The organism is Paenibacillus jiangxiensis (assembly GCF_046098255.1).
Classification (GTDB): domain Bacteria; phylum Bacillota; class Bacilli; order Paenibacillales; family Paenibacillaceae; genus Paenibacillus; species Paenibacillus jiagnxiensis.
In genome coordinates this window covers 287,789-345,459 of the sequence record NZ_JBJURI010000001.1, presented here as the reverse complement: position 1 = coordinate 345,459, position 57,671 = coordinate 287,789, and the positions used below count along the sequence as shown (strand labels likewise).

The following is a 57,671-nucleotide window of genomic DNA, read 5'->3' as shown; positions in this document are numbered from 1 at the left end:
GGTCGTGCCGGACAATGTAAATCCGAAGAAGCTTTTCAAGGAGCTTGAGGAATTCATTCATTTCGAAAATCAAAATTAATGAGCTGTTAGCGGCGGTGCAGTCAGCGCCGCTTTTAATTTGCAGTACGCATCAGATTTGCGCATACATAGCTCAGACCGAAGCAGAAAAACAGCTTTTTATTCTAACAGTTTTTTTGTGAAAACGTTTGCTGTCATCAGGGAGGAATAACAACCGTGCAGAGTACATCCAAGGGTATCAAAAGGATTACCGTATTTTCAATCACATGGCCTATTTTTGTGGAGTCCTTGTTTCATATCATGATGGGGACAGTCGATACCTTTATGCTGAGCCATATTTCCGACAATGTCGTCTCAGCCGTCGGCATATCGCGCCAGCTGATCGAGTTCTGCATTATTATGTTCAACCTGTTGGGCCTGGGTGTCGGCGTTATTATCGCCCAGCTTCTGGGGGGAAAAAAGGAGCTGCAGGCGAGTCAGGTTACCGCGTCGGCGATCACTGTAAACCTGATTGCAGGGCTTGTGATCAGCACTCTCTTTATTGTATTTCATAATGTGCTGCTGTCCTTTTATCATCCGACACCTGAAGTCAGCAGGCATGCCGAAATCTATATGCAGCTGGCTGGCGGATCGCTGTTCCTGGAGGCCGTCATTCTGACGATCGGTCCTGTTGTCCGTGCCCATGGTTACACACGGGATACGATGGTCGTGGGCATTGGTATGAATATCATCCACATCGTGGGCAACGCTCTGCTCATTTACGGCTTCTTTGGGCTCCCTGAGCTAGGTGTGCTGGGGGCGGGCATTTCCACACTGGTCAGCCGCCTGATCGCTTGTGTCTGGATTTTTGCTCTGCTGTATAAAAGGATCGGCGTTCCCATCAAGCTGAAATATTATGTTCAAATGCGGTGGCTGGAGCTTCGCGCCATGCTGACGATCGGCGTGCCTGCTGGGCTGGAGTGGATGTCTTATCATCTCAGCCAAATGATGGTGACCCGAATTGTCACCTCCATGGGGGATATCCCGCTTGCAACCCATATTTATGTGAATTCCATCGTTTATTATTTCATGATTTTTGGATTGGCGATCGGAGACGGGACGGAGATTGTCGTTGCCAGGATGATCGGGGCGCGGGAGCAGGAAAAGGCCTATCACCAGCTGCTGCGCAGCTTAAAATGGGCGTTCATCATTACCATTGGCGTCATTGTGCCGGTGTCCTTTTTTGGTGATCAAGTCATGTCGGTCTTCACGGACAATCCTGTCATTATTGCGACTGGCGCCAGTGTGCTGCTGTTCTGTATCCTCCTGGAGCCGGGAAGGGTGTTTAACCATGTGGTCATCAACTCGTTACGTGCGGCCGGGGATGTGCGCTTTCCGCTCATGATGGCTGGCATTTCCATGTGGGGCATCAAGGTTCCGCTGGCCTATCTGCTGGGCATCTATTTTAATATGGGCTTGATCGGGGTATGGATTGCCCATGCGGTGGACGAGTGGGTGCGGGGGGTGTTCCATTATTTCCGCTGGACAGGACGCAAGTGGCAGGGCAAAACGCTGCTTCCTCCCCAGGACAGGGTTCAGGAATCGATGTGAAGGCTACCTGAGTCGAGGGGAATATTGGAACAACTGGGTTGATACAGCACTACCTTTAATAACTGTAGATTTAAATGCTCTAGCTGCCGAGGAGAAAACTGATCCGGCAATTCTACTGATGGTTTATGTAACTGGCTTGAATAAAAAATTATAGGAATAAAGTAACTTGTAGTATCTTCCCCTCTCAAAGAAACACCACAACAATTTACCTTGGGAGGGGATTTTGTGCTGCGACCTGGAGGGATATAACAAATCACTATATACAGACAAAAAAAGTCACTCGAATGAGTGACTGATTAACTTTATGTACAGTAGGCATTAATTATATCGGTAATCTCTTCTTTCGGAATATCCTCTTTATCCTTCTTAGAGTAGATTGTAAGCAGAAAAATTTCTTGATCATCTCTGATGACATAATAAATTATTCTGTATCCATTCGATTTTCCTACTTTTGAGTCTGAATTTGCAGCCCTAACTTTGTAAGAGCTTTGATTATCTGGCAGCCTCAGGCCAGTTATCTCATCCCCTATAAGATTACCAGATTCAAGCTCAGAGACAATTTCAGAAACATCGTCCTCTATTTTTCTATATTTCTTCTTTTTCTTATAATATTCAATATCCTTGATAAAAACAGGCGTAGGTATGACAGTGAAAAACATAACTAATTTTCCCTCTTTTGCTCCTCAATATAATCCCGCCAAGACTTTTTTGGTATCTTTTTTTCTTTCATTAATTTCATTTCTTTTAAAGACTGCTTTAGGGATTCGGAGGGTGTTTTATCTCTTTCAACTGTGGCATTCATCTTTTTTCCTCCTTTTTTCTTACCCAAATCTATCATCTCCTCATCATTAAGATAGAAGAAATATATGATAGATTACTTAGAAATATTCATAGAATTCTATACTGGTATCAGTATAACACCAATGAATGAACCTGAACAGGATATATTGCCAATATAAGCTGACAAATAGGTTCAAAAACAAGGTGTCGCAAAGTCGTTCTGGTAACAGGTCAAAAACGTCAGAAGGCTACGCTCTACGGACGCTCTGACATTTCTGACGGAGGTGTTGCTGTGGACATCGGACCGTAGCGACATGAATTTGAAGCTTGAGCGTTTACTATGAAACCCGATAGCGTTTTTGAGTCCGAAGAAAGCTACATAAGGTTGATTATGACTTGAAGAGATAGGCCTATGCGCGTGCGCATAGGCCAACTCGATTTTATGCCCCAACTATCACACGAGCAGCCCGACCATTTTCAAGCCGTACAGTATTCCGTCCTCGTCCACGGGGCGTGTTACATATTTGGCCGCAGCCTTGGCTTCGGGCACGCCGTTGCCCATAGCGACGCTGTTGGTGATCATGGTCAGCATCTGCACATCGTTCAGGGCATCCCCGAAGCAGTATTGATGCTCTGGCGCAATCCCCAGCTTTTCCGTAATTTTGCGGATGCCGATGGCCTTGGAGCCTCCAGAGGGCACGACGTCCACGGAATAGGGATGCCAGCGTACAAAATCGAAGGCTGTAAAGACCTCCTCATAAAACGCTTCCTCCTCCTCCTGGCACATGAGCAGCGACTGGTAAATTTCCCGTCCGTGATAATAGAGCGGATCATGCTCGGGCACATACTTCAGCTTAAAGGTATTCATGCTTTTGGCCACAAATTCATCATTGGGCACGCTTGCTCTCATCGCTTCGTTGCCCATATAAACCACGGCATGGTCATGCCGCAGGGCAAGCTCTGTCATATTATGGAGAGCTTCCTTGTTCAGCGGGTGTGAATAAATCAATTCGCCTTTTAGCACAACATACGAACCGTTGTAACAGACGTATGTATCAATCCCGAGCCTGTCACGAATATCCTTACTCATGAAGGGCGCCCGTCCGGTCGCAATGGCGACCTCATGGCCCAACTCCTTTAGCTCTTGTACCGCCTGCTCGGTACTGGCGGGCAGCTCCTTGTTATGATCCAGTAAAGTACCGTCGATATCAAAGAAAATAATGCTTTTTTCCGGCATGCTCAGAGCACCTGACTTTCCGATTGTAATGTCGTAGAATAGCTTGCTTGCTCTATTATAGCAAAGATATGCTCCATAAAGAGCCTATAACAAGGCTTGCCCCGCTTTCCAGGCTGTTTTCGGGTAATGGCAGACAGGACACTGTCGATCCGCGAGACGATCTTCCATATAAGGAGCAGGGCATGATGGGTACAAGCGGAGGCCAGTCTAGGAAGAGGAGGTCATGCATTCATGGACAATCAGGAGATCATCCGCTGTCGCGATCATCGTCCTTTCGAACTGCCGGAAGGCCCATGGGTGATGAAGCAGGTGTGGAATAAATTGCTGCTGGCGCATTGGCCAGTCAGGCAGGAGGAGCTGCTGCCCTGTATTCCGGATGGGCTGGAGCTGGATTTGTGGGAAGGGAAGGCGTGGCTGAGCCTGATTCCTTTTTATATTACCGGGCTAAGATTGCGCGGGACCCCTCCATTACCCTGGCTCAGCAGGTTTGCGGAGCTGAATGTACGGACTTATGTAACCTGCGGAGGCAAGCCCGGCATTTTCTTCTTCAGCCTGGACGCCGAACGATGGCTTGCAGTGGAAACGGCAAGGCTGCTGCATCTTCCTTATATGTATGCCCGTATGTCTGTGGGCAGGGAAAATGATTGGATAGAATACCGCAGCGAGCGCAAGGACAGGCGGGGGCGTCCGGCTGTCTTTGAAGCGTTGTACCGCCCTGCGGCCGAGGAAAAATTCAATGCGCTGACAGGCACGTTGCTGTATTGGCTTACGGAACGTTACCGCCTGTATGCTGCCGATGGTGCAGGAAAGCTGTATGCCGGAGACATTCACCATCTGCCGTGGGAGCTGCAGGAGGCGGAGCTGAGCATCGGCCGGAACACGATGGCAGAGGCGCAGGGCATTCATCCGTCCACCCGACAGCCTGCGCTGATTTCATTTGCCGAACGGCAGGAGACCCTCTTTTGGCCCATCCGCCGCATTTAAGTAAAAAGCAGGCCCCCCTGCTTGAAACAGAGGGGCCTGCCATGTTAATCGATCATTATAACTTCCCACTCATTCTGAGCGTTTTGCTTAAAATAAAGGTTATTGCTGAAATCCCTGATTCCGAATACATCATCTCTGGAGGTGCCGGACACCGGAACAAGAATTCTGCCGTCTTCCTTAATGGCTTTGCCAACCTTATCAAACTGATAGTTCATCGGTTCCTTCAGCACATTTCTGAAATCCGCGCGATCCTCCGTGGCATGATTCGGAAATATTTTTTCATAGCTTGCTTCATCCGGCTTGGTGACAGCGATTAGAAATGCTTGCAGCGCTGCCTTAAGGCTTTCATTGATCAGAGGATCATCCACACCGTTCCAGTCAATGAATAGCCCGCTTTTAAAAAGATCCGGATTGGTGCCATCAGCGTTTCCTGCAGGCTCATTACCGGAGTTAGAATCTTGGACAGGTTCCTTACCATTGTCTTGGGTAGGCTTCTCACCTGCAGGCGAAGAGGGCTCTTCAGTGCTTGGAGTTTCTTGCCCAGCCGGTGGAACAGGTTTCTCAGTATTCTCCGTATTGCCGGAGCAGGCAGCCATGAAGGCAAGGACGACGACGGTAAACAGGGAAAATATCCGTTTGTTCATTTCTTCCTCCTTGTCTTTCTTCTGATATTAAAAAGCTTATTTCAAGTAGTATATGCTTCCTAATATCTTAAACTTAACCCGCATGAGGAAGTTAAAGCAAATCCATGTGTCCTGGCGCAGATCACAGTTGAAGAAATGATTGAACGCGAGGGTCAGTCCGGATCCCTGCTTTCTATTCGTCTTTTAAGGTGGAGAGGACAAATACGGTGTTCGTGCGTGTGACCGAATGCTTGTTTTTGAGCGTCTCCGTAATAAATTGCTCAAGCGACTGGATATCCGGCAAGGATACCTTTAGCAGATAGTCGTATTCGCCTGCCGTGTGATGACATTCCAGCACATACTCCGACTCAATGATTTTCGTTCTGAATTGATGGGTTTCTTCGTTTCCCTGAATAACTACGAATATGTATGCCAGACAGTGCTGACCCAGTGTATGGCGGTTCAGTTTGACGGTAAAGCGGTCGATAACACCGCTGCTTTCCAGCTTGCGGATACGCTCGGCCACAGCAGGCACGGACAGGTGGATGGTCTTGCTGATTTCCGAGCTGGTCATGCGGCTGTTTTGCTGAAGCATTTCGAGAATGCGTTGATCAGTAGCATCCATAGGTTGATGCACCCCCGTATTTTTAAGTTCATTATATCTGCTTATTAAAATGATTCAACGAATTACAAAATTGTCTTAAATGTTAACACAAAAGGTCAGGTTAAGTTAAATTTTTTAGTTCAGTCCGGTGCAAATGGTACTCCAACTTAAGATATTAAGGCGTATCTATTTTAACGCTAAAAGAAACATGCTGTCTGTCCAACTGTTCTGTTGTTCTATTGCTCTGTGTCCTGCCTAACCGATCCGCCAGCGGCCTAACCGATCCTGCACACCCCATGCGCATCAACGAATAGCTCATCCCGTGGCGGATTGAACGATTGCCCACCTCATAAGGGTTTCCTTAAGATAGCAGCAAGTATTAACTTCGAAGCTCATGCTTCCTGATATCGCAAGAAAAACTTCCACAAAATGCGGTCTGTCTTCTTTGGAGGTACTTTGCTAGACGTTTTTCTTATATATCAGGGTGAGCCATCAACCGCAGGAGCATTCACGAAAGGGGGCAGGAAAAGATGGCTGAACTGTCGGAGCAAGCCGAACTGGAGCAGGCGTACGCGGGCTCGTCCGTCAAAATCAGAAATCGTTACGCGCAAAATATCCGCAAGCATTGGATGCTGTATGTTATGATCATGCCCGGAATCCTGTTTTATATCGTATTCAAGTACGTCCCGCTCGCGGGAAGCGTCATCGCTTTTCAGGACTATCAAATATTCAAGGGTATTCTGAACAGTCCCTGGGTAGGGCTCGACAACTTCAAATTCATTTTCACGTATCAGGACTTTTACCATGTTTTGCGCAACACCGCTTTGATAGCGCTTTATCAGCTGGTCATCGGGTTTCCGGCGCCGATCCTGCTGGCGCTTCTATTTAATGAAGTGCGGCTGATGCTCGCAAAGCGTGTTCTGCAGAGCCTTTTCTATCTTCCGCATTTTCTGTCATGGGTCGTCGTTGGTGGTATCGTGTTCGAGGTGCTGGCCACAGGCGGGATCGTGAACAGCGTCCGCAGTTGGTTCGGGTTCGAGCCTGTCCTGTATATGCAGCAAGAGCGGTATTTCCGCTCAATTGTCGTAATATCTTCGATCTGGAAGGAGGTTGGCTGGGGAACAATTATTTATCTGGCAGCGCTCAGTGGTATCGATCCCACCCAATATGAAGCTGCTGTTGTAGACGGAGCGAACCGCTGGAAGCAGACTTTGTATATTACACTGCCAGCCCTGTTTCCTACGGCGCTCATTCTGTTTTTGCTGAATATTGGAAACTTCCTGGAGCTGGGCTTTGATCAGATCTATAATCTGCTGACACCGATGACCTACTCCGTCGGGGATATTATCGAGACCTATGTGTACCGCTCAGGGGTGCTGCAGGGACAATACAGTGTGACAACCGCCATTGGCGTATTCCAGTCGGTCATCGGCTTCATTTTGCTCTGGATCTTTAACCGGCTGGCGAAAAAGTCGGGAGAGGGGCTGTGGTGATGAAACGGACTGCCGGAGAAAAAGGCTTTCAAATTGTCAACTATGTGATTTTGGCCGCCGCCGCATTAACGATGATCATTCCGCTGCTGCACCTGCTGGCTGTCTCGCTCAGCTCTCCGGTTGCTGCCGATTCCAAGGCTGTCTTCCTGCTGCCGGTCGAATTTACGACCGCTTCGTGGGAGCATATTTTGCAGGATGGCGGGCTGTGGCGATCATTCGGAATTACAGTTTTTATCGCCGTTGCCGGCACGGCGCTCAGCATGCTGTTTTCGGTGCTGACGGCGTTTCCTCTGTCTCGCAAAGAGTTCCTGCTGCGCAGGCCTGTCATGCTGGCTATCGTCATTACGATGATCTTCAATGCGCCGATGATTCCTTTTTTTCTGACCGTACGGGAGCTTGGCATGATGAATTCCTTATGGTCGCTCATTATTCCGGGGGTGATTGGCACCTTCAACATGATTATATTGCGCACCTTTTTCATGGGGCTGCCCAAGGAGCTTGACGACTCGGCGCGCATCGACGGCTGCAATGATTTCCGCATATTGTTCCAGATTTATCTGCCGCTTTCGAAGCCTGTGCTGGCAACGGTCAGCCTGTTCTACGCCGTCGGTTACTGGAATACGTTCCAGCGTGCGGTGCTGTTCCTCCGCGATCCGGGGCTGTGGCCCCTGCAGATGAAGCTAAGGGCTTACCTGACAAGCCCGGAGGAGCTGGCGCAGGTCAATCTCCTTTTGGGGGATTACGACTACAATACGACGACGCTGAAGGCCGCTACCATTATTTTTGCAAGCGTTCCCATCATTCTGGTGTACCCTTATTTGCAGAAGTATTTTGTGAAAGGTGCACTGCTTGGTTCCTTAAAGGAATAAGCGATAGTCAGGGCTAGGATTGATCATGGATCAACATCATAAGGGGGATTCAAATGATAAGGAAGCTACGGATGACAACGTGGAGAAAATGGGGTGTACTGCTGCTATCCATGGCCGTGCTTGGCGGATGCGGCGGCGGAGCTGGCGGGAGCGGAAGCGGTGAACCGCAGACAAGTGCCGAAAATCCCGGCGCAGTGAAGGTCAAAGTGTTCAAGAGCCATATGGGCATAGGAACGATTCCTGGCCCCAGCGACGCTCACGTAAAGTACGTTGCCGAGAAAACCGGCGTGGAATATGAGCTGATGACGACACCTCCCGGCTCTGAGCCGGCGGAGTACCTGAACGTGATGATCGCTTCAGGCGAGCTGCCGGACATTCTGCGCCCCATCGGCGGAGTGGAGCAGACGCTCATTCAACAGGGCGGTGCGCTGCCGCTGGATGATCTGCTGCCGAAATATGCGCCGCATGTCTGGAACAGCATCCCCGAGGAGGCATGGAATATCGTGCGCTCGGCTTCGGAGGACGGGAAAATCTATTATGTGCCCAAGGTGTTCCTTGTACCGGAGCGCGCGCCGCTCATCCGCAAGGACTGGATTGACAAGGTCGGCATGAAGATGCCGGAGACGGTGGAGGACTACGTGGAGCTGCTGAAGGCATTCCGCGACAAGGACCCGAATGGCAATGGTAAGAAGGATGAGCTGCCGACAAGCGGGCGGGAGTTCGGACGCTGGATGGATCATTTATTCGCCATCTATGGGGTGGCTATGTGGGAAGGATATCCCGAATGGGATATCTATGACGGTAAAATCCAGTACGCCGGCGTTACCGAAAATATGAGAGAAGCGATTAAATTCATACGGATGCTGTATGAGGAAAAGCTGCTGGATAATGAAACCTTCCTGAATAAAGGCGAAGTATGGCAGGCCAAAATCAACAACAATCTGGTGGGAAGCTGGTACCACCTGCCCGCCAACGTCCGCGACCGCTATAATGCGATCCTGACCCAGGCGCCGGATGCTTATATTGAGGCGATGCCGATTCCGAAGGCGAAGGGCTTTGACGGTTTTGTCACCCAGAAAAGCATGGGCGAGCCCGAATGGATGATTCCAGCGGTGGCGGAGCAAAACGCGCCTAATGCCCTGAAGCTGCTCGATTTCTTCTATGATCCGGCCAATGAGGAGTTTGTCCGCTACGGGATCGAAGGGCAGCATTATGTGGTGAAGGATGGTGAGAAGGTCATTCTGCCTCCTGCTGACGACAGGCCGCTCGCGCTGGGGATGAAGAATTTCACCACTGCCGAGGACATGGATAAGCGCATTGATGAAACCTATCCGGAGGAGCAGCGCCAAATGGTGAAGGATATGTTCGTCGTCAGCACTGCCGATGCGCGCCGGATTGCGGGGGACGGCCTCCCGGCCGCCGTTTATGACGGTTTCCCGGATATTCAGTCCCATAAGCTGTTCCAGGAATATTTGACGAAAATCGTGATTGGCGAGCTGCCGATTGAGGCATTTGACGAATATGTGGCGAAATGGAAGGCGTCGGGCGGAGATCAGGTGACGGAGCGTGTGCAGGCCTGGTACGACAAGGTGAAAAAATAAGTAAGGAAAGAAGTCGGATTTACCGGGTCGTAACGAAGGAAGGCGAGCAGTATAATAGCGGTATACTGCATAAATAAGGTGGGAGACAGCTATGGCCCGGTCCTTTGTCCAATGGTTGAAAGGCAGTCTTGCCAACACTCAGACCCGGCTGCTGGTGGTGCTGACGACGGCGGTGTTCCTCATCATTACCGCAGTGGGGGTGGCGGCGTATTATACGTCCAAGGCCGTGCTGCAGGAAGAACTGAGCGAGCCACAGCACCAGCTTTTGCGCATCGGCATGAATTCCATCGATGAGTACATCCGGGAGGGCGACCAGCTCGCGGTCAAAATGGCATTAAACAATGAGGTGTACCAGTTTTTGACCGGCGCGAATCAGGCTTCGTATAAAAACATTACGGAATTGGTGCAGTTTCTGAATACGATGATCAACAGCACAGCCTATATTAAAAGCGCTTACATTTATGATGTGAAGCGGGAGAGCATGGTGGCATTTCCGCAGGGCTTCAGCTCCAGCAAGGCCAATTTTGCCGATTCCCTGTGGACGGACAGCATCGCGGATGAATTCGGGGACCGGATGATGATGGTCAAGAAAAGAAGTGTGCCGTCGGGAGCGGCGGCAGCCGGGTCGGAAATTACTCTGTTCCGCAAAATTATGATCCAGGGCGAGCTAAAGGGCATCATTGCGGTCAATTTCAAGCCTGAGCAGCTGTTCTCGCACATGCTCCTGCCCTCAGTATCCCATCTGGACAGCCGCCGCTTCGTGCTGGATTCGTCAGGCGGGACGCTGTATGAGCTGGGAACCTTCGACTTTGGACCGGGAGCGGCGCAAGCCGCCGTGAAGCAATTGAATGGAGCACGGCTCGGCGACTTCGAACACGGGGGGAGGAGACTGCTCGCCACCCAGATCAAATCGCCGGTAACGGGCTGGCACTACCTGTCCGTCGTCTCGCAGAACAGCCTGCTGTCCAATACCCGCAAAATCCGCGATGCGGTCATTACGGTGTCGATTGCGGCACTGCTGACGGGCGCGGTGGCTATCGCCTACTACAATGCCGCCGCTTTCAGGCCGGTCCGCCGGATGAGAGAGCTGTTCAGCAGTTATGACTCCCGCCGGGTCAGTCCCGATCTGAAGGATCTGGAGCGGGTCACCGGGGAACTGCTGACAGACCATGCCCAGCTATCGGTCCGCCTGCGGCAGACGATGCCGGAAGCGGCCTCCAAGCTGCTGGCGGACATTTATACGGGCAACATCACGGGGCAAAGGGATATCAGCGGGAAGTGGGGCCGGTATTTCAAGGATTGGACCGGTGCTCAGCTGCTCATGGTCATGGTGTCCATTGACGATTACGCGGCCTGGAGCAGACGGTTTGCTCCGTCAGACCATTCACTGCTGAAATTTGCCATGACCAATATTATTACGGAGCTGTTCGCGCAGGGCTGGCTCGTTCTGGCCTCCGATCTGGGCAGAGACCGGATGGCGGTGCTGCTGCAGCCGGTGGGCACCGATGCTGCGGACAGCGCGCAAGCTGTGCTTGCCAAGGTCTCGGAGGAGATTTTTCGCCTGCTGAAGTTTCAGGTGTCGGCAAGCATCAGCATTTGCAGCGGTGGGCCCGGAAGTCTGCGGCAGGCAATGTTTGAGGCGGAAACCGCCCTGGGCTATCGGCTGTACAAGGGTTATGGGCAGGTGATCCATTTGCACGAGGTGCCGCGGGATTCCTTGGAGGCGAAGCGGCCGCCTGAAGCCGAGCTGCAGGCCAGGCTGGCGGAGGGCGTCGAGGCGGGCAGCGGAGAACGGGCCTTGGCGGTGCTGGATAAGCTGGTTAGCCAGATTCGGGAAGAAGCGTGGCATCCGGCGGTGGCCGTGCATTATCTGGAATCGCTGTTTGCGGGACTGAATCGGTTGCGGCCGGGAAGGGAAGCCGAAAGAGACGGTGAAGGCGAAGCGCCTTTTTTCTGTACAATGCAGCTGGAGGACGCCGCCGGGTATTTGCGGAGACAGGCGGAGGAGCTTGCCGCCTGCTACGGCAGAGTAAAGGAAAGCAAGGATTTCATCCTCTGCCGGCAGATGATCGATTATATGAACCAGCATCTGAACGACCCGGTAGGTGTGCAGGAGATCGCGGACCATACGGGCATCAGCGTCAGCCTGGCCAGCCAGCTGTTCAAGCAGGAATTGAACGAGACGATCCATGGCTATTTTACGAGACTGCGGATGGAGCGTGCGTGTGAGCTGCTGATCCGAACAGATTACAAAATATCAGAAATTGCCACGATGGTCGGCTATCAGCATGAGAACAGTTTTATTCGCGTGTACCGCAAATATAAGGATATTACGCCGGGCAAATACAGGGAAATGATGCGCGGCCGTAAGGAAGCGCTGCCGGATTGAACGGCGCGCTCTTACGGTTGCTGCATCCTGAAAAGGAGGCTGTATGTGTAGTGGACAGAAAGCGGATTGTTGAGCGGCATCATCCGGTGCTGACGCGGCTTGAACCCCTGTCGCCGTTATCTGTCGGCAATGGAGAGTTTGCGTTCAGCGCCGATTTTACAGGACTGCAGACGTTCCCGGAGCTTTACGAGGTGCCGCTTGGCACACAGTCGAACTGGGGCTGGCATTACAGCGGCGGACATCATGTGTATGGCGAGCAGGATGTGGAGTACCAGCAATATGAAACTTACGGGCGCAAGGTAGGATATCCGATGAAGCCCGGGGACAGGGACGATGCCTATCACTGGCTGCGTCAAAATCCGCACCGGCTTCAGTTGGGGCGCATCTCCTTCCGTCTGCTGCATCCTGATGGGCGGGAGATGGAGGGCTTCGAAGCGGTTCCGGTCAGGCAGGAGCTGAATTTGTGGGCGGGAACGCTGCACAGCAGCTTCTTGGCCGGGGGGGCGGAGGTGCACGTGACGACGGCCTGCCACCCGCGGCAGGAATGTCTGGGGATACGTGTGGAGTCGGAACTGCTGCGGGAAGGGCGGCTGCACGTATTCATGCACTTCCCGGCACCGGATATGACTCATCGCAGTTGGTCCAAGTCGGTGTTCCCCGACTGGGGGAATGACGGCAGGCACAGCACGCGTCTGACGGGGAGCTCTGCCAATTCGGCCCGGCTGAAACGCGCGATGGACGAAGACGGCTACAGCGTGCAGTGGCAATGGTCGGCGGGGCAGCTTGAGCAGACCGGTGCGCATGAATTTACGCTGCGTCCTGACTCGGGCGGGACTGTGTTTGAATTTGCAGCGGCTTTTGGACTTGAAGAGCCGCACACGGAGCCGGTGGAGCAGATTTTGGCCGCCAGCGCCACCCATTGGGAAGCGTTCTGGCGCAGCGGGGCCGCTGTCAGCTTCGAGGGCAGCACGGACCCGCGGGCCGCTGAATTGGAACGCAGAGTCGTCCTGTCCCAATTCCTGTGCGCGCTGCACAGCGCAGGCTCGCTGCCGCCGCAGGAAACGGGCCTGATGTATAACAGCTGGTTCGGAAAGCTGCACCTGGAGATGCACTGGTGGCATGCGGCCCATTTCCCGCTGTGGGGGCGGGCGGAGCTACTGCGTAAAAGCATGGACTGGTATCTGTCTATACTGCCCCGCGCCCGCGAGCTGGCGCGCTCGCAGGGCTATGAAGGCGCGCGTTGGCCAAAGATGGTCGGCCCCGATGGCAGGCAGACGCCTTCCCCCGTAGCCCCGGCGTTGATCTGGCAGCAGCCGCACCCGATGGCGCTGGCGGAGTTGTGCTATCTGGCCGAGCCAGGGCACGAGTTACTGGAGAAGTATCAGTCCATCGTCTTTGAAGCGGCGGATTTCATGGTGTCCTACGCCCACTGGGATGAAGCGCGGCGGGCATATGTGCTGGGGCCTCCGCTCATCCCCGCTCAGGAGAATCACGCCATGGAGCTGAGCATGAACCCGCCTTATGAGCTTGAATATTGGCGGTTCGGGCTGGACATCGCCGTGAAATGGGCGGAGCGGCTGGGCATTTCCGCCAATCCGGCGTGGGCTCGCGTGGCGGGTGGTATGGCGAAGCCGAGACAGGAGGAAGGCGTATATCTGTCGCACGAGCATTGCCTGGACACGTTTACAGATAAGAACCATGACCATCCGTCCATGGTCGGCGCCCTTGGACTGCTGCCGGGCACACTCATCGACCGGGATGCGATGCGGAATACGCTGCTCAAGGTCAAGGAGTGCTGGGATTGGGACTCAGCCTGGGGCTGGGATTTTCCGATGTGTGCGATGACGGCGGCCCGGCTGGGCGAAAGGGAACTGGCCGTGGATTTCCTGCTGATGGATGCAGTGAAAAATACGTATTTGCCCAATGGGCACAACTATCAGCGACCGGGGCTATGGGCGTATCTGCCGGGCAACGGCGGTCTGCTGACGGCGGTGGCTATGATGGTGGCAGGCTGGGCGTCCGGTGAAGAGCGGGATTGTCCGGGTTTTCCGACAGACGGCTGGTCGGTGCAGTGGGAAGGGTTGCAGCCCTGGTTATGACCACGCCTGATGGATGTGCTGAGATTTACCGAAAGCAAGCACTTGGCTTACGCTCAGCAGAAAAACTTAAGTAAGCACGGTCTGTCTTAGGTTAGGTGATCTGTTTAAGGCTAAGTGATCTGTCTTAGGCTATATGGACAGTCTCAGGCAAATATGTCGGTTGGCGTTTTTCTATACTGACTTCAGGAGGGGAAAAGCGATGGGAAAAGGAAAAGTATGGCCAGCGGAATGGAAGCTGTACAAGGACCGTGTCACCGGACTTCCTATCCGGCAGCTTACGGATTACAAGGCGCACAGCCATCATTTGTATTTTACGGAAAACAGCTGGTATGACGGTGGGAAGCGTGTACTGTTCGTATCGGACCGTGAAAATACCACTAACCTGTTCTCCATCCGTATGGACAGCGGGCAGATTACCCAACTGACGGACTACACAGATAACGATCAGTTGGACGCCTGTCTATCCCCGGACGGCAGTCTGGCATTTGTCAGAGTGAGGGGTGCGGTGGTGCGGCTGGATCTGTCCACTCTGGAGGAGCGCGCGCTGTATGAGTGCCCGCCCGGGTTTCAGATCGGGAACATAAGCTGCACGACAGATGGCAGGTCCGTAATCACCTGCATTCAGGAGGATCTGTCGCACAGACTTGACCTGGACCTCGGCAACGGCTACGTAGGGCACCGCGAGTTAATGGAGGCAGCACCGGTCAGCAGGATTATTGCCATTCCGATGGATTACGGCAGCGCCCGCACGGTGTATGAGGACCGCTGCTTCATTACCCATATCAACGCATCACCGACAGAGCCCTGGTTGCTGACCTTTTGCCATGAGGGGCCGTGGCATCTGGTCGATCACCGGATTTGGGGCCTGGATTTGCGCGCAGGCCGTGCCTGGAGAATACGGGAACGGCTGGAGCCCGGCGAAAAGGTGGGGCATGAGTTCTTTTTCCCGGACGGTCAGCGGATCGGCTATCATGGCTTTCGGCTGGATGGAACAAACTTCTTCGGCAGCATTCGTTATGACAACACCGGCATGGAGGAAACAGACTTTCCCTTCGATACATGGCATGCCCATCAGGACGGAGGCTTGCAGGCGGTGGTAGACGGCAAGGGCCATGTGAAGACATTGAGCCTATGGCGGAAAAAGGTAGACGGTGCTTATGACGGGCCACGCGTGCTGTGCGAGCTGCGGTGCAGCTTTCATTCGCAGAAGGTGCATGCCCATCCCCGCTTCAGTCCGCAAGGGGACCAGATTCTGTTCACCAGCGACCGGACGGGATATGCGAATGTGTATTTGATTGAGCTCCCGGAGGAGATTGATATGCTGCCCTTGCAGGGCGAATAAATCCGTGAAGAAGCGCTTCGTAGATAGTTCAAAGACGAAAATATGCGAAATAGGGAGAAAAACGAAGAAAACACTAATTTATTGAGGGGGATGAAGGCATGACGGTTGTGTCCGAAACGAATACCAGACCGTGGTCCATAAAAATCGCGGATACGCTTCTCTCCGAGTGTATTGACGGCAGCCACCCGAAGATCGCGAACAAATGGGGATATGTGGCGGGCATGACGCTGCTGGCCCTGGAGCGAACCTCGGAATGGAGCGGGGACCCAAAATATTCGGAAATGGTCAAGCGGCATATTGATGGGCTGATTGCAGCCGACGGCACGATCCCTACTTATACGCTGGAAGACTATAACCTGGACATGATCAATGAAGGCAAGAATCTGTTTCCTCTCTGGGCGCGGACCGGTGAAGCGAAGTACGAGCAGGCCATTCAACTGCTGCGCACCCAGCTCAAAGGGCAGCCGCGCACAAGCGAAGGCGGGTTCTGGCACAAAAAAATTTACCCATTCCAAATGTGGCTGGACGGCATCTACATGGCCTCGCCGTTTCTGGCCGAATACGCAAAGAAATTCGATGATCCGGCCGGTTTTGACGAGGCGGCGCGCCAGATTCTGCTTATTGAACAGAAAACACGCAATCCGCAGAACGGGCTGCTGCATCACGCCTGGGATGAAAGCCGCGAGCAGCGCTGGTGCGACCACACCACCGGCCGCTCCTTCCACGTCTGGGGCCGCGCCATGGGCTGGTATGCCATGGCGGTGGTCGATGCGCTTGAGCATTTTCCAGTAGACCATCCGCAGCGCGGGCAGATCATGGGCATTTTTGAGCGGATGGCCTATGCTCTGGCCCGTGTGCAGGATCAGGAAAGCGGTGTGTGGTACCAGGTGATGGACTGCAACGGACGGCAGGGCAATTATCTGGAGGCCTCCGCCTCCTGTATGCTGACCTATGCCTTGGCCAAAGGGTTGCGGTTGAAATATTTGGCCGAGCTGGACCGCAGCGTGGTGGAGCGGGCCTATGCAGGAATTCTGCAGCAATTTGCCAGCGAGGATGAAGCGGTCCACCTGCACCGCATCTGTCACGGAGCCGGACTTGGTGGGAAAAAGTACCGGGATGGCTCGTACGAGTATTATATCAGCGAGCAGGTGGTCAGCGACGCACAGATGGGTGTGGCTCCGTTCCTGCTTGCCAGCATTGAGATGGAGAGGCTGAATGCCTCCGGACAGGCGGGGTGACAGGAATGGCTGCTGCACAAGTGGCACAAGTTGCGCAAACTGCCCATGCAGCACAGCGGACGAACCGCCATCGGCTCCTGCTGAAATATCCTGCCTCCTGGTGGAACCATATGTGGCGGGAGGCGCTGCCTGCCGGCAACGGGCGCATCGGGGCCTCCGTGTTCGGCGCCGTGAAGGAGGAAACGGTGCTGCTGCATCACCATGAGCTATGGCATTGGGGTTGCAGGCAAGAGCTGCCGGACGTGAGCCACACGCTGGCGGAAACAAGGCGTTTGATGGATGAGGGACGCTATTCGGAGGCAAGCTGGCATCTGACCAATGCGCTTAAAGAACAGGGCTACGCTACCAAGCTGGCCTCGCGTTTTCCGCTCGGCGCGATGAGGCTTTCCATGCCAGCTGCCCATGCCTTCCGACACTACCGTCGGGAACTCGATATGGAGACGGGCGAAATCGAGGTGCGCTGGAAGGACGGGGAACAGATTAAGCGCAGGCGGCTGTTTGTTTCGCGGGCGGATGACTGCGTGGTGATGGAAATTATCGTAACCAGCCCGGCGGATCAGCCGCGGCTTGAGGGTGAAGTGAGCCTGATACTGCAGCCGAGCGACCGCCTGGCGAATGACGCGGCCTACCAGGAGTTGGCGCAGTCGGTCAGCGTGCGGACGAGTGGTAGCTATGTGTATTATGCGGCCCGTAATGACGACGGCCAAGACTTCGGGGCAGTTCTGCGTCTGGTGACGGAAGAAGCAAAGCATAATTCCGGTCAGGTAGCGTCAGCACGTGTTTCTCCACCACAAGCTGTACCAGCACAAGTTGTTCCAGCGCAGGCTGGTTCAACACAGGCTGTACTAGCACAAGCTGGACCTGCACAAGCTGTACCAGCACAGGCTGCCCCAACTCAGTCTGCTCCAGCTTCGGTTTCTGCTTCCATGGGGACAGATGGCAAGCTTTCTTTCTCGTCGTCCCACCGGGTGCTGCTGCTCATCAAGCTGTTCACCGGCGGGAGCCGGGAACAGGAGTGGGAACGACTGCAGCGGGAGCTGGCCGGGATCACAGACGATTATGAGACGTTGCTGGCACGGCATGCGGCGCTGCACAGACCTCTGTTTCACACATCTTCGCTAGATATTGATGATGCAGGTGATGATGACCGCTCCAACGAACAGCTGCTGTTCGAAGCTTATGAGGGGGAGGCTCCTACAGGGCTTGTGCGCAAGCTGTGGGAATACGGACGGTATTTGTTCATCAGCGGCACCTCGGCGGACAGCCAGCCCTTCGGACTGTATGGCTTGTGGTGCGGGGATTATCTGCTCCCTTGGACCCATAATATGGCCAATGAAAACATCCAGATGATGTATTGGCATGCGGGGGTGGGCGGACTGTCTGAGCTGACGCCGTCGCTGTTCCGGTATTATAACGGACTGATGGATGATTTCCGGGAAAATGCCCGCAGGCTCTATGGATGCCGGGGGATTTATATTCCGGCAGGCACCACCCCGGGCAGCGGCGTGCCGAATCAGATTGTACCAGTCATTATGAACTGGACCGGTGCGGCCGGATGGTTGGCGCGGCACTATTACGAGTATTTTCAGTTCACATGTGACAAGCAGTTTCTGACGGAAACCGCCCTCCCCTTCATGACGGCGGCGCTGCAGTTTTATGAGGACTTTCTTGTATTGGATGAGAACGGCTTTTACAGGATCTATCCCTCCGTCTCGCCTGAAAATACACCGCAAAACTTCATGCCGCCTGACGGCCAGCAGATCGCTCACCCGATGCCGACGACCATTAGTGCCACGATGGACATTGCGATTCTGAAGGAATTGCTTACGAATGTCATTGAGGGCAGCCGCCTCGTGGGAGTGAACAGCGGGGATATTCCCCGCTGGGAAAAGATGCTGACCAGGATTCCGCCATATCAGATCAACGAGGACGGCTCCATCCGGGAATGGATGCATCCCGCGTTCGATGACCGCCGCGATCATCGCCATCTGTCGCATATTTATCCCGTTTTTCCAGGACAGGAGGTCACGAGCGAGTCTCATCCTGAATGGTTTCAGGCGTTTGACATTGCGGTCCGGCAGCGGCTGCTCGGAGCGCAGAGCGGCTGGTCGCTCGCACATATGGCCTCCATTTACGCCCGGTTGGGGGACGGGGAGCAGGCCTTGGAGTCGCTGAACATTTTGACACGCGCCTGCCTGATGAACAATCTGTTCACCCTGCATAATGACTGGCGGAATATGGGGATTTGTATGGAGATGGCCAGCGCTCCGGTCCAGCTGGATGCAAATATGGGCTGGGTCAACGCGGTGCAGGAGATGCTGTTGTTTGTCTCCGCCAGGGAGATCAGGATCCTGCCCGCTTTGCCGTCAAAATGGAAGACGGGCGCTGTCCGTGACTGGCGTATTCACGGAGGCAGAATCTCCTTTGCCTGGAACTTGCCGAAAGGTGCGTTCACGCTGGAGCTGACGGCCGAGTGGCCGATTTCAGCGGATATTCGTCTCCCGGATCTGTTCACCGATTATACGTACACCAAAGGCGGTGCAGCGAAATCTTCCCCCGTTCTGCCAGGGATACTTGTTCCGTTCACCCTCGTGGCAGGGGAGGGTTTAATGATCAGGAATGGTATTCGGTGAAGTACCCGTTTTCGCTTTCTGCTTTTTCGCATAAATCAATGGGGATAACACAAAAGGCATATGAAATCTCCTTTTGTGTATCCCTTTTTTCGTGATTCTTTGGAAGGTACGTTATCTTTCTATGGCAGGATTGTGTATACATTAAGATCCATTTGAATTAAAATTATCTTTAAGAAATTTGTTTTATTAGGGAAAATAATTATCCTTATCTGTTACTATAGGACTAGATATCGTTACAAAAAGATCCATTGAGTAGCGGGTTGATATTTAACATAGATACATTGTAAGCGAAAAGTAAAAAGAGTCTCTCTCACAAAGAGTTGCTTTTTTAGGGACAGTTATTTCAAGCAAAGAACAGTAAAATTTTAAATTTCAAAAGACGAAGTGCTATTTATTTATAAAATTTTCTTATAAATATATTTTTTGTAAAAGGGGTAACTATGACACAGCCAAGAATAGTAGAAGATATGCTTCATGTATCTAGACATATGAATAGTAATCTAAGAGACTGTGTATCACAGCATCCAGAAGATTTTGCTAAAGTTCATATTGACCTGAATGTTCTTGATGAATGGGTAGGTTATCTTAAAGAAAATAAAAAGATTGAAGCCGTGGATGTCCTTCAAGAAGCAACTTGGGACTTATTTTCCTCTATATATTCTGCAGCAAACGGATTATATAGAACGGCTTTTATGTCTATCAGAAGTGCTTTGGAATTAGGAATTTCGTTTCTGTATTTTTATGATCATAATTATAATTTTCTTTTATGGAAAAAAGATATGTTTGATGTAAAATGGGCAAATCTCAATGATCCAACAGGAAATGATAAAAGAGATGCAATTATATCACCGTATTATTTACAGTTTTTTTGTCCGGAATTAGATGATAAAAAACAGTTGTTTTGCGATAATATTGTTAGCCTTTACAGGAAAACCTCTCAATATGTACACGGTAAATATAATTACATGCACACAGTCGATGGAACACAAATAACTTTTAATTCAAATAAGTATGATGAGTGGAGGTTTACTTTCAACGAAGTTGTAAAGGCACTAGTTTTGCTTTTAATTATAAGATTCAAAATACCCAGGGATTTTCAACCTGAATCAATTGATCAAATTAAAGAGATGACTAAAGAATTTGATGAGGTGTGGAGACATGAGTAAGGGTTTACAGGCAGTTTCATGGATACGTACAGAAGATATCGACTCTGATGATTTATTAGATTATTATGTTCCTTCGTTTATCGATGAAAATATTTTGTCTGCAATTATGGGGTCTACTCCAATACTTCTCGTAGGTAGTCGCGGTACCGGTAAAACAATGTTACTAAAAGTTGCCGAGAAAAGATTAACTGAGAAGTTCAAAACAGATAGAGTACTGCCTCTCGAAGTAAGTTTTAGCAGTAGTCCTTTTGTTGAGCCCAGATTATTCCGCCCTTGGATGTTAGCAAAAATAATGTTTCAGTTACAACGGAAGCTTTCTAAACTCGGACTGATTTCCTCTTCCACAAGCCTATTTAGAAGGTACACTGGTATTGATATTGATGATGATAATCTGGGTGAAAAAATTAATAAGTTTATTGTACTTTTAGAAAACTCATGGAAAGCCGGGAATGGATTTGTTGTCAATGATGAAGAAATAAGAACAATTCTCGGATCGAGTATTCAATATATAGATGCTTTAAATGAAACAGACTATTTCAAAGCATTAATAGAAGATTTATGTGAAGCATTTGATATTACTAGGATTAATGTTTTTTTTGATGAAGCAGCTCATAATTTTATGCCAAATCAACAGAGAGAGTTTTTTAGTTTATTTAGGGATCTAAGATTCTCTAAATTTTGCGGCATTGCTGCAGTTTATCCTGGATTAACTACATATGGAGCCACCTTTCAATCATTTCATGATGCAATCGTTGTTAAGGTTGATCGAAATATAGATTCTCCAGATTATGTAAATACTATGGAGGATATTGTTAAAGTAAGAGTAGATGAGAAAACATGGGGAATGTTAAAAAACAATGGTGAGAGCTTACATGCTTTAATCTATGCTTCTAGCGGAAATCCTCGATATTTATTGAAAAGCTTAACAGTTGCTACTGAAAATTTAACCAAGTTCCGAACAAGCAATGTCAGCGAAGTTATAAGAGATTTTTACAGAGCTGATATATGGAATGAACATACTAGATTAGCAAAAACCTATGCTGGTCATAAACCACTGATAGACTGGGGAAGAAATTTTATTGAGGGGACTGTTTTACCAGAAACCAAACAAAAGAACGATGATCGGGATGAGAAAAAGGAAAAAGTAAGGACAATTTATTTTGTTGTTCATAGAGAGGCACCCGCAGCAATATTGGCAGCCATTAGGATTCTTGAGTATTCAGGAATTGTTAGACTTCACTCAGAGGGAGTGAAAATGACTAGATCAGAACTTGGTGATCGATATGCTTTGAACTTGGGAATAATATTGGCTCAAGAGAGCAAACCAATCCCCAAAGCTACAGAGATTCGTCGAGGTTTAACTAATAAGAGATTCACAGAATTTGGATTTAATCATCCAACTTTTAAGGATTTAGCTGTTGACTGGTCGATAGATGCTGATATTGATATGAAATCAGCTCTAGAATCAATATTAACGAGGCCAATTGAGGATCTTGACATTTCAGAGTTTCTTTACCAAAAATTAAAAAATGATCTTGAAGTTAATACCATTGGGGAAGTACTAGTACTTACAGAAGATGACTTGATGAAGGTATTTAATATCGGAGTTAAACGTTCAAGAAAAATTATGAGTGTTGCGGTTAACGCGGCTTTAGAATATGTATCAGGATGATTTTAAAAACCTATAAGGATGTGGTTTTTAATATTATCTCTTCAAAAGTTTAAGTTTAAATTGATTTAAAGTCCTGATAGAGATTAAGAACTACGGCTAATTTCTAAATGAATTAGGTGCCATTTTTATGATTATGCAGAAATGGGTAAAAGGGACTGCAAGGACTTGTGAAAAGCTCATGGCATCTTCCATCGGCGTGGGAAGGCTGTCTTTATTTATCATCTTCGTGCTTAAAGAGATTCACGCAGCCCGGACAACAAAGTCTCGGAGCGGATTGTAAATAAACTGTTCGTATTAAAAGAGGGTAAATATTCCAGATAGCAGACTGTTTAGATGGGTATTAATTAGTTTTTGATTTATAAGTTTTCTTGGTTTGCCAAAACGCGAAATTAGGACGAAAGGCGGGAATTAGGGCGCTATTCCTGGTTAATTACAGTTGTATCATTAAAGCGGTTCTCCCCTTTACGGGTGGAGCCGCTTTTTTCTTCAATAGGGCGAATTTGTGGCTATATGTGTCTATAATAGGAACAAGAGAGAGGTATGAAGTTACTCAGCTAAAAAGGAGACTATCCGCATGAACCTGAACTATTACAACACGTTTATCACCGTTTCTTCGGATTGTCCTGTTATGGAGGGCACGATTCCGCAGGAAAGAGCAGGCAAGCCGACAAAGGCAGGCATTGAGTACGAGCTGGCAGCCAGGCAGCCTTATTTTTACACACAAGAGGAGCTTCTGTATCAGGTATACATCCGGCACAAGGAGATTCCCGAAGAAGAGCTGGAGCGGCAAGGTGCGGTGATTCGCGGCGCTTTTTTCGGTAAGTCTCAAGCCTGTCTCAGAGCGAGTATGCTGCCGAAGAAGTTCGGCTGGGGCATTCATTTTAATGCCGAAGGAAAGCTGGCCATGGTGCCAATGGAGTCGGAGCAGTACCGAAGTTATGTGGAAGGAGAGCATGAAGAGATAAAGGTTATCCCGGCAATGAGGAATGCGCGTCCTAAATAATCCCAGGAAATACTTAGGTAATCGTGTAACCGCTATCTTTTTTGGTTATAGGATATTGAAACAGTACATTCGCCTTGGTTATAGTGTAACTAAGAGATGTTTAACTCTGAAACAGAGGATGATGGACGTGAAGGTACTGGCAATTGCGCCGTATGAAGGTTTAAAAGAGATGATTCTCAGCCTGGCGGAAGGCCAGGATATGGAGCTGAGAGTAGAAACCGGGGATTTGCAGCAGGGGTTAAAATATGCCGAGGAAGCAGCGCGTAACGGGACGGATATTATTATCAGCCGCGGCGGAACGGCCAAGCTGATCCAGTCCAGGGTCGCCATCCCTGTCATTGAGATTGAAGTATCCGGCTATGATATGCTGAGGGTATTGACGCTTGCCAAAGGATATCCCGGCAAGGTGGCCATTGTCGGCTTCGCCCAGGTGGTCGCCGGTGCTGCGGCAGTGTGTGAGGTGCTGGATATGAAGATTTCCTCGTACACGGTCCAGAATGAATCGGGTGTAGGCCAGGTGCTGCAGGAGCTTCGGGAGCAGGGCTATCAGATTATCGTCGGGGACGTCATTACCGTCAAGGAAGCGGAAAAGCTGGGTTTGATCGGTTTTCTGCTGACCTCGGGCAAAGAGAGCGTGCTGCGTTCATTCCAGCAGGCGCGGAAGTGGCATGCGCTGTTTGATGCGTTCAAACGGGACTACGGCATGGCCTACCAGGTGCTTCAGGCAGAGCAGGCGGGGGTGGCCGTTTATGACCACGAGCAGCGGCAGATGTTCAGCAATCCGTATTTTAGCCGGCAGGTCGCCTCTTTTTTGGATTCAGACAAAATAGGCAGTGTCGTCCAAGAAATCTTGATGAATGGTCCATTCCATACAATGCTGGAGCAGAAGGAGCAGATCTGGCGGGTCAGCGGTTATCCGCTGCCGGGTCCGGACGGGCCTTTGGCCGTATTGCGGGTTGCGGGCGGAAAAAGCCGGAATAAGATCAGGCTGCAGGGGGCTTCCCTAGTACCGGCTGAAGCCGGTTTGCGTGCTGCGCAGGTGGCCGGCAACATCGTCAGCCATAACAGCAGGATGAGGCATGCGCTGGACAAGGCGCGGAGCTATCGCGATCAGGAGCTTTCCGTCTGGATTTCCGGGGAGAAAGGCACAGGCAAGGAACTGCTGGCCCAATTCATCCATTTTGGCGGGGAAAGAGGACAGCGGCCGTTTCTGAAAATCGAATGTGGACTGGCTTCACAGGAACTGTGGGACGCGCTTCTGAAAGAGGAGCGGAATGAGGAACTGTTCGGCAGTCTTGCGCAGGGCACTGTGTTTTTGCGCGACATTGACGCCCTTGGCGAAGGTGAGCAGAAGAGATTGGCCAACCATCTGGACAAGCATGCGCCTGCTTTTCAATGGATTGCGTCCTCCAGGGAGGATATTCTGGAGCGGATCGAGAACGGCGGATTCAGCGCGGAGCTGTATTACAGGCTGGCGGAAGTCACGCTGCCCCTGCCCTCACTCAGGGAACGCAAGGAGGATATTGAAGGCCTGTCCCTGCTCTACATCAACGAATATAACGCCAAGTACGGCAAGCAGGTGGTTGGGCTTAGAGATGAGACGAGGGAGCAGCTCGAACGGTTTGAATGGCGCGGCAATATTCATCAGCTGCGGCAGGTGATCGAGGAAGCGGTGCTGCTTGCCAAAGGATTGTACATTGAGCAGGTGGAAATCAGCGGGGTGCTGTCCGCCAGACGGATGCAGCCCGAATACGGGAAACCGGACTTTGATCTCAGCGGAACGCTGGAGGAAATAGAGCAGCGGATTATACATCAGGTTTTGCTGGAGGAGGGCATGAATCAGGTGAAAACCGCCGAACGGCTGGGCATCAGCCGTACTACGCTGTGGCGGAAAATAAAGTGACTAGCTAAATACTACAACACGTTTCAAAATGAAACGTGTTGTTTTTAATTTGAACAATTTATCAAAACGTGTTGTTAAATTGAACATGCACGACTATAATCACATTTGAAAGCGCTTGTAATGGAAATAGTTCAATTATGAAACAGGTAAACTTGAATATAGGAGGCTTAATCATGAAATTCAAAGGCATTATTCCCGAGATGCTGACCCCTTTAACGGAAGAGCAGCAAGTGAATGAGCAGGTTGCCCTCCAGCTCACACAGCGGATGGTCGATGCGGGTGTTAACGGTGTGTTTGCCCTCGAAACAAACGAGGAGTTTCATCTGCTGGATGAGAAGGAGAGCTGAATAATGAATGATCCGGCCATTGCGGGCTCTTCCTGAAAAATGTAAGCGTTCTTATAACCTTTTTGGAGCATGAAGGGAGCTGTCATATGGAAAATTTAAGCGCAGGAACAATACTTTTCATATTGTCTGTAATTGCTGTCTATATTGTAATTACAACTATACTAACTTTTAAAATGCGTAGTAAATCCAGCTCTGAATTTAATAATGCAGCCAAATCATTACCAGCTATCGTGGTTGGGGTATTAATGATGTCTGAGTTCATTGGCACGAAGTCGACCATAGGTACAGCAGAGTCGGCATTTACACATGGTATCGCCTCTTCATGGTCGTTATTGGCAGGCTCTATCGGCTTTTTCATGTTTGCGTTCTTTCTGGTCAGCAGGTTCTACAACACCGGCCATTATACGATTTCTGGTATTGTGCGCGAAAAATTTGGCACATCCACCAAAATGGTCGTTTCTATAATCATGATCGTATCCCTATTGGTCGTGAATCTGGGCAATTATTTGAGCGGGGCAGCCGCGATTTCATCTATTCTGGGTATTCCGATTATGACCTGTGCCATTATTACGATGATCATCAGTACCATTTATTTTACCTTCGGCGGGATGAAGGGGGTAGCGTGGATCACATTGCTTCACTCGGCCTTCAAATACGCGGGAATTCTGCTTACGGCATTCATGGCACTATACCTGACAGGCGGCTTGAAGCCAATGCAGATGGCGCTTCCAGAACATTACTTTACATGGGACGGTACAATTGGTACGAGCAAAATCATTGCATGGATTATCGGCACGATGGGGGCGATCTTCTCCACACAGTTTATTATTCAAGCGATTACGTCTACCAAGGATGCCAAAGCGGCCAAACGGGCTACAATTTATGCGGGGTTGTTGTTCCTCCCGCTTGGATTAGCCGTAGCGATTATCGGTGTCTGTGCTCGTTATCTGTATCCAGATATTGATCCGATCTATGCATTCCCTGTATTTATGCAGCATATGAATCCGATTCTGAGCGCGATTGTTGCCACTTCATTGGTTGCTTCAATTTTTGTAGGCGTTTCCACGGTGGCGCTGTCTACGACAACGCTGCTGATGGATGACTTTGTTTTGCCGAAAATGCAGGAAGTGACGCCGGAAAAACGGATGAAGATGACGCGAATCATCGCGGTGATCGTAGGTATTATTCCGCTAATCGGTGTGGCATTTGCTCCTGAACTGCTCTCTCTTTCCTTCTTCACCCGTGCACTGCGCGCAGCGATCGCAGTGGTTGCAGGGATGGGCTTCTTCTTGCCGCTGTACAGCTCGAACCGCGGAGCAACGATTGGCCTCTCCCTATCAGCAATAGCGACAACCGTATGGTACTTGCTTGGTGACCCCTATGGCATTGACAACATGTATATCGCCGTGGTTACGCCAATGATTGTCATGTTTATTGATCGGTTCATTGGCAAGCCGCAGCAGAAGTCCAGCTCTCAACAGACAGATATCGTGTAAAAAATGAAATCGGGAGGAATTTCAACATGAGCAATCCACAGGAAACTGTACATCTTCATTATGAAGTTACACAGACAGCCGGGGAGAAATACCGTGAGGATGCCTTTATTCCTTCGGAGGCTGTACAGAATCATGCAGCCAATCTGCATGTGCTCGACAATGGTGACTTGTTATGTGTATGGTTCGCCGGTACCCAGGAGGGTATCCCTGATATTTCGATCTACCTGTCACGATTGAATAAAGGCACCGACAAGTGGACGAAGCCTGTAAAACTTTCGGATGATCCGACGCGTTCGGAGCAAAATCCGGTACTGTTCTCCGCGCCGGATGGCAAGCTGTGGCTGCTGTATACAGCCCAAAAGTCCGGCAATCAGGATACGGCTGTGATTCGTCTTAGGGTTTCTGAGGATCAGGGGTACACCTGGGGTGAAATCGATACGTTGTTCGATACGCCGGGAATCTTCATTCGACAGCCTATCACGGTTCTCGATAATGGAGACTGGCTGCTGCCCATCTGGTACTGTTACACGAATCCAGGTGAGAAGTGGACAGGAAACAAGGATGTTAGCGCCGTGAAAATTTCCTCGGATCAAGGTCGAACCTGGATAGAGGTCCCTGTGCCGGATAGCCTGGGCTGTGTTCACATGAATATTGAGAAATTGGATGACGGAAGGCTCATTGCTTTGTTCCGGAGCCGCTGGGCTGATCATATCTATCAAAGTGAGTCCAGTGACAATGGCCGTACCTGGAGCAGTCCGCGCCCGACTTCGCTGCCCAATAATAATTCATCCATTCAATTTACGAAGCTGTCGAATGGTCATCTGGCTCTCGTGTTCAATAATATCAGTGCTACGGAGTCCATGGAACGGCGTGCCTCGTTATACGATGAAATAGAAGATGAAGAAGAAGAATTGAGCGGTAATGCAGAAGCCGTGTCGTCAAATGATGAACGGCAAGCCTTTTGGGGAGCGCCGCGGGCGCCCATGACCATTGCCATCTCCAAGGATAATGGTGCTACCTGGACCGCTACTCGTAATATTGAAATCGGAGATGGATATGCGATGACGAATAATTCGAAAGATAAGTTGAACCGCGAATATTCGTACCCTTCCATTAAGCAGTCGGCAGACGGTAAAATCCACATTGCCTTTACGTACTTCCGGCAGGCGATTAAATATGTGGTTATTAGCGAACCGTTTGTGGAGCAAGATTGATGCATCTGCACATCCTAAGGAGGTGTGACCCTTGATCTTGGCTGTATTAGATCAAGCTGAGTTGTTCCGTCATCTACATCCTGGGTTTGACGAGGCCTTTGCTTTTATTCAGCAAAGCTCTACAAGGGATCTTATCCCAGGCAAATATAAGATAGATGGTGATCGGGTATTTGCAATGGTGCAAGAATATGTTACAAAGCCTGAGAGCGAGTGTGGCTGGGAAAGTCATCGTGAGTACATTGATATTCAATATTTAGTATTAGGGCAGGAGCAGATGAACAGTGCACCGTTGGATCGGCTTATCGACCAGTCCGATTATGTAACAGCCACAGATAAGATCAGCTACCGCTCCGCTTTGTCACCTTACAGCTCTCTGCAGGTGAGAGCGGGTCAGTTCACAGTCTTCTTTCCAGAGGACGGTCATCAGGCGTGTATTTGTTCAGGCACTTCCGAGGTTGTGAAGAAAATTGTAATTAAAGTAAAGGCATCTGCCCAATGTACATATCAGGCGAAGAATGGGGAGTGAAGCATCATGCTCTTGGAAGGGAAGGTAGCGATCGTTACAGGAGCGAGCAGAGGCATAGGCAGAGCGATCGCACTAACACTGGCGACTCATGGCGCTACACTAGTGTTGAACGGAACGCGTGAAGACTTGCTGACTGAGCTTGCAGGGGAAGTGAAATCTCTGGAACAGTCTTGTGCTGTATGTGCAGGAGATGTGTCGGATCAACAGATAGCTGGGGAACTGGTGCGTACCGCTGTGGGTCAATTTGGCCGGATCGACATTCTTGTCAATAATGCGGGAATCAACAGGCGAGCCTCAACGTTGGATATGGACTCTGTGGAGGATTGGCAGCGAGTACTGGACATTAATTTGAACGGCACGCTTTATATGTGTAGAGCGTCTCTGCCTTATATGATTGACAACAAGTACGGGAAAATCGTAAATGTAACCTCTACGACGGCTAAAACTCCACATAGGAATGCGGCTCCCTCTTACGGGGCCTCCAAGGCGGGTGTGAACTATTTGACTCAGCATTTGGCCTTGGAGATGGCGAAGCACAACATTTATGTAAACGCTGTTTGCCCAGGGCCAATCGATACTGATATGAGTCAGCAGTGGACAGCTGATTATAGGGAGAGTGTCATCAACCGAATACCGCTTGGGAAATTGGGAACGCCGCAAAATGTAGCTGATGCCGTCTTGTTCTTGTCTTCTTCAATGTCTGATTTTATTACAGGTGAATCTATTAATATTAATGGAGGAACCTATATGAATTGAAGTAACGTAAGAGGCGGAAACAGGACGTAGGGCTTAGAGATGAGGCGAGAGAGCAGGCGTTAGCCGCACCACGCTGTGGAGGAAAATAAAGTAACTAGCTAAACTGTACAACGTGTTTCATAATGAAACATGTTGTTTTTAATTTGAACAATTTATCAAAATGTGTTGTTAAATTGAACATGCAGGACTATAATCACATTTGAAAGCGCTTGTATCTAAAAATAGTTCAATTCTGAAACAGGTCCCACTTGAATATAGGAGGCTTAACCATGAAATTCAAAGGCATTATTCCCGCGATGCTGACCCCTTTGACGGAAGAGCAGCAAGTGAATGAGCAGGTAACCCGCCAGCTTACACGACGGATGATCGATGCGGGTGTTAACGGTGTGTTTGCCCTCGGAACGAACGGGGAGTTTCATCTGCTGGATGAGAAGGAAAAGCTGAAGCTGGCTCAAATCGTCGTGGATGAGACGAACGGCGCAGTTCCTGTCATCATGGGCAGCGGAGGAAACGCAACTGAGGACGTCATCGGTCTTTCGAAGAAAATGGAAGAGCTTGGCGCAGATGCCTTGTCTGTCATTACACCGTTTTTTATCGCTCCTTCACAGGAGGAATTATACGTTCATTTTGCTAAAATCGCCGAATCCACTTCGCTGCCGGTACTTATGTACAATATTCCTTCACGCACCGGTGTTCATTTGGAAGCGGATACGGTAGCGCGGCTTGCCAAAATCCCCAACATCGTTGCCATTAAAGACAGCAGCGGCAAGTTTGAAAATATTCAGCAATATATTCAGGCCACGCAAGGCGAAGATTTTTCCGTGCTGGCAGGCACTGATTCCCTGATTCTGCAGACGTTAAACGCCGGAGGAAGCGGGGCGGTGGCGGCTACGGCCAACATGCTGCCTGAGGTCGTCGTGTCCATTTACCAAAACTGGCTGAAGGGCGATCTTGAAGCAGCGCAGAAGGCGCAGGATCAGCTAAATCCGCTGCGCGATACGTTCAAACACGGTACCCTGCCGTCCGTCCTGAAGAAGGCGGTGGAGCTGTCTGGCATTCCTGTCGGCCCGCCGAAGCTGCCGGTCAGCGAGCTGTCCGGAGAGGCTCTGACAATTGTGCAGGAGATGGTGAACAGCTACAAGCTGAACGGGAAATAAAGCCGGAAGCGGCCACTAAGACAAATATTAGAGATAGACATTAGAGACAGATGACGGGAAGGAGAGTTAACGATGCAGGCATTGTATCAGTTTCAGACCGCGGCCAAAATCATCGCCGGCAGAGCTAGCCTTCACACTTTAGGCGAGCATTTGGACTCGGTGGCTGCCGGAATCCGCAGCGCTCTGGTTGTGGCGCAGCCCTTTACCCAAAGATCCGGCATCCTGGACGGCTTGCTGAAGCAGCTCACGGAGAAGGGAATTCAGGCGCAGGTGACGTTGAATATATTACCGGAGCCGACACTGGAAAACATTGAAGAGGTATATAGCAAGACATTGGGTGCAGCGGGCGCAAGCGTGGATGTCATTATCGGCATCGGCGGCGGCAGCGTGCTGGACGCAGCCAAAATACTGTCCGTGCTGGGCTCGAACGGAGGCTCCATTCGCGGCTTCCTTGGTACGAACCTGATCAAACAGGCGGGCATTCCAACAGTGCTCATCCCTACAACATCGGGAACCGGGGCCGAGGTGACACCAAATGCGATTGTTACGATTCCGGAGGAGGAACTGAAGATCGGTGTGGTCAGCCCTTATCTGCTGCCGCAGCTTGTCATCCTTGATCCGATGGTAACGCTCGGGCTGCCGCAGGCGGTAACAGCCGCCACCGGTATGGACGCTTTTACGCATTCACTTGAATCTTTTATTTCGAACAAGGCGAATCCGATCAGCGACATGTTCGCGCTTGAGTCGATCCGCCTGATATCTTCCAGCATTCTTGAAGCGTATCATAACGGCTCATCCGTCGAGGCAAGAGAGAATATGCTGCTTGGCTCAATGTACGGCGGCATGGCCTTGACGAGTGCCGGAACGGCCGCGGTGCATGCCCTGGCCTATCCGCTTGGCGGCAAATTCAAAATTGCGCACGGGGTGGCGAATTCCATGTTGCTGCCGCATGTAATGGAATTCAACATGGACGCGGCGGCTGCCCGCCTGACGGTTGCTGGCGCAGCGATGGGACTGGATGTGAACGGGCTGTCCGAGCAGGAAGCAGCGGAGGCCGTCATCCGGCGCATTGCCGAGTGGACACAGGAGCTGAACATCCCGCAAAATCTGCAGCAGTACGGCGTGTCCGAGGAAGATGTCGAAGAGCTGTCCCTCTCCGCCGCGAAGGTTACCCGGCTGCTGAACAACAATCCGAAGCCGGTCAGCGTGGAAGACATGAAAGTGATCTACCGCAAGCTGCTCCCGCAAAGCTCCTGAAGGTGACGGCATGAGAATAGCAGTCATTGCCGACGACCTGACAGGCGCCAGCGATTGCGGGGGACAGCTCGTCCATTACGGCCTGCAGGTGTCGGTTGTCCTGGGGCGGCGGGAGCCGAATCCGCTTCCTAACGAAGCGGTGATCCTGAATACGGACAGCAGGTCCCTGTCCGGGGAAGAAGCCTACCGGACGGTTCAGGAAGCATGCCGGCAAATCCGCAATGAACCCTTCGACGTGCTGTACAAAAAGATAGATTCCACCATGCGCGGCAACGTCGGGCAGGAGATCAACGCGGTATATGACATGTTTGCGCCGGATTTTGTCATCATTGCTCCGGCTTATATAGAGAACGGGCGGCAGGTGATCGACGGGATTCATTATGTGAACGGCATCAAACTGCATGAGACGGAAGCCGCGCATGATCCCAAAACACCGGTGAAGGAGTCACGGCTGGTCAAGCTGATCGGCGATCAGGCGCAGCGGAAGGTGGGGCATCTGTCCAGAACTGACCTGGAGCAGGGAGCGGAGCATATCGTGGCCCGAATGGCGGCGTTCAAGGAACAGCAGATTGCCTATATCGTTGCGGATTCCGAAACGGAAGACCATATGGAGGCGATCGTGAAGTATATCGCGCAGCTATCCTATTCAGTCATCTGGGCGGGCTCATCCGGACTGATCCGGTATCTGCCGCAGGCCTACGGCTTGTCCCGCGTTCACACCGAAGAGGCCCTGCCGAGAACAGAAAAGCCCGTCCTGCTGGTAGTCGGCAGCGTAAGTCCGGCCGGCCGCAGGCAGCTGGATCGGGTGCTCCGAGTAAGCGGGGTGACGGGCGTTGAAATGGACGCGGTGCAGATCATCAGCGGTGAAGCAGCCATGGAGGCGGAAATGGAGAGACTGCGGCGGCTGGCAGATGACGCCTTGAGCAAGAACAAGCATGTGGTGTTATTTTCGTCGGATAAAGTGGAGGAAACGAGAAAAGCCGGGCAGCGGTTCGGATACAACGCAGTGGAGATCAGCAACCGGATATCGAAGGCGCTGGGGAAATGCGCTGCAGAGCTGGTGCGCAGACACGGCCTGCAGCATTTGTTCCTGACCGGGGGAGACACGGCGCATCAGGTATTCCAAAGATTGAACCTGCATGAATTCCGGCTGCTGTCGGAGGTGGAGAACGGCATACCGCTCGGCAAGCTTTCCGGAGAACAAGATATTTTTGCAGTGACCAAGGCGGGCAACTTCGGCTCGGAAGCTGTAATGGAGAAAGCGGTGCTGAAACTGCAAGGAGGGGCATTATGAAACCAATTATCGGGATTACGATGGGCGATGCGGCGGGCGTCGGACCGGAGATTATCGTGAAGGCGTTAGGACATCGAGAAGTATATGAGCAGTGCCGGCCGATTGTGATCGGGGACGCCAAGATCATGAAAAGGGCCTTGAGCGTGACGGGCTCTGATCTGGTGCTTAACCCCGTGCATTCCATTCAGGAATGCCGGTTCGAACCTGGCACGATCGATTGTCTGGATCTGAACCTGCTGCCGGAGGATCTGCCCTTCGGCCAGCTTTCGGCGGCTGCGGGAGATGCGGCATTCCAGTTTCTGAAGCGGTCAGTCGAGCTGGCCAAGGACGGGCAAATTCAAGCGATCTGTACAGCTCCGTTGAATAAAGAAGCCTTGCATATGGGCGGCCACCGCTATCCGGGGCATACGGAGATTTTGGCGGATTTGACCGGAACAGAGGACTATTCCATGATGCTGTCTTCGCCCAAACTGAAGGTGATTCACCTGACGACGCATCAGGGGCTGATTGAAGCCATTCAATCCATTACGCCGGAACGGACGTATAAGGTGATCGCATTGGCTGATGAAACGCTCAAGCGCGCCGGATATGAGAACCCGCGCATCGCCGTTTGCGGCATTAACCCGCATGCGGGCGAGAAGGGGCTGTTCGGCAACGGCGAAGAGGAAGCGCAGCTGGTACCGGGCATCGAAAAAGCGCGGGCGGAAGGCATTAATGTGGAAGGCCCGCTGCCGGGAGATACGGTGTTTTTCCGGGCCGTGCGCGGCGATTTCGATATCGTGGTGGCATGTTACCATGACCAGGGTCATATTCCGATCAAGGTGCTGGGCCTGGAGGAAGGCGTGAACATTACGGTTGGCCTGAAAGGCGGTGTGATCCGCACCTCGGTGGACCACGGGACAGCGTTCGATATTGCCGGGCAGAACAAGGCGGATGAAGCAAGCCTGCTGGCCGCAATCCGTTCCGCTGCGGAGCTGGCGCCAAAGAGTGCTTAGGCTGGGAGAGAAAAGTTATACGGCTGGAAGAGAGTATAAGCTGGCATAGAGGCACATGGCGCAGAAGAGTTTATAGGTTGGAAAACTGAAGTAGCTACAGCCACAATCACATAGTTACATTCACGGGTAATGGGATCTTTGCGGATCTCATAACCCGTGAAATGAAGGGGGCAAGTCAGTATGAAAGTCGTATCTACATCGCCGTCGTTCGGCAAATATTCGGATGAACCGTTCCGATACCTGGACCAGCATGGCCTTGAACTGGTTCATCTGCCTGCTGATATCGGGGAAGAGGATTTTATCAGGGAGGCTGAGGGAGCAGTTGCGGCTATTGTTGCTTTTAATACCATAAACGGACCTGTGCTGGACCGGATTCCGAGCCTGAAAATTGTATGCAAGCACGGCGTAGGCGTCGATAACATCGACTTGGAAGCGGCCAAGGAGCGCAAGGTTTGGGTGACTAACGTTCCAAATGCAAATAAACATGCAGTTGCGGATTTTGCCTTCGGGCTGATGCTGGCGCTTGCAAGGCAGATTCCGGCTGCTGACAAGGGCACCAAGGCAGGCGAGTGGCCGAAAATTTTCGGTACGGATGTCTATGGCAAAACACTCGGCATCATTGGACTGGGCAGCATCGGTAAAGAGGTGGCGCGCAGGGCCAGCGGATTCGATATGAGTCTGTTTGCGTATGATCCGTACCCTGACCAAAAGTTTGCGGAGCAGTGGAATGTTCGTCTACTCGGGCTGGAAGAGCTGCTTCGCGAAAGTGACTTTATTACCCTGCACATGCCGCTCATCGAACAGACCCGCAATTTGATTGGCGCGGACCAATTCTCTCTTATGAAAGAAAGCGCCTTCCTGGTAAACGCATCAAGAGGCGGCATCGTTCATGAGGAGGCACTGTATCAAGCCTTGAAGGAAAAACAGATTGCAGGCGCCGCGCTGGACGTATTCGAGCATGAGCCGCTGACCGAGCACCCGCTTTTCGAGCTGCCGAATTTTATCGCTGCTCCGCATATCGCAGGGTATACGGATGGTGCGGTGAATACGCTCGGTATGACCTGTGTTCGCAATATTGTGGACGTCATCGTCCATGAGAAGGCACCGCAGCACGTGGTGAACGGGCTGTAATTATTTTTAACATTGTATCCCGACTTGGGAACAGGGAGGTTAGACAACATGCAAGCTAATGAACTGACAACCGCCACAGAGTCACAACCTGTCCGCAAAAAGTCAAAAGTTCGCTGGGTTATTGCCCTTCTGATGTGGGCGGCTATTGCCATCAACTATATTGACCGCACGGTGCTTTCGGCTGCCGCTCCATTTTTGACAGATGAATTCTCGTTAAGCGAAGCACAGATGGGCATTATCCTGTCCGGCTTCTTCTGGTCTTATGCGCTGCTGCAGATTCCGGCTGGTTGGTTTGCCGACCGTTTCGGCCAGAAGAAAACACTTGGCTTCGCCGTAATCTGGTGGTCACTGGCTACGGCGGTGACCGGACTGGCGACAGGCTTCAAGTCACTGCTCGGTTTCCGGGTCGCCCTGGGCGTCGGGGAAGCGGCGGCTTATCCGAGTAATGCGGGAATTGCGTCCAAATGGTTCCCGGACAAGGAAAGAGCGACCGTAGCGGGTATTTTTGACAGCGGTTCCAAGTTTGGCGGGGCTATTGCCATGCCGCTGATCGTCTGGCTGATTGCCATGTATGGCTGGAAAATGACCTTTGTCATTATTGGTGCACTCGGTGTAATCTGGGGCGTCATCTGGCTGCTCTATTTCAAAGAAACCCCAGAGGAGCACAAAGGAGTTAATGAAGCGGAGCTGCTGCACATCCGTGAGGGTCAGACCAAGAAAGAGGGCACTGACAGCAAGCAGCCGATGAAATGGTATCAATTGCTGAAGCACAGAAATATTTGGGCCATGTGTATCGGATTCTTCATGATCAACTATAACTCTTATTTCTTCATCACATGGCTTCCTACGTATCTGGTTAAGGAACGGGGGATGAACCTGATCGAAATGGGAATCATGGCCTCACTGCCGCTGTTGTGTGCGATGGTGGTCGAGGTGGCCGCCGGCTGGTTATCCGACCGTATTTATTCCAGCGGCAAGCTGTCGCTGACCGCAACACGTAAGCTCTTTCTGGTCATTGGCCTTCTGATGGCCGCCTGCATCGGTTTTGCCGCATTTGCACAATCTGCCGTTCTTGCCGTGGTGCTGCTGTGTATTGCCAAGTCCGGCACGACCGTGGCAGCTTCCCAGGTATGGGCGCTTCCGGGCGATGTGGCTCCGAAGAACATGACCTCCGTTGTAGCGGGGATGCAAAACTCCGTCTCCAACATGGGCGGTGTCGTTGGTCCCATCATTACCGGTTTCATCGTAGCCAGCACAGGCTCTTTCGTACCGGCATTGATTTTCTCCGCGGCACTGATCGTAATCGCGATCCTGAACTACCTGTTCCTGCTGAAAAAGGTAGAGCCGATTCAAGTGAATAACGCATAATTTGGAATATAGATCCAAGCTTAAAGCGCAGAAGGGGCAGCCCGCTGCGCTTTTCTTGTTCTACTGTTTTTTCTAAAAAATAGAAGATAGGCTCTGGCTTCCTGATGTCCATCGTACTATAATAAGCTAAACCGTTTATTTCCAGCAATGTAAGAGGCGGAAACGGGACCTAAACCACAGGGAAAGGATGCGTGTCTATGGAAAAGGACCAGACGGGTATGGTGCCAGGACAGCATTGGAAGGTGGGAGAGCCCGGGAATGGCCGGGAAAGCGACGTCATAACGGACAGCGATATGGAGACTGGGAAAGCGGACCGCGAGGAGGCCGGCGAGCGGCATGTCCGGGCTTTTTTCCAGGAGGAAAGGGAACTGCAGATCGGATTGAGGGATCTTTTGCCGAGGTATGTGGATATGAAGAGGTATACCTCACGGGAAACCAAGGAAAAACGCCGTGCCAAACGGTGAATAAATAGCAGAACAACAGCGAAGCAATCAACAAGCAGCGCTTTGATAAGCGTCTGCTTTAAGAGCGGGGATGTCCAGGCATCTTCGCTCTTTTTTTCAGATGTTCCATGGTGGAGATGCCTTTTTTGCCACCCTCATGTTCAGGTGCCCGGATTATAAAACAAATTTTAATACATATGCATTAACAGGGTGGAACTTTTTACACATAAAAAGATAGGAGGAGCGAGCATGCAGAAACCATGGCTGCATCAGGAAAGTACATATGAGGTGCAGCAGCAGGCCGCCTTGAAGAGGTACGAGGCTAGAAGCGGAGAGCGGAAGAAGACTGCCATGCGTATGCAGGAGGGCAACCCCGTGGAGGCTGCCTCACCGGACAGGATCGCTGTTCGGGAGGCCACCATAGATCCGCGGGACGGACTAGGGCTGGAGCGGGTCATCGGCAATGACGATCTGTTCCCGGTGTCTTACCTTGAGGCGGGCCTGCAGGGGGCTAAATCCGTCTGCAGGATTGAGGTCAGGGATCATATCGGCAGAGTGACCGGTTACGGTACAGGCTTCCTGGTGTCTCCATCGCTACTGCTTACCAATAACCATGTGCTATCCCATGAGGATGAAGCGCTGTACAGTGTGGCACAGTTCAACTATGAGCTGGATTTGCATTTCAAGGAGCGCCAGATGAAGAGCTTCAATTTTGCCCCCAAGCAGCTGTTTCTGACCGATCCGGAGCTGGATTTCACCTTGGTCGCAGTGGATGAGGAAGCGTCGGATGGAACGCCGCTGAACGGTTTCGGATATTTAGAGCTGTACAGCGAGCCCGGTAAAATCCTGGAGGGCGAATATGTATCCATCATCCAGCATCCGCAGGGGGCGCCGAAGATGGTGGCCATCCGCGAAAACCGCGTGACCGACATGCTGGAGCATTTTATCCATTACTCCACGGATACGCAGGCCGGCTCGTCTGGATCGCCTGTCTTCAATGACCAATGGATAGTGGCCGCCCTGCACCATGCGGGAGTGCCTGATCCGAATGACAGCTCCGTGTTCATCGCGAATGAAGGAGTGCGCATCAGCAGCATTTTGCAGAGGATTGAGCAAAAGAGAGCGGAGTTGAATGCGGAGCAGCGGCAGCTTGTGGATCAGGTAATACACCATTTGGACATATCCGGGCAGTCTGCCGAAACGGTTGAGGAGCTTGATCTGGAGTGGTATGAGCATTCCACAGGTTATGATCCCGAGTTTCTGGGCTCGAATTACAAGGTGCCTCATCCGGTCCTGCGCAGTGATCTGGAGGAGGACGTTGCTCCGCTGATCGATGGCGGGCGAGTTCTGAACTACACTCACTTCTCGATCGTGATGAGCCAATCGCGGCAGCTTGCATTTTATACAGCTGTTAATATCGATGGCAGCCAGCTGAGGGAGATCGGCCGCAGCGACCGCTGGCTGTTCGACCCCCGAATGGACCGGAAACATCAGTGCGGGCCTCCAGTATACGAGCATCCGGACATCGACCGCGGACATCTGGTGCGCAGACGTGATCCGGTCTGGGGCGAACGTGCTGCCGAGGCGAATGAGGACACCTTCCATTTTACCAATGCCGCCCCGCAGCATAAGAAGCTGAACCAGCAGATCTGGCTTGGTCTGGAGGATTATATTCTGCGGAATACAGACGAGCATAATCTCAAGGTGAGCGTATTTACCGGTCCGGTGTTCCGGGAGGATGACATCGAATACCGTGGAGTGCGGATTCCGGCGGAATTCTGGAAGGTGGCCGTAATGGTGAAGACGGATGGCAAGCTGTCCGCCACCGCCTATCTGCTCAGCCAAAAAAGCTTCATTGACGATCTGGAGTTTGCCTTCGGCGAATACAAAACGTATCAGGTACCGATCCAGCAGATTGAAAAGTTGACCGGACTCGGCTTCGGGGAGCTGAAGCAGCATGACCCGCTGTATGGGCAGGAGGCCTTGATCCAACGGGTGATTAACGGGCCGGGTGACATTGTGCTGTAAAAGGATATGGAGACCGCTTCTATGAAGAAGCCGGTCTCTTTTATGGTTATAGAATTTCTAAGTTTTCAGCGGGGCTGAACAATTCTATAACCTCAAGAAAAACTTCCGCTAAACGCGGTCTGGCTTCTTTGAATGTACATCGATAGATGTTTTTCTTATATGTAATTTATAACATAAAAAAGATTAAAATTTGGAAGAAACCTCTTGATGAAAACGTTAACATTGGTTAGAATGATGTTACATCCTGGTAAAAGCCTACGGTATTTAAAAATTTATGGGAGAGGAGGCAGTAGGAGCAGCTTTTATAGTAACTATCTTTTTTGCTTGTTTTTCACTAATCTAAAATGGTAGGAGGATTAGCACATGGGGAATATGAAGACGTTTGGCTTTGGCAAGTCTGCTTTTCTGGCTGTTCTGTCTTTGGGTTTATCCGCTTATCTCCTGGCACCTGTCTCTACCGCAGAAGAAGCTTCCGTGGCAAAGGATACCTATCAGGAAGCCTTTGCCGGCACGCTGGCTGCAGGTGATCTGTATGTCGCGCCTAACGGTAAAGCATCAAATCCCGGCACGCTCGCCAGCCCCACAACCTTGGAAAACGCAATCACGCTTGTTCAGCCGGGGAACACGATTTATCTTCGCGGGGGGAATTATGCTTATTCATCCACGGTGACGATTGAACGGGATAACAGCGGGACGAGCAGTTCACGCAAAAACCTCGTCGCTTACAATGGTGAGAAACCTGTCTTTGATTTCTCCGCGCAAGAATTTAATTCAGCTAACAGAGGATTACAGTTATTTGGAAGTTACTGGTATGTGAACGGCATTGAAGTGAAAAATGCGGGAGACAATGGCATCTTTATTGCCGGCAACTATAACCGGATTGAGAACGTGGAAACCCATCATAACCGCGATACCGGCCTGCAGATTAGCCGTTATGCATCCACGGCGGGTTTTGATGAATGGCCGAAGTACAACGAGATCATTAACTCCTATTCCCATGATAACTATGATCCAGATAACGGCGAGGACGCCGACGGATTCGCGGCGAAGCTGACCGTGGGTCCTGGCAATGTGTTCAACGGCTGTGTGGCTGCGTACAATGTGGACGATGGCTGGGATTTGTATAGCAAATCGGAGACCGGAGCCATCGGCCAAGTCACCATCCTGAACAGTGTAGCCCATCATAATGGACAAACCTCGGACGGTACTTCCACTACGGATAGTGACGGCAATGGCTTCAAGCTGGGCGGGGACAAGATCGCAGTCAATCACATCGTGAAGAACAGCATCGCTTTCCAGAACAAGAAGCATGGCTTCACATACAACAGCAATCCGGGCAGCATCACGATGACAAACAACACCTCCTGGGACAACGGGGGCAGCAACTTTGCCTTTGATAAAGGCACCCATATCTTCACCAACAATCTGTCATTCGACGGCGGAGCCAGCGACAAGACCAGCGGAACGGATACGGACGGCTCCAATGTGTGGTGGAAAAACAAAAAAAGCACAAACGCCAAGGGTCTGACTGCCAGCGCCGCCGATTTTGTAAGCATGGACCCGCAGCAAATCACACGCAACAGCAATGGCTCATTTAGTCTGGGCAATTTCCTGAAGCTGGCTTCAGGCAGCGACCTGATCGGCGCGGGGACTCCCGCAGGCACGAATATTGGAGCACGATAACGCGATAAGCAGAACGATGAGCTTAGTCTGGGACGAGCAGGATTGTGGCAGTAAAAAATAAAAAAAGGTATGGAGAGGTTCTATTCTGTATGGGTGAATTGAATATTTGGCTATGCTGAAAAAGGACCTTCACTGCAGGGAAGGTCCTTTAGGTTTTTATTTTTTCTTGGCAGGGGCCCATTTGAAGCCGCAGTTCATGCAGCCGTTTATTATTTCATTTCTGCCTATAAACCCGACCAGGATGCTTACGGGTAATGATAGGCTTATTGAAATCCAGCATAGAATACCAATAATAGCTACCCAAGTCTCTGAACTATTGCTGTTGGAATCGTTAGTCACGGCACTATCAGCAATATTAACGGGAGTTAAGATGGCTGCATAGGCTATTAGAAACACGCCACCAATAATTATAAGTATAGGAAGCAACGCCATCCAACCAAGTGTTATGAACATTTTCGCAAAACTATAGCCTTTTTTATTGGCTACTACCTGAGTTGACTTGCATTTCCTACAGGTCACTGTGCCAGCACTGCCTGATGTGTTCATTGCGCTGCCCATTCTCTCAGCCTGAGTCGCCGCTGTTCTATGTACTTGAGGGTTAGCTGCCCGGGATTGTCTTCCAGGCGTTCTGCTTGCTTGAGCTGTTGTAGATCTTTTTGCCTGATTACTGGTCGTACTAGTATTACGTTGCACTTCTTTAGACTCCCTCCGCATGATCATTTTTGGGTATATGGAACTATTCGGCAAGGTTTGCCAAAAACCTCTTTTGCAGAACGGCGAGGGATATTCGTTTTGTTGAAAATGAACAGAATAAGTCTTGCTACATAAAAAAAGGACCTTGCCGATTGGAAAGGACCTTATTGATTGTTTTCGTGTACAGTTTTTGCGTTTTTTTTATGAGAAAATATGACTTTTATGCGTATCTTAATGCTATAATGATAGATGTACAACACACCTTGAGTGGGCGCACCCTCCGAAAGGAGGTGATGCGTATGAACATTTCGTTCGGTGAAGTTTTAACCTTCGGGATCTTCCTGCTAGCGTTACTCACTTACATCGATAAACGAAAGTGACCCTACTCTAGGTTGGCACCAGTGAGGGTCACTTCTTATCAAGTAGCACCAATTTGGAGGGTTACCCCACTCAAGCTGTTGTACTGGGGACCGGCGGCCACCGGTCCTTATTTCTATCTTTACTTTACCATACCCCTTTTTATACCTCAAGCTTAGGTCTATTAATTATTTCATCGAAACTACCGGATTATGGCACAAAGGAAATAAAGCAAATTTGTATGTTACAATAGCGATAAAATAAGTCAGCAGCGGATGGTCGATATCAATGAAAGAAACTTCAATACTATCTTTTATAAAACAACACTATGTTAAGGCAGGAGAGGAACTCCAGCCAGGTCAGCAGCTATCCGGTTATTTTGAATTGGATATTATGAAAATCTCTGCCAGAACCTACAAGCGATCGGCCATGCTTAGTGGAGTTATTTCGGATGAAGGATTTTATGAACCAGCACATCCCGCGCTGGATTGGCTGCTCTCCATTTTTCATAGTACCCAAGTCAAAAAATCCGAACAAGATTTATATAGAGCTAATCCGGCAATAAATCAGGAAACGATTCATAACTGGTTTCAAAAAGGGTTTATTTACCGCAAGAGCGAGTACGGCCAAGATGGCAGAACGATGAAGCGTTCTGCATATGTCATAGGTTATGCTCTTAGTTTGTTACATAAACAGAGAAGGGAAGCAGAGCAGACGGAAATGTCCGGGCAGCTCAATTACTTGTGTGCCGAGGCCAGACGTCTTTATGATGAGCTTCCTTGTGCTCTGATTCTATCGAAACAGCAACGATTAGCAATAGAGAAGCTGACACAATATATGGAAGTTTTGATCGAGGCCCTTCATGAAGCATGTCATCTCATATCCCTTGAACCAGTCTCGCAAAAAATAGATATAAACTGGAGAAGCAGCAAACAGATCAGATATATACAGTTTCTGCTGGCATTATGCAGCATCCGCATGAAAACCGGACAGTTTGACTGGAAGGAGATCGGGGCGGCTTATTTTGGACAGATTGGCGGCTCGAAGGTGTTTGACAAAGATAAAAAGGACTTTCTTGACAAGCTGGAGAGGGGAGTGGATATCCCGCTTTCTTATCTCGGACTTGTCAGCACCGGAGCAATAACACCCATTTATTTTGCGGGTGCATTGCAAGCAGGGGACTTGAATTATCCGCAAGGATATCTGCATGCTACAACGGATCTGGCCGTATATGAGCTGGAGATGGCGACCTCATGCAAACATATGTGGCTGGTAGAAAACAGGGCCTTGCTTACGCGGATGTGCTCTGATCCGGAATTTCTTTTTGAGAGTGAAAGTCTGGTCATCGGACTGGATGGGCAGCTGCGCAGCAGTCATCGCAAGCTTGTTCATGATATTTTGCAGCATTCCCCATCCATAGAACAGGTGCTGGTTTGGTGCGACACGGATCAGGCAGGTCTGCATATTGCTTCGTCAGTACGGAAAATCCTCGATCATTTTCCTCTGCAATCGGTAAAATGGATTTTGACTCCCCCGGAAACCCGGCAGGCCCGGATTTTCAACTCGTGGGTAGATTATGAATCTCAATTACAAGCAACGATTGAAAACAATAGACCAACTGAGCAGGAGGAATTTTTGGGAGGAAGAGAACTTTGGACAACCTGGATAAAAAGCTGATTTCCATATTTGAATCCGATGCTGATGCGCCTTTGGTCAGAGAGTCTCTGCGTGATTTGATCAAATTGTCGGGCGTGCTCAATGAATTGCGGGAATATTTTGAAGAGCCGATCAAGGTGCTTCATATCCTGCAGCTGCTGAATTTGATTCACGAAGAAGCTCTCGGGCTGGAGCAGCCGCTTGAAGATGCCAATGCCCTTTATTACCGTTACCGTAACAGGTATGGCACAGAGCCGCCTTTGTCGGTCGAACGGCTGCTTTATATTCTCGAAAAATACAATTGGGTGATCCGTACCAAGCGGCGCATTTTAATGATGGATGTCGGCAAACGTTTAATGGATGTGCTGATCCGGCTCGCCAATGATTCTCTTGCCTATTACATGCGTGATGAAATCGCCCGGTCCTTGTTTCAGGCGGCAAGGGATGCCGATTTGAGCGAAGCCTACGATGATAAAGGAATTTCCGGCGGCAATCGTCTGGCGAGTATGGTGAGAAATGTGGAGGAGGCTGTTGAAAAGCTGCAGGAGCGTCAGCTCGAATTTTTGGCGGACAGACATGCACTTCCGCAGGTGAAAATCATTGTAGAGTTGATGAGACAACTGGACCAGCGCCTTAATGAACGAATGGATAAGCTGAAAACCTTTGAAGAAGGCATGAAATGGAGCAGTCTCTTTAAAAAGGGAACGGATATTATGCTGCAAGGCACACAGATCAGTTTGTCCACCCTGCAAAAAATATTGAAATTTGCTCATATCCAGCAGACGGAGATTGGTGTGCAAATCGATCCTGTCTCTTTCAAGCGTTATGTCATGGACTCTTTTTATAAAAAGCCGGACTCGACCATGCCGAATGGAGTTGAGATTCTGAGTTTTATGGAGCAGGACCGGGATGAGGGGGAGCGTCTTGACGGTCTGTGGGTGCCAGTCAAGTTTGCTTCCCCCATCCCGGAAGCGCAGTTGATGAGTACCATAGATTACCTGGAGCATTACACGCCAGCTGTAGGTCCCATTGAATCCTATCCGGAAGAAGAGTTTGCGGCTGCGGCGGAATTAACGGAAAGCGAACTGGCTGACCAAATGGAAGAAGCAGCCTGGAATATAACAAGAACGATGATTCGCACCGAGGATGTGGAAAGGGTGCTGGTGGAGCATAAGCAGATCGGAATCGAACCTCTGGTATTGGAAGCCGGATCTGAACAATGGGCGGATGCAGTTAACGCTTTGTTAGCTGTGTCAGCAATCGTGTCGAACCGGCAGGCGGAAATGACGCAGGAAACAGAAAAGATTGGGCAAGAAGCCTCATCAGATCAGCGAAAGGAGTGGGAGTGGATTGACGAAGCAGACGGACGATATATCATCCGCAGCAATGGAGACGGAAATGGAAAAGAATAACGATATTTATGTTGATAATTACCGCCCTTTATCCGTGATGGCTCATCTGAATACGGTCCTGACACCGGATGAAGAGCACGCTTTTATGCAGATCATGTTTTCCTCATCTGCTACTGTGCGAAGCGACAATTTCGGATTGTCCAGACGGGAGGTCATGCGGCTTTTGAAGCTGAAGCCTGAAGAAACTCAGGCGTTTCACCAGTTTATAGAACGAATTAACCAATCCGTGGCACGTTATTTTCAATTGGTATACGACAAGCGGCGTGATCAGACCGTGCTTCTGATGCGTGTTCCGGCCCAGCAGGCTAAGGAAATGCTGTCTGCGGAGAGCCTGGCGATGCTGATGTTTATTTTTTACCACCAGGACGTACTGCAAAATGAGTTTACGCTGTTCACCCAGCTGGTTGAAGCGTTTGGGCATGAAACGCTTGATATCAGGCGGAAAATGCAGGCTGCTCTGGGTGCGTTGCTCAAGATCGGTGCCATTGCCAGATTCAGCGGAGAGACCGACGAAGAGGCTTATGAGCTGACAGCCATTGGGAGCAGAATGTTCAGCAACTCGTATCTGAAACGGTTCACGGAGTTTAGCCAGTCGCAGCAGCTGCATATGGATGAAGTGCTTAAATTTTTCAAGAGATACAACATGGGGGCGGAAAACGAAGAATGATTCCTTGGGAGATGAAGATTTCGGGGATACGCGACTATCCGGCAACCGTCCTGGACTTATCAGGCATCATGGAACATATTCTGATCACGGGTCCTAACGGGTCGGGAAAATCGACGTTGACCTTTTGCATGGGAGCGGTGCTCGGTTCGGCGAAGGTCGAGCTGGAGGGGCTGCGTTCCAAAAATATTGGAAGTGATGAAGTATGGCATGCGCAGATTCACCTCGTTTTCGCCAACATTGGAGAGAAGCCGATGGATGCCGCACGTTATGTGCAGTTCTCTCTTCATATGGAGCAGAAGCCCGGGGAACCGCTGAAAAGGCAGTACTGGATTCGGGAAGGGGAAGAGATTGGAGCATGGGAGCGGGAGACCCGCTACACTACCGGGGATGGCGTGAACCATTTGCGGGAGTACCGTTATCAGCTGCAGCATAAATATGTTGTGGATCCGGATGCCTTTTATCTGATCTGGTATCAGCAGGATGTAAACCAGTTTGCCACAATGAGGCCAGAGGAACGGTTTCGCATTTTTAGTGAGATGACTCGGATTGACAATATGCAGCGAACCTGGGAATCGGCCAAAGAAAGATTGAAGGAAGCCGAAAGAGCGCGCCAGGAAGCGGAAAACAACCAGCTGCAGCATAAATTCGACCTTGAGCGCTGGCAGAAGGAGCGGGACCGTCTTTTAACACGCAACCAAAACCGGCTGGATAATCTGCGTCTCTTTGTGCGCACCTCCGCAATGCTTGCAGATCGTTATAAAGGGCAGCAGCAGGAGCTTTCAGGTCAACTGGAGCAGCTTGAAATCGAGGTTGACGAAACGAATGAGCGTAAATCAAGTTTGGCTCTGGACCGCGAAAGGCTGGAGGAAGAACGGACCGCACGTCAGAATCAAAAGCAGGCGCTGGAACTGAAGCTTGAGGCTGCCGAACTGCAAATAATAGGACTGCGCAAGGACATAGAAGTGCGGGAGAAGGAGCAGGCTGAGCTGGTTGAGCGTCTGCAGACGCTTGCAGATCAGATTAGAAGCATCCCTTTTGGCCAAGAGGATGTAGTTGAACAGCTTGAGCGTTCATCCCAAATGCTTGAACAAAGACGAACTGAAGTAATGATGAAACGTGAAGAGCTTGAACTTTTACAAGAACAGCTCGACGCTCAGCAGGAGACCATTTCTCATTTGCATGTCCGGATCGATCAGGATCGGGAAGAGGAAAAAAGGTTCAGTGAGGTTTTGCAGGAATACAGGGACAGTGCACATGTTCAGCAGCAATTGGAGCTTCTGGATTCGCGTTATGTTCAATTGCAGGATCAAATCCGCCAAGCCAACCGTCAATTGGAGCAATTAACGGAGGAGGAGGGCTCTTTAAAGTCTGACCGTATCCTGTCCAGGCGGCAGGAGCAGTCTGTAAAGCTGTTCAGACGAATGGGAATTCAGGCGTACACCATGCAGCAGCTGCTGGAAATGGACGGCCGTGCTTCATTGGAGCAGGAATTTGCGCTGGAGGCGGTAAAGTATACCGTTTTTGTTGAAAGCAGAAGCTTCAACCCGCCCAATGATTTGATTCATGTCGAGTTGCCGTCCATTGTTCCCGAGCGTTCCATGGAGCGCCTGGCTGACCTTCAAGTACAGGTTAGGGAAAACCTGAGCGATGACATGTATGCTGCTGCGCTGAAAGTGATGTGGTGGCTGCATGAGCTGCTGCTTGGGGTGCGTGGTATCCAGCTGAGAGATGGAATCCTGCTTGAAACGGGCGCGCGGCGTGGACCGCAGGAGGAACGTCAGTGGCTGCTGCATACGAAAGGCATGCAAATCCGGCTGCAAAGACTGCAGGAGGAAAAGAAGAAATTACAGGATCAGCTAAATGCTCATACGTCAGAATGGGAGCTGGTGAATCAGCGGCTGGCTCTGTATCGGTCCGCGCTGCCACGTGTACAACAGGCGGAGGTTTTCTTCGCAGACAGCGCCGAGCGGGAGCTGCGGATCAGGCAGCTTGCCCAGTATACGGCCGAGCGGGAACAGAAAAAGAATTTGCGATATGAACTGGATCAGGAGATCTCCGTTAAGCGTGAACAGATCGCAGAGCTTGCCCAGGAATGCAGACAGCTTGAGAAATATCTCGACATTTACAAGCAGTATGAGCATGAGCGTGAACAGGTTGAACGGCTGCAGCTTCTGGAGCATGAGCTGAAGGAGCTGTATGATAAGCGAACCAGGCTGGAGCTCGAAATTCGGGAGCTGGGCAACTCTATATCTGGTCTGGAAACCTCCATTGAAAGTACCAAGCGAAGACTGCGGGACAAACGCAGCTCCTGGGAAGATGCCGAGGCTGAACTGGAGCAAATCCGTCGCCAGCAGAGCAGGCTCACCGAAGAGCGTGAAGCGATCGAATTGAATCAGGCGCGGATTGACGTGGAGCTGAAGCAGTGGCACGAAAAGCTGGTATTTATGTGGGAGGAAGCCGAGGCGGTCCTTTCAGAGACCCATGATGCGGAAGCAGCCGGTCTCGTTAACGTCGCTATCCCTCAGACAGAGGCTGTACTGATGGGGGAGCGCGAAAGGGCAAGGGTCCATTTACAAAACGCCTGTAATGAGACGGTGAACGAATATGCCATCGATAATTATGAAAGAACCAAAGAGGCCTATGATCGTGGGGCTGAAGAAGTGCAAAACGCCAAGCTGCTGATGGAGCAATTGGAAGAACAGCTGCAGGAACTGGAGGACAAGCTGTTCAATACCATTCGTAATGAGGTGCACCGGGTCAATACCAAGTTTGTGATGTACATGGACAAATTCGGTTTTGACGGAGAGGTATCGTGGCAGCATCAGGAAGGCAAACATGGCGAGCTGAGATATTTTCTCTATGTGCGTGCGCGCAAGCAGGGGCATCGGGGAGATATGGAGGAAGTCAGCCTAAAGGGAAGAGGCAACAAGGTAGGGAAAGGAGTTTCCGGCGGGGAAGAATCGCTCAGTTCACTGCTGTTTGCGCTTGCTCTATTAAAAACAATAGAATCCAACCCGGGGTATATCATACTCGATGAGTTTGATAGTGCGCTGGATGAAAGCCGTAAAGCGAAAGTGTTTGAACTGTATGAACAGGAGCTGGCTCGGAAAATGATTATTTTGTCCCCGAAATCGCAAAATAACGTTTATTTGGAGCATTTCAGCAAAGCTTTCGTAGTTTACCATGATCCAACGATCCCGCAAAGCCAAGTCATCCGGATTCGAAAGAGTGGTCATGCCTGAGTTTGCGGCAGCTCATTCAGGAAGCCTTGCAATAATGTACTTGGTTTGGGCTCGGTACAACGACGCGAATTAAACTGCTTTTTGGAAACATCTTTCCAAACCCGTTATAATAAAAAGGCAAGCCTAGCTTAAAGTCTTATGGAATAGGGAAGTTACGTGTATTGAATATCTCACAATTAGAGGAGAGTGTGACGGATGTATACGACTGTCAATGGATTTCTGAACGATTGGAAGCAGGAAGCCGAGCTTACGCTGCAGGTGCTGGACAAGCTGACGGACGATTCGCTGAGTCAGGCAGTGTCGGACGCTCAGCAGCGTACGATTGGCCAAATTGCATGGCATATCGTGCAGAGTGTGCCCTTTTTTGTGAATCAGATTGGGCTTCAGCAGGAAATCCCAGCTCCAGAGGAAGGTTCAGCATCCGCCATCGCACAAGCGTACCGCCGCGCCAGCGAGGCGGTAGTAGCAGAATTGAGCGCAAATTGGGCGGATAAGGACGAAAAGTTGCCTGAGCCGATCAAGCTGTTCGGAGTATATGATATGACCGTTGGCGATGTGTTAGTTCAGCTCGTCCGCCATCAGATTCACCATCGTGGTCAAATTACGATATTGATGCGTCAGGCGGGATTGGCGGCACCGGGTGTGTACGGGCCGAACGAGGAAGAAACGGCTGCCATGAGGGCGGCGCAAGCCAACTCGTAGTGTTGGTAGAAGTAAAAAAATCCTGCTGCTCCTAGTGAAGCGGCGGGATTTTTTTGTGTGTTTGCAGTTTTTGCGTGGTTAAAACTAAAAAATTATGACGTTTTTACGATCTTTGATGTTATAATGATAGATGTACAACACACCTTGAGTGGGTGCATCCTCCGAAAGGAGGTGATGCGAATGAACATTTCGTTTGGTGAAGTGCTAACCTTCGGGATTCTCCTGATTGCGTTACTTACTTACCTTGATAAACGGAAATGACCCGCTCACAGGTTGGCACCGTGCGGGTCAAATCTTCCATAGCAACAATTGGAGGGTTACCCCACTCAAGTGGTTGTGCTGGGGACCGACTGCCATCGGTCCTTATTTCTATCATTACTTTACCACAATGGTTTTTATACCTCAAGGCCATAACGTTTTATTGAAGCTTGTACAGGAGATCTTCGCAATCCACAAGTGATGGATAATTTCTATTTTGACTTGGTTGCGGAAATTTTTGTGTACATAATGAACTTTAATAACCTCTGCGATCTCTTATCTATGAAAAGGGGTGGGAGCTTGAATGTAAGCCGTCTTGTTAAACAAGCCCAAAAAGGCAACAAGGAAGCTTTATTACAACTAATTCTAGCTGATAAGGACGCTTATTATCGTCTTGCCTACAGCTACATGAAAAATGAGCATGATGCTATGGATGCCATGGAGGATATGATTGTTACGGTTTATGAAAAGCTGGATCAGTTGCAAAAAGGCGAAGCCTTTTACAGCTGGAGCAAAACCATTCTCGTCAATCGTTGCAAAACAATACTCCGCAACAAGGAGCGATTTCATCTACTGGGACACGACCAGGAACCAGCGCTTGCTGTATTAACTGACGATAATCCATACCGCTATACGGAGTCTGAGATGGATATACAGGTACTGCTCTCTCATCTTAATGCCAGGCAGCGGGAAGCCATCGAGCTTCGTTTTGTACATGATCTGGCGTATCAGACGATTGCGGACATGACCGGTGCACCTATTGGCACCATCAAATCAAGAGTTTCAAAAGGTATACAAAAACTGAAAGCCATGATCGGAGGTGATCGTTATGAAAACGATCGAGGAGAGATTACAGGAGCACAAACAGACCATGAGTACCGTAAAGGCACCGTCAGATCTTGAGGGCAGACTGCGAAGTGCACTTGAGAATGTTCCCGCTAAGACAAGAAAAAAGAATAGAGCAGTGACATGGATTGCATCGTCAGCCGCAGCTCTCCTTCTGATTGGCGGAGTTTATCAATATCCTGCATTTGCTTATTACGGAGGTAAGTTATTTAATACAGCTGAGCTGAGCTCTCTAAGCTTTGCCGAGTTGGCAGAGCAAGGATACGGGCAAACCGTCAACCAAAGCAAAACGCTTGATGACGGCACGGTCATTACCATTAACGGTGTTATTGCAGACGATAACGGATTGCTCATGTATTACACGATTGATCGACCCGCAGGTTCCATCTTTGATGACAATGGTTCATACCGTTATAACGTAAATAGTATACAAGGTTTTTTGACGGATTCAGCTCCAAAAGGAGGTAGTGCCAGTTATAGGGATAAGACCTATTACGAGGGAGTATATAAATTCGGACCAGTTAGTCCATTCTCCAGAACATTAACCGTTACATTCAGCGAGCGGCTGGATAATGGGGAACGGGCATTATATCCCATCTCCTTCAATTTTGAAGCGAATAGAGCGATGAAGAGTCTGCTTAAAGAGGACATTTCAAAATCCGTTTCTGTCGATCAAGGAACCGTCTATTATGACTCCATTACGGCTTCACCAACCTCAACCATCGTAAAGGGGCATTATGAAATGGATTATGAAGGGTACCCGAGATTTACAGGCACAACAAAGCTTTATGTGAATGGAACAGAAGTAAAACCATGGGGAATGCGGGGGGATCGTTTCACGGAAGAAGGCATCCCGGGATTTGAACTTGAATTTGATGTGCTTCCTACAGACAAGGTGGAAACCGTTGAACTTGTGCTAAAAGATTTCCCTGGATATCAGAAAGTAGACAAAGCTATCTCCTTGGCCTCGCCATCAGATCAATCCATTAAAATAGGCAATGAAAAGCTATGGATTCGAAGCGTCACCAAAACCGATGCAGGGTATGATATCGTGATCGCCAGAAAACAATTTACCATCTTGGACACTGAAAATTTATCTGTTCAAGCTGGTGGTGCCGCAGTCCCCGTATCTTCCATTTCCGAATCGCGTCCGTGGGATTTGAAAAACGGCAACATCCTGTGGGAGCAGACTTATTCTTTTAATACAAAGGAGAAACCGGAACGCCTGCTGCTAGACGGATTTCACTACATTAAAACCTATGACAAGGTAGTATCTATTCCTGTAGGTGAGAAGAAATAAAATCATACGTTTGTTGCAATCGCTGAATATACTCAAAACACCATGAATGGGGCGGATCTCTTTACTATTGATCCTGGCTAATAATTAAGGCATCGGTCCCTTGCTCAAGTTCAACAGAAAGCTGCAGCACGTCGCTAAAATAATCCTCTAGCACATAAAGCGACCCATCAATTATAACAGGGGCGATGCCAAGCGAGATCGGTTCCATATCATTGTACTGGTAGTAGTCGGTATCTTTTTGCACCGTTGTCCAGGATTCGTCTTTTCTAACCTCGGCTGAATGGGTTGCTTGATTCCAGATTACCGTAAAGCCGACGCCTTCAGCGACAGTTCTAAACGGCAGCAGCCGATAGCCATGTCCGGTGACCAAGTAAGCGGGTTCGTTTTCGATTTCATTTCCATCTTTAACGATTCTAACAGTGAAGTTTGTTTGGTCCTTGATGTCTTTAGTAGTTCCTGTACCGGTCTCGGATGTTGGAAATTCAGTCACCAGTGAAGCGTCTCCGGCATAAGCGGTTGGAGCAGCAGAGGCGGATAACCACAATAAGCAGCTGCTTGCGAGGAAGAGCATTAACGTTTTAAAAGATTGTTCCATGGTTTTGAACCTCCACAATTTGTTATTTCCTAGAGCGATCAACAGTTACAATATACCTTAAGTGGGTCGGTTCACTCCGGAAAGGAGTTGAGTCGTTTGAACCTCTCTCTCTCCAATGTCATCATGTTTGCAACTTTCCTAATTGCACTGTAACACATACCTGGATAAAAAGAAGAAGTGCCCCCTCAAGGTTCCCACCTACGAGCTCACTTCTTCTAAGATAACATTCTGCTTGGTGAGGTGAACCCATTCAAGCTGTTTTGCTGGGGACGGTTGGCGAACCGTCCTTATTTCTATTCTTAATGTACCATGCCCGTTTTTCTACCTCAAGGTGATAATCGCTTATATCGTACGGGAAAATCCCCGGTCAGTACCGATCTCGCCTCCAATATATTTCTAAGCTCAGTTTTGTGGTATTTTAATGTCATATAATATGTCATAAATGATGCTATAGACTTATTTTATGACAATTTTGTTGACAAAAATAGATGGACAACTTATTTTATAATCATTACTTAGCAACATTAATTGTCAAGTCAGCAACAAAAATTGCCAAGTCTCTAGGAGGGAGGAACAAGTGGAAAATCATAAAAGCTTTTTTTCTAATCTTCAGAATGCTCTTCCATCAATGAGCGAAGCCAAACGGTCCATTGCGGAATATTTAATGGAAAATTGGCAGGAAGCCGTGTTTTTATCGGCTGGTAAAATAGCGAGAAAAGTGGGCGTGAGTGAATCAGTCGTTGTCCGATTTGCGCAGGATTTAGGGTATTCCGGCTTCCCCGAGCTTCAAGGGGTGCTGCAAACTATACTCCGCCACAGAATGACAGGTGTTTCGGATTCTCTGGCAAGTATCGAAGACGATCAAGAGCTTGAATCGATCACGGACAAGCATTCCCCGGAGGTCGTTCAGCTTAGCTACAATTTAACATTGAAAAATCTTCAAGCCACACTGTACAACAACGATTTTGATACCATTCTCAAAGCTGTGGACAAGATCGTGAACTCCAGAAGGATCGTCATCATCGCCTCAAGAAATGCATTGGGGCCGGCAACGATTCTTGCCGCTCATTTGAATGAGATATTTACCAATACCCTTTTGGTTGCGGCCGGAATGGACGATATGTTTGATCACTTACGGCCATTAACCGAGGAAGATTTGCTCATCACATTCGGACATCCCTCTTACAGTACGAATACGGTTAAAGCTGCAAAGTTTGCGGAAACGAGAAAGGTTAAGCAGATTTCCTTTACCGATTCTTTATCAAGTCCTTTAGCTTTACCGGGCGTCACGGTTTTATTGACTTCTTTCCGGTCTTATTCGTTCGCCACCTCACACGTTTCCACTGTTTTTTTAATTGAGATCCTGCTGCACATCATGACCAAGCGGGACAACGGCAAGGTGATTCGATCCGTTGAAGAGATCGAGCTGCTGAACAGAACATATGGGTTGACGATTAACAATTGACAGAGGAGCTGACACATATATGAACAAAAAAACGACTGCTATGATTTGCAGCCTGCTGCTGATTTTCACGGTACTGGCCGGTTGTTCGGGTACGACAAAGGATGCAGCTTCGGGCGGAACGGGAGGAAAGCCGTACGAGGGTACAACGCTGACGGTGGCTTCTTACGGCGGAGTATTTGATGAAGCGGTCAAAAAATATGTCATCACCAAATTTGAGGAGGAAACAGGGGCCAAGGTCGTTCTGGACCCTTCCTATAACTATACAAAGCTTGCGGCCGACAACAAAAATCCAAGCGTCGATTTAATCGTTCTGGACGATGCCAGAGTCATTCAAGGTGGAGAAGCGGGCCTTCTGGTTAAACTGGACTCTTCCAAAATCAGCAACTGGAGCAATGTGTATCCCGAGATGATTGATGCCAATCAGTACGGGATTGCATGGTGCGTCGGTTCCTACGGGATCGCCTATAACAAAGACAAAATCCAAACACCTCCGACCTCATGGAACGATCTGTGGAACCCTGAGTATAAGGGGAAAGTCGCGATTAATGATTTGGCGTCCGCCAACGGATCAGTTCAAGCCTTTGTCGGGATCGCCAAAATGAACGGCGGAGACGAAAAGAATATGGCTCCGGCCTTTGAGAAATACAAGGAACTTGCCCCGAACTTGCTAACCATTGCGAACAGTACCCCGCAAATGACCGATTTGCTCACTCGTGAAGATATTTGGATTGCGCCATGGTGGGATGGCCGCGCCCTGAATCTGGCCAGCACCAAAAGTAACATCGGTTTCGTTCGTCCCCAGGAAGGAGCTTATGCCACCATTGTGGAGACGGCCATTCCCGTCAATGCCAAAAATCAGGAGTTAAGCTATAAGTTCATCAATATGCTTCTTGAAGAAGATGCTCAACTGGGTTTTTCCAAAGACATGTTTTACGGGCCGACCAATAAAAATGTGAAGCTTCCCGACGATTTGGCCAAACAGGTCGTTTATGGAGAGGAAGGCATCAAGAGCCTGAAAAATGTGGATTGGAAGTATGTTGCGACAGTCCGTAGCGAATGGATCAACGAATGGAATCAAACGATTGTTCCTGCAATGAAATAATGCGGATGGGCAAGATTTTCTTGCCCATTCTTCCTATCGAGGTGAAGCAATGCGAGGGATCAAAACGTGGTGGCTTATTATTTTGCCGGGTCTGATATTGATGATTTTATTCTTTGTACTCCCGCTGATCTTGTTGTTCCGGTACAGCTTCTACGAGTTTGTTCCGGGCCAGTTCATGCAGCCAGGCTGGGTGATCGAGGCTTACAAAGGTATTTTCCATAATCCGACCTATTTTGAGGCATTGAAAAATACGATCTGGATCGGGATTAAAGTCGTCATTTTCTGTGCGCTGCTCGGGTATCCGGTCGCTTATTTCCTGGCCAGGAAACAGTTTATGTTCAGGCAATTCGTTTCTCTGCTTGTCATCATACCGTTACTGACCAGCCCGGTGGTGACGGCTTTCGGTTGGGTGGTGCTGATATCCGACAATGGGCTTGTGAATCAAATTCTGATCAACACAGGGCTTATACATTCCCCTTTGAAAATGATGTTTAACGAAACAGGAGTCGTGATTGCGCTTATTCAATATTCCCTGCCCTTTATGATTCTTTCCCTCAGGTCGACGTTGGTGAGCCTGGACACTACATTAGAGGATGCGGCCAGCAGCCTGGGGGCTTCGCCGTTCCGAGCTTTTGTTAGAGTCGTATTGCCGTTGTCCATGCCGGGAGTGTTTGCAGGAAGCTTGCTGGTATTTATCAATACGATCAGCGCGTTCGTCACCCCCATGCTGTTGGGGGGCGGTAGAGTTCACACTTTAGCTGGGCTGATTTATGACGAGACGATGGTGACCTTGAATTGGCCTGTCGCCGCCGCGGCTTCCATCATTTTGCTGCTGATCACCATGGCGCTTCTTTGGGGCTACAGCCGTCTTATGGAATCCAGGCTTCTTGGGGGAGGTGGAAGAAGCTGATGGTCAAAGGCTTCTTTATTCTGTTAAGTGTTTTTGTATTTATCTATTTATTGTCCCCGATTGTTGTATTGATTGGAGCTGCTTTTAACTCAGAAGCTTATATGGCATTTCCGCCCACCTCTCTTTCAATTCGGTGGTTCCAGGTGATCTTCGAAGATACGGCGTTTATGAGCGCCTTATGGACATCCGTGAAGCTCGGGATCATTTCCAGCGTCCTTTCATTACTGTTCGGCACACTGGCTGCTTACGGTATTGAACGTTTACCCGCCGTGTGGAGAAACGGAATGAATGCCTTTTTTATGAGTCCTCTCCAATTGCCGGCTATTGTGCTGGGGATCGCCCTTTTCCAGTTGTTTAAAGGGTTGGGAGTTACCATGGGCTTCACGACGCTGCTGCTTGGCCATTTGATTTTATGTATGCCTTATGCCGTTCGCACGGTAAGTGCTGCGTTGTTCCGATTTGACAAGTCGGTGGAGGAGGCGGCTCTTACCCTCGGTGCATCACCGCTGAAGACGATGTGGCATGTAACGATGCCGATGTTGAAGCCATCGCTGATTGCTTCGGCCATCTTCGGATTCGTCGTTTCCTTCGGCAATCTTTCGTTTTCCATGTTTATTTCCAGTCCCCGGGTCAACACCTTGCCGGTTCAGATTTTCGGATTCGTGCAGTACAGCCCTGACCCGAGGATTGCTGCCATTTCGGCAATCGTCATTGTGGTGACGGTAGTCATTCTTTATATTACCGAGAAGTTCGTTGGCTTGAATCGTATGTACTAGCAGGAGGGGTGCGGCATGTCTGATCTTGTTCTTAAGAATGTTTGCAAAAGCTACCATAAAGGTGAGCAGCAGGTTGTGAAAGGTGTTTCGCTGGAAGTTAAAGCTGGAGAGCTGGTATCCTTTCTTGGGCCAAGCGGCTGCGGCAAAACGACCATTTTGCGTATGATCGCAGGGCTGCTGCTGCCGGATAGCGGAACCATTCATATTCTAAATAAAGAAGTGGCCAAGCTGCCCTCTTATAAAAGAGATATCGGTATGGTATTTCAGAATTATGCGCTTTTTCCTCATTTAACAGTGCAGGAGAATGTAGCTTTCGGCTTGAAAATGCGCAAAACCGGCATGAACCGTGCGGATATCAAACAGCAGACTGAAGCGATCCTGGAGACTGTGAATCTGAAAGGGTTCGGCAGCCGCTATCCAAAGCAATTGTCGGGCGGGCAGCAGCAGAGGGTCGCGCTTGCGAGGGCGCTTGTTATTAAACCGGCTGTCCTTCTGCTGGATGAGCCATTAAGCGCATTGGATGCCAAGCTCCGACATGAGACGAGGGAGGAGATCAAGCGGCTGCAAAGAGAACTGGGCGTCGCTACCGTATTTGTAACCCATGACCAGGAAGAGGCGATGGCGCTTTCGGATCGGGTTGCGATACTGAGCAATGGACTTATTCAGCAGTACGACAAGCCTGAAACGATCTTCGAACAGCCGGAAAATGTATTCGTTGCCCGCTTTATGGGGATTTCGAACATCTTTTCCG

General features: G+C 50.0%; 48 protein-coding genes (2 of these 48 running past the window's edge). 41 read left to right on the top strand and 7 right to left on the bottom strand.

Going from position 1 to position 57,671, the window contains the following annotated elements; all coding sequences use genetic code 11:
- Both ACI1P2_RS01495 and ACI1P2_RS01490 read left to right on the top strand, forming a co-directional pair.
- Positions 1-79, top strand: partial view of an HPr family phosphocarrier protein gene (locus ACI1P2_RS01495; protein WP_355316168.1) — the end only. Its footprint begins 164 nt before the window's first position; the window shows 79 of its 243 coding nt (coding positions 165-243); its start codon lies beyond the left edge, outside the window; the stop codon is at positions 77-79.
- Between the two features lie 155 nt (positions 80-234).
- Complete coding sequence (locus ACI1P2_RS01490; protein ID WP_355316166.1) at positions 235-1,608, top strand: MATE family efflux transporter; 1,374 nt, start codon at positions 235-237, stop codon at positions 1,606-1,608.
- Positions 1,609-1,910: 302 nt separating this feature from the next.
- Here ACI1P2_RS01490 and ACI1P2_RS01485 read toward each other — a convergent pair whose 3' ends face one another.
- The 3 genes from ACI1P2_RS01485 to ACI1P2_RS01475 all read right to left on the bottom strand — a co-directional run bounded on the left by ACI1P2_RS01485 (position 1,911) and on the right by ACI1P2_RS01475 (position 3,625).
- On the bottom strand, positions 1,911-2,267 hold the full coding sequence (locus ACI1P2_RS01485; RefSeq protein ID WP_355316165.1) for a type II toxin-antitoxin system RelE/ParE family toxin: 357 nt from the start codon (positions 2,265-2,267) through the stop codon (positions 1,911-1,913).
- Between the two features lie 2 nt (positions 2,268-2,269).
- Positions 2,270-2,437, bottom strand: coding sequence for a hypothetical protein (locus ACI1P2_RS01480; protein WP_355316164.1), 168 nt, complete (start codon positions 2,435-2,437; stop codon positions 2,270-2,272).
- Between the two features lie 405 nt (positions 2,438-2,842).
- Positions 2,843-3,625, bottom strand: a complete 783-nt coding sequence (locus ACI1P2_RS01475) for a Cof-type HAD-IIB family hydrolase (RefSeq protein ID WP_355316162.1) — start codon at positions 3,623-3,625, stop codon at positions 2,843-2,845.
- Between the two features lie 231 nt (positions 3,626-3,856).
- Between ACI1P2_RS01475 and ACI1P2_RS01470 the strand changes: the two genes are divergently transcribed.
- Complete coding sequence (locus ACI1P2_RS01470; protein ID WP_355316160.1) at positions 3,857-4,609, top strand: YqjF family protein; 753 nt, start codon at positions 3,857-3,859, stop codon at positions 4,607-4,609.
- 44 nt (positions 4,610-4,653) lie between these two features.
- On the opposite strand, the gene ACI1P2_RS01465 is transcribed toward ACI1P2_RS01470, so the two are convergent.
- Both ACI1P2_RS01465 and ACI1P2_RS01460 read right to left on the bottom strand, forming a co-directional pair.
- On the bottom strand, positions 4,654-5,253 hold the full coding sequence (locus ACI1P2_RS01465; RefSeq protein ID WP_355316158.1) for a hypothetical protein: 600 nt from the start codon (positions 5,251-5,253) through the stop codon (positions 4,654-4,656).
- A gap of 172 nt (positions 5,254-5,425) precedes the next feature.
- Complete coding sequence (locus ACI1P2_RS01460) at positions 5,426-5,857, bottom strand: Lrp/AsnC family transcriptional regulator (RefSeq protein ID WP_355316156.1); 432 nt, start codon at positions 5,855-5,857, stop codon at positions 5,426-5,428.
- A 509-nt stretch (positions 5,858-6,366) separates the two neighbouring features.
- Between ACI1P2_RS01460 and ACI1P2_RS01455 the strand changes: the two genes are divergently transcribed.
- From ACI1P2_RS01455 to ACI1P2_RS01330, 26 genes are all read left to right on the top strand, one after another.
- The gene (locus ACI1P2_RS01455) at positions 6,367-7,329 is read left to right on the top strand and encodes an ABC transporter permease (RefSeq protein ID WP_408976099.1); all 963 of its coding nucleotides are present in this window, start codon (positions 6,367-6,369) and stop codon (positions 7,327-7,329) included.
- Entirely contained in the window at positions 7,329-8,198 is an 870-nt protein-coding gene (locus tag ACI1P2_RS01450; RefSeq protein ID WP_355316306.1) for a carbohydrate ABC transporter permease, read from the top strand. Before ACI1P2_RS01455 ends, ACI1P2_RS01450 begins: the two co-directional genes overlap by 1 nt.
- Positions 8,199-8,269: 71 nt before the next feature.
- Positions 8,270-9,799: an extracellular solute-binding protein gene (locus ACI1P2_RS01445; protein WP_408976109.1), complete on the top strand. Its 1,530-nt coding sequence runs from the start codon at positions 8,270-8,272 to the stop codon at positions 9,797-9,799.
- Positions 9,800-9,890: 91 nt separating this feature from the next.
- Positions 9,891-12,188, top strand: coding sequence for an AraC family transcriptional regulator (locus ACI1P2_RS01440; protein ID WP_355316152.1), 2,298 nt, complete (start codon positions 9,891-9,893; stop codon positions 12,186-12,188).
- Positions 12,189-12,238: 50 nt separating this feature from the next.
- Entirely contained in the window at positions 12,239-14,287 is a 2,049-nt protein-coding gene (locus ACI1P2_RS01435; RefSeq protein WP_355316150.1) for a glycoside hydrolase family 65, read from the top strand.
- A gap of 199 nt (positions 14,288-14,486) precedes the next feature.
- Positions 14,487-15,629, top strand: a complete 1,143-nt coding sequence (locus ACI1P2_RS01430; protein WP_355316149.1) for an oligogalacturonate lyase family protein — start codon at positions 14,487-14,489, stop codon at positions 15,627-15,629.
- Positions 15,630-15,727: 98 nt separating this feature from the next.
- Entirely contained in the window at positions 15,728-16,867 is a 1,140-nt protein-coding gene (locus tag ACI1P2_RS01425; RefSeq protein WP_355316147.1) for a glycoside hydrolase family 88/105 protein, read from the top strand.
- A 5-nt stretch (positions 16,868-16,872) separates the two neighbouring features.
- Positions 16,873-19,500, top strand: a complete 2,628-nt coding sequence (locus tag ACI1P2_RS01420) for a glycosyl hydrolase family 95 catalytic domain-containing protein (RefSeq protein WP_355316145.1) — start codon at positions 16,873-16,875, stop codon at positions 19,498-19,500.
- 440 nt (positions 19,501-19,940) lie between these two features.
- The gene (locus ACI1P2_RS01415) at positions 19,941-20,666 is read left to right on the top strand and encodes a hypothetical protein (protein ID WP_355316144.1); all 726 of its coding nucleotides are present in this window, start codon (positions 19,941-19,943) and stop codon (positions 20,664-20,666) included.
- The gene (locus tag ACI1P2_RS01410) at positions 20,659-22,338 is read left to right on the top strand and encodes an ORC-CDC6 family AAA ATPase (RefSeq protein WP_355316142.1); all 1,680 of its coding nucleotides are present in this window, start codon (positions 20,659-20,661) and stop codon (positions 22,336-22,338) included. The genes ACI1P2_RS01415 and ACI1P2_RS01410 overlap by 8 nt, the downstream gene beginning before the upstream one ends.
- A 574-nt stretch (positions 22,339-22,912) precedes the next feature.
- The gene (locus tag ACI1P2_RS01405) at positions 22,913-23,341 is read left to right on the top strand and encodes a DUF6157 family protein (RefSeq protein WP_355316140.1); all 429 of its coding nucleotides are present in this window, start codon (positions 22,913-22,915) and stop codon (positions 23,339-23,341) included.
- 127 nt (positions 23,342-23,468) lie between these two features.
- The gene (locus ACI1P2_RS01400) at positions 23,469-25,244 is read left to right on the top strand and encodes a sigma-54-dependent Fis family transcriptional regulator (protein WP_355316138.1); all 1,776 of its coding nucleotides are present in this window, start codon (positions 23,469-23,471) and stop codon (positions 25,242-25,244) included.
- Between the two features lie 173 nt (positions 25,245-25,417).
- Entirely contained in the window at positions 25,418-25,591 is a 174-nt protein-coding gene (locus ACI1P2_RS01395) for a dihydrodipicolinate synthase family protein (protein ID WP_355316136.1), read from the top strand.
- A gap of 86 nt (positions 25,592-25,677) precedes the next feature.
- Positions 25,678-27,087 (top strand): sodium:solute symporter family protein, encoded by a 1,410-nt coding sequence (locus ACI1P2_RS01390; protein WP_355316135.1) that lies wholly within the window; start codon positions 25,678-25,680, stop codon positions 27,085-27,087.
- A gap of 26 nt (positions 27,088-27,113) precedes the next feature.
- Positions 27,114-28,301 (top strand): sialidase family protein, encoded by a 1,188-nt coding sequence (locus ACI1P2_RS01385; RefSeq protein WP_355316133.1) that lies wholly within the window; start codon positions 27,114-27,116, stop codon positions 28,299-28,301.
- 31 nt (positions 28,302-28,332) lie between these two features.
- Positions 28,333-28,827, top strand: a complete 495-nt coding sequence (locus ACI1P2_RS01380) for a YhcH/YjgK/YiaL family protein (RefSeq protein ID WP_355316131.1) — start codon at positions 28,333-28,335, stop codon at positions 28,825-28,827.
- Between the two features lie 6 nt (positions 28,828-28,833).
- The gene (locus ACI1P2_RS01375; RefSeq protein WP_355316129.1) at positions 28,834-29,583 is read left to right on the top strand and encodes an SDR family NAD(P)-dependent oxidoreductase; all 750 of its coding nucleotides are present in this window, start codon (positions 28,834-28,836) and stop codon (positions 29,581-29,583) included.
- Positions 29,584-29,852: 269 nt separating this feature from the next.
- The gene (gene dapA / locus ACI1P2_RS01370; RefSeq protein ID WP_355316127.1) at positions 29,853-30,740 is read left to right on the top strand and encodes a 4-hydroxy-tetrahydrodipicolinate synthase; all 888 of its coding nucleotides are present in this window, start codon (positions 29,853-29,855) and stop codon (positions 30,738-30,740) included.
- A 72-nt stretch (positions 30,741-30,812) separates the two neighbouring features.
- Positions 30,813-31,997 (top strand): iron-containing alcohol dehydrogenase, encoded by a 1,185-nt coding sequence (locus tag ACI1P2_RS01365; RefSeq protein ID WP_355316125.1) that lies wholly within the window; start codon positions 30,813-30,815, stop codon positions 31,995-31,997.
- A 10-nt stretch (positions 31,998-32,007) separates the two neighbouring features.
- Positions 32,008-33,291: a four-carbon acid sugar kinase family protein gene (locus tag ACI1P2_RS01360; RefSeq protein ID WP_355316124.1), complete on the top strand. Its 1,284-nt coding sequence runs from the start codon at positions 32,008-32,010 to the stop codon at positions 33,289-33,291.
- The gene (gene pdxA, locus ACI1P2_RS01355) at positions 33,288-34,286 is read left to right on the top strand and encodes a 4-hydroxythreonine-4-phosphate dehydrogenase PdxA (protein WP_355316122.1); all 999 of its coding nucleotides are present in this window, start codon (positions 33,288-33,290) and stop codon (positions 34,284-34,286) included. The genes ACI1P2_RS01360 and pdxA overlap by 4 nt, the downstream gene beginning before the upstream one ends.
- 180 nt (positions 34,287-34,466) lie before the next feature.
- Positions 34,467-35,417: a phosphoglycerate dehydrogenase gene (locus ACI1P2_RS01350; protein WP_355316121.1), complete on the top strand. Its 951-nt coding sequence runs from the start codon at positions 34,467-34,469 to the stop codon at positions 35,415-35,417.
- Between the two features lie 48 nt (positions 35,418-35,465).
- On the top strand, positions 35,466-36,785 hold the full coding sequence (locus ACI1P2_RS01345; protein WP_355316119.1) for an MFS transporter: 1,320 nt from the start codon (positions 35,466-35,468) through the stop codon (positions 36,783-36,785).
- A 197-nt stretch (positions 36,786-36,982) separates the two neighbouring features.
- Entirely contained in the window at positions 36,983-37,249 is a 267-nt protein-coding gene (locus ACI1P2_RS01340; RefSeq protein ID WP_355316117.1) for a hypothetical protein, read from the top strand.
- Positions 37,250-37,477: 228 nt separating this feature from the next.
- A complete protein-coding gene (locus tag ACI1P2_RS01335) occupies positions 37,478-39,256 on the top strand; it encodes a DNA/RNA non-specific endonuclease (protein ID WP_355316115.1) in 1,779 nt (592 codons plus the stop codon).
- A gap of 372 nt (positions 39,257-39,628) precedes the next feature.
- Entirely contained in the window at positions 39,629-40,939 is a 1,311-nt protein-coding gene (locus ACI1P2_RS01330; RefSeq protein WP_355316304.1) for a right-handed parallel beta-helix repeat-containing protein, read from the top strand.
- A 156-nt stretch (positions 40,940-41,095) separates the two neighbouring features.
- Here ACI1P2_RS01330 and ACI1P2_RS01325 read toward each other — a convergent pair whose 3' ends face one another.
- On the bottom strand, positions 41,096-41,632 hold the full coding sequence (locus ACI1P2_RS01325; RefSeq protein ID WP_408976098.1) for a hypothetical protein: 537 nt from the start codon (positions 41,630-41,632) through the stop codon (positions 41,096-41,098).
- A 645-nt stretch (positions 41,633-42,277) separates the two neighbouring features.
- Between ACI1P2_RS01325 and ACI1P2_RS01320 the strand changes: the two genes are divergently transcribed.
- From ACI1P2_RS01320 to ACI1P2_RS01290, 7 genes are all read left to right on the top strand, one after another.
- Entirely contained in the window at positions 42,278-43,666 is a 1,389-nt protein-coding gene (locus tag ACI1P2_RS01320; RefSeq protein WP_355316111.1) for a Toprim sub domain-containing protein, read from the top strand.
- A complete protein-coding gene (locus ACI1P2_RS01315; RefSeq protein WP_355316109.1) occupies positions 43,642-45,057 on the top strand; it encodes a hypothetical protein in 1,416 nt (471 codons plus the stop codon). The genes ACI1P2_RS01320 and ACI1P2_RS01315 overlap by 25 nt, the downstream gene beginning before the upstream one ends.
- A complete protein-coding gene (locus ACI1P2_RS01310) occupies positions 45,044-45,724 on the top strand; it encodes a hypothetical protein (protein ID WP_408976108.1) in 681 nt (226 codons plus the stop codon). Before ACI1P2_RS01315 ends, ACI1P2_RS01310 begins: the two co-directional genes overlap by 14 nt.
- Before the next feature lie 11 nt (positions 45,725-45,735).
- The gene (locus ACI1P2_RS01305; RefSeq protein WP_355316107.1) at positions 45,736-48,966 is read left to right on the top strand and encodes an AAA family ATPase; all 3,231 of its coding nucleotides are present in this window, start codon (positions 45,736-45,738) and stop codon (positions 48,964-48,966) included.
- A 195-nt stretch (positions 48,967-49,161) separates the two neighbouring features.
- On the top strand, positions 49,162-49,668 hold the full coding sequence (locus ACI1P2_RS01300) for a DinB family protein (RefSeq protein WP_355316105.1): 507 nt from the start codon (positions 49,162-49,164) through the stop codon (positions 49,666-49,668).
- Positions 49,669-50,226: 558 nt separating this feature from the next.
- The gene (locus tag ACI1P2_RS01295; protein ID WP_355316300.1) at positions 50,227-50,829 is read left to right on the top strand and encodes an RNA polymerase sigma factor; all 603 of its coding nucleotides are present in this window, start codon (positions 50,227-50,229) and stop codon (positions 50,827-50,829) included.
- Entirely contained in the window at positions 50,756-52,072 is a 1,317-nt protein-coding gene (locus tag ACI1P2_RS01290) for a DUF4179 domain-containing protein (protein WP_355316103.1), read from the top strand. Before ACI1P2_RS01295 ends, ACI1P2_RS01290 begins: the two co-directional genes overlap by 74 nt.
- A gap of 64 nt (positions 52,073-52,136) precedes the next feature.
- On the opposite strand, the gene ACI1P2_RS01285 is transcribed toward ACI1P2_RS01290, so the two are convergent.
- On the bottom strand, positions 52,137-52,667 hold the full coding sequence (locus tag ACI1P2_RS01285) for a copper amine oxidase N-terminal domain-containing protein (RefSeq protein ID WP_355316102.1): 531 nt from the start codon (positions 52,665-52,667) through the stop codon (positions 52,137-52,139).
- Between the two features lie 577 nt (positions 52,668-53,244).
- On the opposite strand from ACI1P2_RS01285, the gene ACI1P2_RS01280 reads away from it, so the two are divergent.
- The 5 genes in view from ACI1P2_RS01280 to ACI1P2_RS01260 are tightly spaced (at most 49 nt apart) and all read left to right on the top strand, a layout consistent with a single transcriptional unit that may run on beyond the window.
- Complete coding sequence (locus ACI1P2_RS01280; protein WP_355316100.1) at positions 53,245-54,132, top strand: MurR/RpiR family transcriptional regulator; 888 nt, start codon at positions 53,245-53,247, stop codon at positions 54,130-54,132.
- Positions 54,133-54,151: 19 nt separating this feature from the next.
- Positions 54,152-55,234 (top strand): ABC transporter substrate-binding protein, encoded by a 1,083-nt coding sequence (locus ACI1P2_RS01275; RefSeq protein WP_355316099.1) that lies wholly within the window; start codon positions 54,152-54,154, stop codon positions 55,232-55,234.
- A 49-nt stretch (positions 55,235-55,283) separates the two neighbouring features.
- Entirely contained in the window at positions 55,284-56,144 is an 861-nt protein-coding gene (locus ACI1P2_RS01270; RefSeq protein WP_355316097.1) for an ABC transporter permease, read from the top strand.
- The gene (locus ACI1P2_RS01265; RefSeq protein WP_355316095.1) at positions 56,144-56,920 is read left to right on the top strand and encodes an ABC transporter permease; all 777 of its coding nucleotides are present in this window, start codon (positions 56,144-56,146) and stop codon (positions 56,918-56,920) included. The genes ACI1P2_RS01270 and ACI1P2_RS01265 overlap by 1 nt, the downstream gene beginning before the upstream one ends.
- Positions 56,921-56,935: 15 nt before the next feature.
- Positions 56,936-57,671, top strand: partial view of an ABC transporter ATP-binding protein gene (locus tag ACI1P2_RS01260; RefSeq protein WP_355316093.1) — the 5' portion only. It continues 344 nt past the right edge of the window; only the first 736 of its 1,080 coding nucleotides appear in the window; it begins with the start codon at positions 56,936-56,938; its stop codon lies beyond the right edge, outside the window.

Coding starts and splice junctions, on each gene's coding strand:
- ACI1P2_RS01485 (WP_355316165.1), bottom strand. CDS start 2,267: ATGTTTTTCACTGTCATACCTACGCCTGTTTTTATCAAGGATATTGAA.
- ACI1P2_RS01475 (WP_355316162.1), bottom strand. CDS start 3,625: ATGCCGGAAAAAAGCATTATTTTCTTTGATATCGACGGTACTTTACTG.
- ACI1P2_RS01470 (WP_355316160.1), top strand. CDS start 3,857: ATGGACAATCAGGAGATCATCCGCTGTCGCGATCATCGTCCTTTCGAA.
- ACI1P2_RS01465 (WP_355316158.1), bottom strand. CDS start 5,253: ATGAACAAACGGATATTTTCCCTGTTTACCGTCGTCGTCCTTGCCTTC.
- ACI1P2_RS01460 (WP_355316156.1), bottom strand. CDS start 5,857: ATGGATGCTACTGATCAACGCATTCTCGAAATGCTTCAGCAAAACAGC.
- ACI1P2_RS01455 (WP_408976099.1), top strand. CDS start 6,367: ATGGCTGAACTGTCGGAGCAAGCCGAACTGGAGCAGGCGTACGCGGGC.
- ACI1P2_RS01450 (WP_355316306.1), top strand. CDS start 7,329: ATGAAACGGACTGCCGGAGAAAAAGGCTTTCAAATTGTCAACTATGTG.
- ACI1P2_RS01445 (WP_408976109.1), top strand. CDS start 8,270: ATGACAACGTGGAGAAAATGGGGTGTACTGCTGCTATCCATGGCCGTG.
- ACI1P2_RS01440 (WP_355316152.1), top strand. CDS start 9,891: ATGGCCCGGTCCTTTGTCCAATGGTTGAAAGGCAGTCTTGCCAACACT.
- ACI1P2_RS01430 (WP_355316149.1), top strand. CDS start 14,487: ATGGGAAAAGGAAAAGTATGGCCAGCGGAATGGAAGCTGTACAAGGAC.
- ACI1P2_RS01425 (WP_355316147.1), top strand. CDS start 15,728: ATGACGGTTGTGTCCGAAACGAATACCAGACCGTGGTCCATAAAAATC.
- ACI1P2_RS01420 (WP_355316145.1), top strand. CDS start 16,873: ATGGCTGCTGCACAAGTGGCACAAGTTGCGCAAACTGCCCATGCAGCA.
- ACI1P2_RS01415 (WP_355316144.1), top strand. CDS start 19,941: ATGACACAGCCAAGAATAGTAGAAGATATGCTTCATGTATCTAGACAT.
- ACI1P2_RS01410 (WP_355316142.1), top strand. CDS start 20,659: ATGAGTAAGGGTTTACAGGCAGTTTCATGGATACGTACAGAAGATATC.
- ACI1P2_RS01405 (WP_355316140.1), top strand. CDS start 22,913: ATGAACCTGAACTATTACAACACGTTTATCACCGTTTCTTCGGATTGT.
- ACI1P2_RS01395 (WP_355316136.1), top strand. CDS start 25,418: ATGAAATTCAAAGGCATTATTCCCGAGATGCTGACCCCTTTAACGGAA.
- ACI1P2_RS01390 (WP_355316135.1), top strand. CDS start 25,678: ATGGAAAATTTAAGCGCAGGAACAATACTTTTCATATTGTCTGTAATT.
- ACI1P2_RS01385 (WP_355316133.1), top strand. CDS start 27,114: ATGAGCAATCCACAGGAAACTGTACATCTTCATTATGAAGTTACACAG.
- ACI1P2_RS01375 (WP_355316129.1), top strand. CDS start 28,834: ATGCTCTTGGAAGGGAAGGTAGCGATCGTTACAGGAGCGAGCAGAGGC.
- dapA (WP_355316127.1), top strand. CDS start 29,853: ATGAAATTCAAAGGCATTATTCCCGCGATGCTGACCCCTTTGACGGAA.
- ACI1P2_RS01365 (WP_355316125.1), top strand. CDS start 30,813: ATGCAGGCATTGTATCAGTTTCAGACCGCGGCCAAAATCATCGCCGGC.
- ACI1P2_RS01360 (WP_355316124.1), top strand. CDS start 32,008: ATGAGAATAGCAGTCATTGCCGACGACCTGACAGGCGCCAGCGATTGC.
- pdxA (WP_355316122.1), top strand. CDS start 33,288: ATGAAACCAATTATCGGGATTACGATGGGCGATGCGGCGGGCGTCGGA.
- ACI1P2_RS01350 (WP_355316121.1), top strand. CDS start 34,467: ATGAAAGTCGTATCTACATCGCCGTCGTTCGGCAAATATTCGGATGAA.
- ACI1P2_RS01345 (WP_355316119.1), top strand. CDS start 35,466: ATGCAAGCTAATGAACTGACAACCGCCACAGAGTCACAACCTGTCCGC.
- ACI1P2_RS01340 (WP_355316117.1), top strand. CDS start 36,983: ATGGAAAAGGACCAGACGGGTATGGTGCCAGGACAGCATTGGAAGGTG.
- ACI1P2_RS01335 (WP_355316115.1), top strand. CDS start 37,478: ATGCAGAAACCATGGCTGCATCAGGAAAGTACATATGAGGTGCAGCAG.
- ACI1P2_RS01330 (WP_355316304.1), top strand. CDS start 39,629: ATGAAGACGTTTGGCTTTGGCAAGTCTGCTTTTCTGGCTGTTCTGTCT.
- ACI1P2_RS01320 (WP_355316111.1), top strand. CDS start 42,278: ATGAAAGAAACTTCAATACTATCTTTTATAAAACAACACTATGTTAAG.
- ACI1P2_RS01310 (WP_408976108.1), top strand. CDS start 45,044: ATGGAAAAGAATAACGATATTTATGTTGATAATTACCGCCCTTTATCC.
- ACI1P2_RS01305 (WP_355316107.1), top strand. CDS start 45,736: ATGAAGATTTCGGGGATACGCGACTATCCGGCAACCGTCCTGGACTTA.
- ACI1P2_RS01300 (WP_355316105.1), top strand. CDS start 49,162: ATGTATACGACTGTCAATGGATTTCTGAACGATTGGAAGCAGGAAGCC.
- ACI1P2_RS01290 (WP_355316103.1), top strand. CDS start 50,756: ATGAAAACGATCGAGGAGAGATTACAGGAGCACAAACAGACCATGAGT.
- ACI1P2_RS01285 (WP_355316102.1), bottom strand. CDS start 52,667: ATGGAACAATCTTTTAAAACGTTAATGCTCTTCCTCGCAAGCAGCTGC.
- ACI1P2_RS01275 (WP_355316099.1), top strand. CDS start 54,152: ATGAACAAAAAAACGACTGCTATGATTTGCAGCCTGCTGCTGATTTTC.
- ACI1P2_RS01270 (WP_355316097.1), top strand. CDS start 55,284: ATGCGAGGGATCAAAACGTGGTGGCTTATTATTTTGCCGGGTCTGATA.
- ACI1P2_RS01265 (WP_355316095.1), top strand. CDS start 56,144: ATGGTCAAAGGCTTCTTTATTCTGTTAAGTGTTTTTGTATTTATCTAT.